Genomic DNA, 57671 nt, shown 5'->3' on the forward strand with positions numbered 1-57671 from the left:
TCGGGTGCCCGTTACGCGGGTTTGCCCGATGATCATATCCATTTTATGGCTTTGCCTTTTTATGAAACCGGCAAGACCAAGAAAAACGCGGTGGGCGAGGAAGACATTCTTTTAACCATTGAGCTTTTACAAAAAGTAAAGCCGCAGCAGATATTTGCTGCCGGTGATTTTGCCGACCCGAATGGTACGCATTTGGTATGTTTCAACATTATCCTGGCTGCTTTGGCGAGGTTAAAAGGTAAAGAGGCCTGGGTGGATGATTGCTGGTTGTGGATGTACCGCGGTGCATGGCATGAGTTTGAAACCTACGAAATTGAAATGGCTGTGCCTCTTTCACCTCAGGAGGTGATCCGTAAGCGTAACGCCATATTTAAACATCAATCGCAAAAGGATCGGCCTGTGTTCCCGGGTGATGATGCAAGAGAATTCTGGGTAAGGGCTGAGGACCGTACCCGTGACACTGCCCAGCGTTATGACCGTCTCGGATTGGCTGAATATGAGGCTATGGAGGCGTTTAAACGGTATATATTTTAAGCAGGTTAGACGCATGTGATGCGTCTCTACATTTTTTTATTTTCGTAGTCAGGGACACATGTAATGTGTCTCTGACTTTTTTAACCAGGATATCATGTCTTGTATACTTAGAATAACAGGTAAAAATTTTGATGTGGACGATTTTATCAGGCAAAGTAAAATATTACCATATGATACATTTTATAAAGGTATACCCAGAACCAAATCCGGACCCAATGGCGAAAAACTAAATTTCTCTGGCTGTAGTTTAGAAGTCAGTAAAGCTAATTTTGACGAGTTCAATCAACAAGTACAGGAAGCCGTTGATTATTTAAACAATCATCAGCAAAAATTACAACACATAAAGCTGACGCCTGAAATTCAATATGCAACTTTAGATTTCGCGGTAGAATATAATCCTGATAAATTTACGCAAACACAGTATCTGCCCACTGAGCTGCTAAAACTTAGTGTGGATCTGGGAATAGGGATTGAAATCTCAATTTATCAACAGAGTGAATAGTAAGGTAAGCGGGGAATGTGCGATTCCCTCCCCTCGGGAAGGGGCAGGGAGGGGTTTCATTAAGCGCACAGTTTGATCGCTTGTATAAACCCCTCCCTGCCTTTGCACGCAAGCCAACCGCACCCCTCCCGTGGGGAGGGAATTAAAAATAAAACGAAAACCTAATGACCGCCACGCAAAATAAAACGCAAAACTCAAGACTAATTTCTCTTGACGTGATGAGAGGAGCTACCATCGCCGCCATGATATTAGTAAATGATCCCGGCGATTGGGGGCATATCTATGCGCCATTGGAACACTCCAAATGGGATGGCTGTACGCCTACCGACCTGGTGTTTCCTTTCTTCCTGTTTATGGTGGGCGTATCTGTGGTATATGCTATGGAAAGCAAAAAGGCCACGGTACCACATGGTAAACTGTTGCTAAATGCTTTGCGCCGCACACTTATATTGATCGCCATTCCCTGGATCACGCAGTTGATATTTCATCCGGATGGCGGATTGTCGCATCTGCGCCTTCCGGGTGTGTTGCCGCGTATCGCGCTGGTTTATTTTATCTGTACTATCCTCTACCTCAAAACATCGCAAAAAACCCGCGACTGGATATTTGCCTTCGCGCTCATTGGTTATTTTATCATCATGACCTGCATACCGGTGCCTGGCGTTGGCTACGCCAATCTGAAACCCGAAACCAACATGGGCGCCTGGATAGACAGGCTGGTATTTGGTACCAACCACCTCTGGCGCGAATCGCATACCTGGGATCCCGAAGGTTTACTGGGCACATTACCAGCTCTGGCAACAGGTCTGTTCGGCATAAGGGTTGGTACATGGTTAAAACGTAAGGATCGCGATGATAATGTTAAAGTAAGCTGGATGTTTACCTATGGCGTAATAGCTGTAGTACTTGGCCTTATCTGGGACCTGTTCTTCCCCATCAACAAAGCGTTATGGACAAGCTCATTTGTGCTATACACCGGAGGTTTGGCCACTATTGCGCTGGCCATGTGTTATTGGCTGATCGATGTGCAGGGCCGTAAGCGGTTCACCTATTTCTTTGTGGTTTTTGGGGCTAATGCTATTACCGCCTATGTGTTATCGGGCTACATACCGCATTATATGGGGATGATTAAAATTGGCGGGGCATCTATTTATCAAACTTTATTTGCACCTTACTTTTCGCCTATCAACGCATCATTGGTCAGCGCCATATTTACGGTAGCTATATTATGGCTGGTGATGTGGGTGTTCTATATCAAAAAGATCTTTATCAAAATCTAAGCATGAAACTCAACCTTATCACAATTGCCACACTACTATTTTTATCGATTAGTGGCCTCAGAGCCCAAACAACATCTTCAACGTTAGCGCCATCACATTTAAAAGCGGCAGAAACTTTTTTAAACGCGATGGGTTTAAATGTCCAGTTTGAAAGTATGACCCAAAAGATGATCAGTGCTTCAAGTGCCCAAATGCCCGAACAACAACGGGCTTCCTACATAAAGGTAATGGAAACATTTATGCAAAAGTATTACACCTGGGATAAACTAAAGGATAGCTTTTGTAAAATATATGCAGAAGAGTTTACAGAAGATGAACTTACTCAATTAACCGCCTTTTACAACACTCCTCTGGGGAAAAAGGCAAGCTCTAAAATATCTTCATTAATGCAAAAAGGGATGGTCATAGGTCAGCAAATAATTGCCGATCACCGCCCTGAACTGGAGCAAATGATGAAAGACGCGTTTCAGGCTGATGCTGCTCCGGCCCCAAAGAATAATTAACATAAAGTAATTTGTAACTAAGAATTTCGTTTTGCATCTTAGTAATATATATCCCCATTATTAATATGAATTTAAACCTTAAGCTTTCTGTACTAGCCCTGGCCATAGCCCTCAGTTCGGGAAGCGCCTTTGCACAAGTAAAAAAGAAACCGGTTACACCGGCAAAAAGCAAACCAGCTTCCGCTGCTGCGCAGGCAGCGCCAAAAGGGAATACCTTGCCGGTTGATGAACAGGTGATCATTGGCAAACTGCCTAATGGCTTAACTTATTACATCCGTAAGAATGTAGAGCCTAAGAACAAAGCCGAACTATACCTGGTAAATAAAGCCGGATCGGTTTTAGAGACCGACGATCAGCAGGGTCTGGCTCACTTCACCGAGCACATGGCTTTTAACGGTACCCGCGATTTCCCAAAGAATGCCATGGTTGATTATCTCCAAAAATCAGGTGTAAAATTTGGTGCCGATCTGAACGCTTATACCTCCTTTGACGAAACCGTATACCAGCTGCCTATTCCATCTGATACGGTTAAAATATTTGAAAACGGCTTTAAAATATTGGCCAACTGGGCTGGTTATGTAAGCTTTGACCCCAGCGAAATTGATAAAGAGCGCGGTGTGGTGTTAGAGGAAGAACGCTTGCGTGGTAAAAATGCCCAGGAACGTCTACGGGTGCAAACCTTACCGGTACTGTTGAATAATTCGCGCTATGCATTGCGTTTGCCTATTGGTAAAGAGGATATATTGAAAAACTTTAAACCGGAAACCATCAAAAGTTTTTACCACGACTGGTATCGCCCCGATCTGCAGGCTATAATAGCCGTAGGCGATTTTGACCCTAAGCGCGTAGAAGAGTTGATCAAGCAAAATTTTTCGCAACTGCAAAACCCAGCCGGCGAAAAACCACGCACCAAATATACTGTACCGCCAACACCTGGTACAGCGGTTAAAATAGCTACTGATAAAGAGTTTCCGTACACGCTTGCCCAAATTATTGTAAAACACCCAGGAACGCCTACCAAAACTACTACCGATTACATGCAACAAATGCGTGAGCAATTGTTTAACCAGATGCTAAATGCCCGTTTGGGTGAACTCAAGCAAAAACCTAATCCGCCGTTTTTATATGGAGCCTCCAGTTATGGTGATTTTATTGGCGGGCAGGATGCCTTTACCTCTATAGCCGTATCCAAACCCGGCGAACTGGAAGCTGCTGTTAAAGCAGTGGTTGCCGAAAACGAACGTGCCCGCAAGTTTGGCTTTACCCTTACCGAACTGGAACGCGCCAAACAAGATGCTTTGGTTGGTATAGGTAACGCTTATAAAGAACGCGATAAAACCCGCTCTGTAAATTTTGTACGGGAATATCAGCAAAACTTTTTAACCGGCGAAGCTATCCCCGGTATTGAATTTGAATACAATTTTTATGTAAACAACATTGGCAAAATAACCCTTGCCGAAATGAACGCCCTTGCCGGTAAATTCATCAGCGACCAAAACCGTGTGGTAATTGTGGAAGGCCCGGATAAGGATAAAGACAAACTGCCCGATGAAAAAACCATTCTGCAATGGATAGCTTCGGCAGGCCAAAACATTACCGCGTATGTTGACAATGTATCGTCAGATCCACTAATCAGCAAATTACCCGATGGTAGTGCCGTGACCAGCGAAGTAAAAGATGAAGCCATCGGCACTACTACGCTTACCTTAGGCAATGGTGTAAAAGTGGTTTTAAAACCTACTGAGTTCCGCAACGACCAGATTCTGATTAATGGCTATTCCTTTGGCGGTACCTCATTAGCCAGCGACGATGATTTTACCTCGGCCAACTTAGCGGCTCCTATAGTAAGCAGCAGCGGTATTGCCCAGTTTAACCAGGGCCAGCTGGATAAAAAGCTGGCAGGTAAAAACGTAAACATATCACCATATATCGGTGAGTATGCGCAGGGCATCAATGGTAACTCATCACCGGCGGATTTTGAAACGGCTATGCAGCTGATCTACCTGTATTTTACACAGCCGCGTAAGGATAAAGATATCTGGCAGTCACAAATTGACCAAACACGGTCGTTGCTGGCCAATCGTGGGCTGGATCCGGTAAATGTGTTCCAGGATACCGTGTCGGCTGTTTTGAGCAATCATAATTTCCGGTCGATGGTAACCACGATCGATAGGTTAAACAAGGCTACATTAGATAAAGCTTACGACTTTTACAAAAGCCGTTTTGCTGATGCCAGTGGGTTTACTTTTACCCTTGTTGGTAATTTCGATGTAACCGCTATCAAACCTTTGCTTACCCATTACCTGGGCGGTTTACCATCAACCAACAGCAACCAAAACTTCAAGGATCTCGGGATCCATCCACCGGCAGGCATCGTTAACACCACCGTAAACAAAGGTGTTGGCGAAAAAAGCAGTGTACAACTGGTTTTCAGCGGCGATTATGAATACAACGATGCCAACAATCTGCAAATGGACGCACTGGAAGAGGTATTAAACATTAAGCTCATAGAACGTCTGCGTGAGCAGGAAAGTGGCGTATATGCACCGGGTGTGCGTGCCTCTTATCGCAAAATTCCGGGTGGCCGTTACAGCATCACCATATATTTTGGTTGTGCTCCTGAAAATGTGGATAAGCTGATCAATGCCACCATCGAGGAAATTGGCAAGATCAAACAAAACGGAGCTCAACCAACAGACATCCAGAAGTTTGTGGCCAAAGAAGCTCGTTCAACACAGGAACAATTAAAAGAAAACTTCTTCTGGGCAAGTTACCTGGCCTCTTCGTTGCAAAACAAAGAAAACCCAGACCAGATCCTCACCCATGTAAGCAGTCTTGACCAGGTAACTGTTCAAAGCACCAAAGATGCCGCCAACAAATACCTGAGCGGTAAAAACTATATCAAACTGGTACTTATGCCAGAAAAAACCGAAAAGAAATAGTTTTTTATTCAGCGGTACAAACAAAAAAGCCCCGCCAGATAAACCAGCGGGGCTTTTTTGTAACGTTAAGTCATCCTGAACTTATTTCAGGATCTCACAGGACAAGTTGACCATCAAGTTATAACTTTATTTGTGGAATGCCAAAACAAGTTCGGCATCACTTAATAGTATAGATTTCCCTCAATGCATGTTTAAATAAGCAACTGACGTATCATGTAGCTGATGAACCACCACGCCCACGCATTTACCGGCAGCATCTATCTCAAAAGAGATCCCTTTATCCAAATCGGTATAAACCTGTACTTTGCCATCCTTATTTTTGTAATCGCTGGTTGGTTTTAGGTTATAGCTCTTTTTGATCTCATCGACAGTGCTGCCAACTCCAAGGCCTTCGGCGGTTTTATACTCGGGTGAGTTAATTAATATCTTCTTGACGCGACTAATAATCTCGTCCTTATCACCCATTTTACGATGCGCAAACACGCTGGTACGGTAACCATCGGCTTTATGCCCCGCGTACCACACCATTAGTGAACTTCCCATTGCCGCGTCCGAGCTATCTGGCCTGCCCAATAATTGACTCACATTGGCTACATCCTCGCTTAATACAATATCGCCAATACTCCTGCCCGGGGTAATCAGTTTATTGGTTACAGCGGTTTTGGCTTTAGCAGTGTCAGCAGCATTCGCTATGGTATCGGCACTGTTTTGCTTTTGTGCCGGTTGCTTACAGGCAAACAGGGCGGTGCAACATAATAATAGCAAAGTATTTTTCATCCTATTTTTCATAACGGTATTATATTTATTTTATTAGGGTAGCTTGATATACCTAACCAAATTAACATTAATTTGTTGAACAAATAAATGATATCAAAAGGCCAACAAGTTATACAGCAGTGGTACAGGCAAAAAAACTGGCAGCAATTCCCCTTTCAACAAGAAATGGAGGCGGCCTACCTGTCGGGTTATTCCGGCTTGCTTAATGCGCCTACAGGTAGCGGTAAAACATTTGCTCTGTTTCTGCCCTTCCTGGCCGGCTTTATCAATCAACATCCGGATACTTACACCACCCAAAAAAATAACGGCCTGCTCATGCTGTGGATAACACCCCTGCGTGCGCTTACCAACGATATCCGCAAGGCCATGCAGGAAGCCTGCGACGAGATCGGTCTGCCCTGGCACATCGCCACCCGCACCGGCGATACGCCTGCTGCCGAGAAACAGGCACTCAAGAAAAAGCTCCCCGAAGTACTGCTCACCACCCCCGAAAGCCTGCACCTGATGCTGGCCCAAAAAGAGTATCCCAAAATGTTCAATCGGCTACAGGTAGTGGTGATCGACGAATGGCACGAGCTTCTGGGCACCAAACGCGGCGTACAGGTGGAGTTGGGATTGTCGAAGTTGAAAGTTTTGGGTGCGGGGTTCGAGGAGCGAGGTGCGGGAAATGAAAATAAAATAGTATCGAGAAACTCCGACTCAAACCTCACGCCCCGAGCCCCGAACCCCGCACCCGGCACCCAGAACCTCGCTCCCCGCACCCCACTTCGCATCTGGGGTATCAGCGCTACCATTGGCAATCTGGAGCAGGCAGCCGAGGTTTTGTTAGGGAATGATTTCCCACCTGATCGCATTAAAATGGTGAGGGCCAACCTGGATAAAAAGTTGGATATCCGGTCGATCATTCCCGAAAATGTCGAGAACTATTCCTGGGCCGGGCACATTGGTTTAAAATTGCTGCCCGAGGTAATGGAGATTGTGGCCCGGAGCAAAACCACCCTCATATTTACCAATACCCGTTCCCAGTCCGAGATCTGGTATCATGCCATCCTGGATAATTACCCCGAATACGCGGGCATTATGGCCATGCACCACGGTTCGCTGGATAATGAGCTGCGTAACTGGGTGGAGCAGGCCTTGCACGCAGAGGCCCTGAAACTGGTGGTATGTACTTCGAGTTTGGATCTGGGGGTCGATTTTCGTCCTGTAGATACCGTGGTGCAAGTGGGTAGCCCCAAAGGAGTAGCCCGTTTTATGCAGCGCGCCGGTCGAAGCGGTCACCACCCCGGCGCGGTATCCCGGGCCTATTTTGTACCGACCCACTCCCTCGAACTGTTGGAAGGCGCCGCCTTGAAAGAGGCTATTAAGAAAGGCATTTTTGAAAGCCGCGACCCCATGCTGCTCACCATGGATGTGCTGATACAATATATGGTTACCCTGGCTGTATCAGACGGTTTCCGTGCAGAAGAATTGTTTAACGAAGTAAAAACCACTTATGCCTTTGCCGATCTGAGTCGTAACGAGTTTGGTCAGTTACTGGAGTTTATCACTACCGGCGGCAAAACCCTGGCCCAGTACGATGAGTTTTTAAAAGTGGAGGTAGAGAACGGCCTCTATAAAGTAAACAACCGCCGCGTGGCCATGCGCCACCGTCTCAGCATCGGCACCATCACCAGCGAACTCAGCGTACGTGTAAAATGGTTGAGTGGCGGCAGCCTCGGTACCATCGAAGAATCGTTTATATCCCGCTTAAAACCGGGCAACACGTTTTGGTTTGCGGGGCGCAGCCTCGAGTTTATCCGGGCAAAGGAAATGACAGCCTATGTCAAAAAATCAAATTCCACCAAGGGCATTATCCCCAGTTGGAACGGTGGCCGTATGCCTCTGTCGTCGCAACTGGCGGCGGTGTTCAGGGATAAGCTGGATGAGGTAGCGCATGGGGTAGAGAAGGATGAAGAAGTGATAGCTCTGAAACCCCTATTTAACATGCAGCAAGAACTTTCGCACCTGCCGCAAAGTCATGAATTCTTGATCGAGTCGTTCAAATCGCGCGAGGGGCACCACCTGTTATTTTATCCTTTTGAAGGGCGCTTGGTACATGAGGGTATGGCATCATTATTGGCTTTCCGCATCAGCAAAATAAAACCGGCCAGCTTCTCTATCGCCATGAACGATTATGGTTTCGAGTTGTTGACCGACGAAGACGTTCCCATTGAACATGTACTGGAAGATGCCAGCTTTTTTTCGATCGATAATCTGCTGGATGATATTCAACACAGCCTCAACGCCAATGAAATGGCGCGCCGGCGCTTCAGGGATATCGCCCACATCGGCGGATTGGTATTCACTGGCTATCCCGGTCAGCCCGTAAAAAACAGGCACTTACAGGCATCCACATCACTACTGTTCGAGGTATTTACCGAATATGAGCCCGACAACCTACTGGTAAGGCAGGCTTATAACGAAGCGCTGGCTTTTCAACTGGAAGAGTTTCGGCTGAGGGCGGCCCTGCAACGCATCGCCACACAAACTATCATCCTCAATACCATTGAGCGCCCAACGCCATTCGCATTCCCTATTATGGTTGATAGCCTGGGCCGGGAAAAGCTCACCACCGAAACCCTCGAAGAGCGAATCGCCAAAATGGCTCGCAGCTACGGCGCCGAAGGCTTTGCCGAACCCGCCGAACGCAAAGGCCGTAAACCGGGGGTTACCAGGAAGAAGGGGTTTTAAAGTTGCTGGCAACCAAAGCAAAAGACGGCCTGTCATCCTGAGCTTGTCGAAGGATCGCGCGGAGAGGCCTGCCCACCATGCTTCGACAAGCTCAGCATGACAGCCTCTCCCATCGACTCACCCCGGCGTTGCTTCTTCGCTCGCGCGAGAGATTAGCGCAGCGTATCTCGTGGGTTGCATGGTTAAAGCTTCCAGCTTTTTTTCAGCTGAAAGCTGAAGCCATGATTAGCACGGGCTGAAAGCCCGCGGCAGCGAAATCTTACTAACTAACAAATTTGTTACCACAACCCGCCCTACTCTTTTTAAACTATTGTACCATTTCTGTATCTTATACCTAAATAACCGACCATCATGAAAACCTTAAAATTATATCACATCATCATTACTTTTAGCCTTTTTTTGGTAGCCTGCTCGCCCATTACCTATATAGGCGATACCTATCCGGCCACACCAAAAGCCGATGTTTATTATGATGCCAAAGACGTTAAGCAGGATTATAAAGTAATAGGCCATTTATCGATGGAGTTCACTAATAATCCTGATTGGATTAAAAGCAAGCTAGCAGAAAAAGCGAAATCGCTGGGTGCCGATGGCGTTATTATTTTGCAAACCACCGGTCACGACGAGAAAGAAACCGTAAAAGCCGACGCCATAAAATACAACACGAAGAGTAATTAATTAGTGATTTATTGATTTTTCTTCCCCGTTGTTAATTACTGAATTTCCTTCCCCGTCAGTAGATAAGCTTCGGGCGAAAGCGGGCAGAACGATGATGGCTTGTGCGGCTGTAAGGGCATAGCGAACCTTACCTGAAGCGGAGGGTAATGAGCGAACGAAGTGGAGGTAAGGTTTAGCAGCCCGTGGTTCTGCCCGCTTTGCAGGGCAATGGCCAAGAGCGTAAAGAAGCATTTCTGCTGACTTGATTTTTGGTTACTTTTCATCAAGGAAAAGTAACTGGCCCTCCCGCGGCCAAGAGCGGGTATACGCCCGGTAAAGCGGCTCTGCATATCGGGGATTGCCACGTCGTTCCTCCTCGCAATGACATATTTTTTATCACATCTACACATCTATTTTTACCTTTGCCATTATGGATACGATTACCTGGCACGATTTTGAGCAAGTAGAACTCCGGATCGGTACCATCCTCGAAGCAGTAGAATTTCCCGAAGCACGCAAACCGGCCTTTAAAGTGAGGGTTGATTTTGGCGAATTTGGCATCAAATGGTCAAGCGCACAGATCACTAAACATTACACTTTAGAACAACTCCCCGGGCGCCAGATTATGGGTGTGATCAATTTCCCTAAAAAGCAGATTGGCAAATTCATGTCGGAGTTTTTGGTAACCGGCTTTGCCGACGAAAACGGGGATATTGTTTTAGCCGCTGTGGATAAACCCGTGCCCAACGGCAGCAAATTGGTTTAGGATGAATTTAGCCAGTTGGATAATAGGACCGCAAATGGTTGGCGTGATTTTACTATTGCTGGGGGCCATCTTATGCAGCTTCCCACCCAAACATATCAACAAGTGGTACGGTTATAAAATGCCATCGGCCCAAAAAAATCAGCAAGCTTGGGACGAGGCCAATCGCTATTCGGCTATTTGTATGCTGAAAAGCGGAATGGTTTTACTGATCTCGGGATTTTTGGTTACTTTAATATTAAGGGAACTAAGTATTCAGGCACGACTAAAAGAAGGCCTGACCGCGTTCTTTCTTATCGCCTCCGGACCGATCCCATGCTTGTATATCATTGTATCAACAGAAAACCATTTAGAAAAAACCTTTAATAAGGAACAAAAATGAGATACTTCAGTTTTGAGGACGAGCCAACGATATCGCCTGATGAATTTTTTATGGGCGAAGCTCTAAAGGAAGCCAAATATGCCCTGGAAGAAGATGAGATACCCATTGGTGCAATTGTGGTGCATAGCGGCAAGATCATTGGTCGCGGACACAACCTTACCGAGCGGCTGAATGATGTATCGGCCCATGCCGAAATGCAGGCACTTACCGCGGCGGCTAACTCCATGGGCGGCAAATACCTGCAAGGTTGTACCCTTTATGTAACTATGGAACCCTGCGTCATGTGCGCCGGGGCATCCTACTGGTTCCAGGTAAGCCGGATTGTATTTGGCGCTTATGATGCCAAATTAGGCTTTGGCAGGCTCAACCAAAAAATAACCCACCCCAAAACAGTGATCACGGGCGGCATCCGTGAAAACGAATGCTCAGAACTGGTGAAGAGCTTTTTTAAAGGGAAGAGGAAGAGATAAGTCCATAGTCTATAGTTCATAGATTGAACAAGATTTGCAACCAGTAAATTGTAGTCGAGAATCAATAATATATGTACTTTTTTCCCAACCATGGTCTATGGACCATCGACTATGGACCGCAACGCAACTTATACAAATACCTGACAAATTTTTTAGAACAAAAACTCAGTTCATCTCTTATATTTGTTACGTCACAACATTAAACTTTTAAACTTAATAAATAACTATTATGGCATTTACACTACCGGCGTTATCCTACGCTACCGATGCATTGGAACCGCACATTGATAAACTAACCATGGAAATTCACCATGGCAAACATCACCAAGCTTACGTAACCAACTTAAATAAAGCATTAGAAGGCAAGCCAGAGGCGGATAGCAATATTGATGATATCATCAAAAACATTTCTAAATTCCCGGCTGCTGTACGCAACAATGGTGGCGGTCATTATAACCACTCTTTATTCTGGACTTTGCTTTCTCCAAGCGGAGGCGGCGAACCTACAGGCGCTCTGGCCGATGCAATCAAAAGCACTTTCGGTTCATTTGCCGATTTCAAAACCAAAGTATCAGAAGCTGGTGCAACCCGTTTCGGATCGGGCTGGGCTTGGTTAATTGTTACTGCCGATAAAAAACTGGCTGTAACTTCAACCCCTAACCAGGACAATCCACTAATGGACATCGCCGAAGTAAAAGGCACTCCAATTTTAGGTATCGACGTTTGGGAGCACGCCTACTACCTGAAATACCAAAACCGTCGCCCTGATTACCTGGCAGCTATCTGGAACGTGATCAACTGGAAACACGTTGCCGAACTTTACGCAAAAGCAACCGCTTAATTAAAATTAAGCTAAGCATATAAAAAAGCTGCTGGATCAAATGATCCAGCAGCTTTTTTAATTATTGAATTAGCGATTTAGTGAATTACTGAATTTTCTTCCCCGTCAGCAGATAAGCTTCGGACGAAAGCGGGCAGAACAATGGGGGCCTGTGCGGCTGCAAGGGCATAGCAAGTTTTTGCTGAAGCGTATGGAAAAGAGGGAACGAAGTAGGGCAAAATAATTGCAGCCCGTGGTTCTGTCAGGTTTGCAGGGCAAAGGCTATGTGCGGCAAAATAAGCATTTCTGCTGACAGCCTTTTGGGTTACTTTTGTGGCGACAAAAGTAACTGGCCCTCCCGCGGCCAAGAGCGGGTCTGCGCCATACAAAGCCGCCCTGTATAGCTACGAGATTGCTACGCTACGCTCGCAATGACATAGTTGTAATTTATATAACCTGATAAAGTCACCCTAAACTTTTATCCAAAAAAAATTCCGTATATTTACATATACAGCAGCCCGGTTTTCTAAAAAACAGAAAACCGGGCTGTTTGGTTAAGGGAAAAAACAAACCAAAAACAGCTGTTTAGCATGTAGTTATTTGACAATCAATTATTTAATACTTTTTAAACCTTTCAAAACGTATCGAAAATTTGTTAAAAAGTGTTAAAATAGATGGTTTTGAATAAATTTCAAGCAGTTTTTGATGCGTTTTTGCCCCGTTTTTGACTAAAAATTGTTAAAATTTTAACTTTAAAAAGTTTTCCGGGCAGACATGCAAATGAAAACCCCGCAGGAAAAAATCACTAAATCAATAATTCAATAATTATGAAAGCCATCGTTTTAGAAGCTGCCGATAAACCTCTGGTATGTAAAGAAGTTGAAAAACCAACCCTTGCCCCCGGCGAGGTTCTGGTACACATCAAAGCAGCAGCTCTTAATCGCCGTGATTATTGGATAACGGTAGGTAAATATGCAGGCATCAAATATCCTACTATACTTGGCTCAGATGGTGCCGGTGTAGTGGCAGAAGTTGGCAGTGAAGCGGATAAACACTGGATTGGCAAAGAAGTGATCATTAACCCCAGCAACAACTATGGCAAAAGCGACGATTACCAGGGTGCCGATTTTAAAATATTAGGCCTGCCAGATGATGGCACTTTTGCCGAATATGTAAAAACCCGGGCAGAATACCTGCATCCCAAGCCCAATCACCTCACCTGGGAACAGGCAGCTGCTATTCCGCTGGCAGGTTTAACCGCCTATCGAGCATTGTTTACTAAGGCCAGGGCCAAAAAAGGTGATAAAGTTTTGATATCTGGCGTAGGCGCAGGTACGGGTGCTTTTGCCCTGCAATGGGCAGTGGCCGCAGGCTGCCAGGTGTTTGTAACATCGGGCAGTGGCGAAAAAATTGAACGCGCCAAAAAATTGGGTGCGGCAGCCGGCGTAAATTACAAAGCGCAGGACTGGGCCGAACAACTGAAACTGATGGCTCACGGTTTTGACATTATTATCGACAGCGCGCTGGGCGCCGGTTTTGCCAAATTTCCAGATCTATGCAACCCCGGCGGCCGTATCGTGATATTTGGAGGAACGGCAGGCAATATCCCCCCGCTGGATGGGCGTAAGGTATTTTGGAAACAGCTACAGCTACTGGGCACCACCATGGGCACACCTGATGACTTTACCGCGATGATCAACTTTATAAACAAACATGAAATAGTTCCGATAGTTGATGAGGTGTTTGATTTTAAAAACGCGCAAAAAGCCATCAACAGAATGGAGAAATCCTCACAGTTTGGTAAAATTGTGCTGCAGAATTTATGGTGTTAATAACTAACTTCCAGTAATTTAAATATTAACACACATCTTATTTTCGTGCCTTGCCTCCACTATATAAAGTGATTGCAAAATAATCTACTAATTTTGTGGACTTTATTTCAGGCATGATCAAAAAACCCATCGACCTGCTATTGCAGGAATCGGCAGAGGAAGGTGAACACTCTTTAAAACGCACATTAGGCCCGGTTAACCTTATCCTTATCGGGATAGGCATTATCATTGGGGCTGGTTTATTTTCATTAACAGGAATCGCGGCCGGGCAACATTCGGGGCCAGCGGTAACCATATCATTTTTAATAGCAGCCGTAGGTTGCGCCTTCGCGGCCCTTTGTTATGCCGAATTTTCGGCCATGATACCGGTGGCGGGCAGCGCCTATACCTATTCCTACGCTACTATGGGCGAGCTTTTTGCCTGGATCATTGGCTGGGACCTGGTACTGGAATATTCTGTTGGCGCGGCAACAGTGGCCATCAGCTGGTCGCAATATCTCACCAAGTTTTTGTCCTGGTTTGATCTTTATCTACCGCCACAGTTGATTCTGTCGCCTTTTGAAACTTCTAAGGCAGCCAATGGCGATGTTGTGCATGGCATCATTAATCTGCCTGCTGCGTTGATCGTTATTGTAGTTACCAGCATCATTATCAGGGGAACTAAGGGCTCCGCACTGGTTAACGCTATTATTGTAAGCTTGAAGGTAGGCGTGGTATTGGTATTTATAGCCGTGGGCTGGTCGTTCATCAATCCGCAGAACTATCACCCTTATATACCGCAAAATACTGGCGTATGGGGCGATTATGGATGGTCGGGCATATTAAGAGGCGCAGGACTGGTATTCTTCGTATTCATCGGTTTTGATGCGGTGTCAACGGCGGCGCAAGAGGCCAAAAATCCGCAGCGCAACATGCCCATTGGTATCATTGGTTCGCTGGTGGTGTGTACCATTTTATTTGTGATCTTCGCCCATGTTATGACGGGTATGGCTAACTATAAAGAGTTTATTGGTTCAGGGGCACCGGTTGCCATCGCCATCGAAAAAACACATTATCAGTGGCTAAGCAAGGCTATTGTACTGGCTATACTAATAGGCTATACATCGGTTATCCTGGTTGATCTGCTGGGCCAGTCGCGGGTATTTTTCTCTATGTCAAAGGATGGTTTGTTGCCTAAAGTATTTTCAGATGTGCATCCCAAATTCCGCACTCCATGGAAATCGAATATTGTACTTTGCGCCTTTATAGCCTTGTTCGCGGCTTTTGTACCTATCCGGGTGGTTGGCGAAATGACCAGCATAGGCACACTGCTGGCCTTTGTGATGGTATGCGCGGGTGTACTTGTTTTACGCAAACAACAGCCTAATATTCAGCGGCCATTTAAAACGCCATGGGTGCCGGTAGTACCTATATTGGGTATATTGGTTTGCTTTGCCATGATGACATTTTTACCCGGCGATACCTGGCTGCGATTAATAATTTGGTTGGCAATTGGTTTAGTCATATATTTCACCTACGGTAAAAAGAACAGCGTAATACGCAAAAGGTTCGCGGCAAAACATGGATAGCTTTCATGAATGAGGATATACTACAACTAAAAATTGAACGGATAAAGTGGGAAACAAAGGATACGGCTACCTTTTATTTAAGCAATTTTTCGGGTAAGCCTATCACCTATAAGGCTGGGCAATTTGTTACCCTGATATTTAACCATCGTAACGAGGAGATCAGGCGATCATACTCATTAGGTTCATCACCCGATGAAGAATTGTTATTTATCACCGTAAAGCGCATTACCAATGGTGAAATATCCCGCTTTATGCTCGCTAAAGAACATCCCGGCGATGTTTTGACTGCGCTAGCCCCGGCCGGCCGGTTTACCATCACTCACTTTGAACAGGAAAAGGATATTTTACTTTTTGCAGGCGGAACAGGTATTACACCTATATTTTCGCAGATCAAGTATATACTCAAACGCTCTGGAAAAAGCAGGCTTACCCTCATTTACAGCAACCAGGATGCCCATTCCATTGTATTTAAAGAGGAGCTGGACCAGCTGGCTACGCTACATCCCGATAGGTTTAAGATCATTTACCTGTTAAGCAGTGAGGCTAACCGTCTGAATAATGATAAGGTAGAAGCCCTTACCCGCCAGCTTGTACAACAGGATATGGATAAAGCGGAATTTTATCTCTGCGGACCTTTTCCCTATATGCGTATGATCAGGTTCGCGCTGGTATACATGGGGATCGATCCTAAACAGATTCGCCGGGAGAATTTTGTGATAGAGACCGTAGCTGTTACCCGTACCGCACTGAATTTCCCACCACGAACTATCAGGATCAGGTTTAAAAATGAGCTGCATGACCTCGCCGTTGGCGAAAATCAGTCGATACTACAGGCGGCTTTACAAAACAACGTACAGCTTCCATACAGTTGCCGGAATGGGGTATGCTCTACCTGTACTGCCAGATGTGCCAGTGGAAAGATCGAGATGATAAAAAATGATGTGCTCACCGATGCTGATATTGCCGAAGGCTGGGTGCTTACCTGTACAGGTCACCCGGTAAGTGATGATGTGGTGATAGCGTTTGGAGAGTAATTTAATCAATAGGGTGTCATGCTGGGCCCGTCGAAGCATGGCGGGTAAGGCCTACGCATGTCCTTCGACAGGCTCAGGATGACAGGCACCCTTTTGACATCAAGCCAAATGCTGTTTATGCACCCTGCGATGTACCACTTCCTTTACTTTCTTTGACTTTGATTTGGTTTTCTTACGTTTCCCCAGCCAGATGATAAAGCCGGTTATGGGTAACGAAGCGCAGATTAAACTGACTAAAAACGCGATGATCTTGGTGGTTAGGCCGCCTATTTGCCCTACGTGCAGGTCATAGTTCATATCATTCATCTTCATGCCCGGGCTTTTCTTGTCATGTGGGGTTTGCTTTAGGAGTTTGCCGGTATATTTTTCAAAAATAAACTCATCACTCCTGTAATAATGCAGGGTTTGGGCGTAGGCGTTGATACCAATTGTTCCCGCGGCGGATGCATCCTCCATAATGGAGTACATCTCTGCTTTGGGGGCCCATGCCTGCGACATTGCAAATACCTGGTCAATAACAGGTTTACCGCTTAATTTGTTCTTCAAAAGCGAGTCGGACTTGAGTACTTCTTTTTCTGAAGGGAATGAGCGGCCCAGGTTAGCGGTAGTATAAATACCTTCCCTAACCGATTGAAACACCATGGATAAGCCAGTTATGGATAATATAAGCGCTATAGACGTAGCATAAAAACCCAATACATTATGCAGATCATAATTTACCCTGCGCCATCGCCCATTCCATTTGATATTGAAACTACGCTTGCGGTCGCTTTTGCGCTTAGGCCACCACAGGATTAGCCCGGTGATCATGATCACCATGAATATAATAACGGATATACCTACTACCAGGCTACCTATTTTGGGGGGCAGCAACAGGTAAAGGTGTATAAATTCTACCACTATAAAAAAGTTCTTGGCAGGGTTTTCTATGTGAGTTACTTTACCGGTATAGGGGTTAAGATAAACGTATAGCATCCCGTCTTTAGGCAGGTTGACCAATATCCCAGCCGGACGGTTCACTCCGTAATAATACATATAGGTGGCTGTAGCCCCTTTATGCCCTTTTAATGCCTCGGCTTTTAAAATTGATGGGGCAAGATAAGGTTTATGTTGTATCTCAACTTTGCGGTAACTGCAAAACGCATCCTGTATCTCATCCTGAAAACAGAACAGGCAACCGGTAACACTCACTATAAACACCACCAGCCCGGATGTAAATCCGAGCCAGCGGTGACAAAAAAGTATGACTTTTTTAAATTTCGTCATCAGGATTAAAACTTATAAGCAAATGTAAGTGCGTAGCTTCTTAACTTTTGCGGATTAACAGTGGTATAACCTATCCAGTATTTTTCGTTAGTAAGGTTATCCATTTTAAACCCTACCCTGTATTGACTTGCATCATAAAATACAGAGGCATTTAATACCGTGTATGCAGGCAATGAAAATACACCAAGCGTTTTACTGTTTATAATTTTGTTATCGCTGGCGTAGTTACCGCCAAAACCGAAGCCCAAACCTTTTACAATGCCTTTTGAAATACGGTAGCTGGCCCAAAAGTTGGCTGTATAAGGTGATCCGGCAGTTGTTGGGCGCAAACCTTCCACCGTCAGATCAGCGGTTTTCTCCAATTTTGAATCATTGTATGAAAAACCAGCAATAATATTTAAGCCCGTTACTGGATTAGCTATTACTTCGGCTTCAAAGCCCTTGCTTAGTTGTGTGCCGTCTTGTACGGATAGGGCCTGGTTAATGGTTGATTGACGAACGATGTCTTTTACCTTAATATCATAATAGCTTAAGGTACTGCTTAATTTGCCATCAAACAGATCAATTTTAACCCCGCCTTCAATTTGGTTAGCTTGTTCGGGCTTCAATGGCTTATTATCTTCACTTAATCCGTTTTTATTGGTAAAGCTATTCTGGTAGTTGGCAAATAATGACACGTGATCTTTAACCGGCTGATAGATCAGGCCAAATTTTGGCGAAAAGGCGGTTTGTTTAAACGCTCCAGAAGTTGTGTTGGTTGCCGGGTTGTAATTACCTTTATTATCAAAACGATCCACGCGGATAGCGGCCGAGGCTATTAACTGATCGGTGATATTAAATACATCAGAAATGTAAGCGCTATAAGTATTTGTTTTATAAACAGATGGATAAACAAAGGCAGTACCTTTTGCATAAACGGCATCCATATTCATCTGGTTAAAGTTGGAGTAGTCATGGCTTCCCAGTGTAGAAGCCCTATCAAACGCTGTGCTGAAAAAATGTTGATTGGAGTTTTCCCTGAAAAAATCCAGACCGCCGACAACTCTGTTCCTGAATTTGCCGATCTTGAAATCGCCATTAAAATTTTGCTGAATCTCGATCATGTCATCTGTACTGTTTTTTGTTGACTGATCTTCACGAGAAATTGAATCCTTGGGAAGTAAATAAAAGTAAGGATTAAAGCCGTTTGAAAAACTGTGGGTCGCGCTGATATTGGTGCTGGTTGTCCACTGATCGGATATCTTATACTTTACCTGGCCAAAAAAGCTGGTGCTTCTTGATGTTTGCGTCAGATCATCGCCGTGATAGGTTTGTTTATAATCTAATTTTAACTGATCAGCGCTGGTGTATCCCAAATCCGCAACCGACTGGTTATATGGCATAAAGAAGATAGATTTACCAATATTTTTACCATAAGACAATTCCGCATCAGCTGATATAGTTAGCCTATCGGTAACTTTATAAAGCAGGCTTGGCGCAATGGCCCAATAACGGTTAAACCCATTATTCTGGAAACTGCCTTCATTATTAAAGGCGGTATTTAAGCGGAATAACACTTTTTTCTGTATATCCAGAGGTGTGTTTATATCAAGGGCAACACGGTGAAAATCATAATTACCATCGGCAAATGAAACCTCGCCGCCAAAAGAGTCGTAAGGAGTTTTAGTTACCCGGTTTATTAAACCGCCGTATGAAGTTAGTGTACTTCCGAATAAAGTTGCAGATGGCCCCTTGATCACTTCTATTCTTTCTAAATTAACCGCATCAATAGTTGAAGTTACATTACCGGCAATACCATTACGCAGCTTGCTTTGAACAATAAAGCCACGGGAATTATAATAACTGCCACCATCGCCACCACGGCCGGTTGCTTCCCACATTTTTTGTATACCCGGGGCGTTCCGTATAGCATCATCAACCGAGAATACCTGTTGTTCTTGTATTAACTGGTTAGATATAGTGGTATATACCTGCGCGTTTTCCAAATTGCTCAAAGGCATTTTAGCAACGTCGACACTCTTTTTGGTTTTAAACTTATTTACCTTGCTGCCACTGATACTTACTTCCTGCAAGTTATTGGAGGCTTTACTAACGATGAATTGTGGCAATGTAAGTGTTTGGCCATTTGCCAGCTCGATAGAAGTTTCCTGGCTTTTGCTACCTACTTGTGATATAACCAGGGTATACTTACCCTGGGGCACCCTTAAAGTAAAATCACCTTCTTCATTGGTGACGGTACCGTATTTGGTACCTTTTAAAGTAACCGAAACGTTTTCGGCCGGTCCGTCATTCTGAATCACAACATGACCTTTGATGGTTCCCTTGGTAGATTGCTGAGCAATTGCAGTTGAATTGAAGAGCAGTATAATCGCGAAAATTGAGAGAGAAAATAGTTTGTGAAAATTAAGTTGGGGTTGCGCCATTTTATTTAGACTAATTATAAATAATTCGCCAAAAATAAGACACAGACCCTAACAATCCAAATTATTTAGAACAATTATAAATAATGAGATTTCTGATATTCCAAATGGCTAAACCCTTTTATAAGCCTAAAACTTTAATATCCATTACCTCTTTCTTCATTTGCTTAGGTACAAATTCAAGTATTTCATTCTTTGAAACCCTCTCGGGTCGCACAAAGAAAATTCTGAGGTATAAAGCTTGGGCAGCCTTGCAGGTAGCCATAAAGTGGCTTTACATGCAAACCCACTTTATGGCCACAAAATATATATAACTATTTAATTATCAATACATTAATTACATATTAACTATAAAAAGTGTAAACCATGTAAACCCACTTTTTAATAAAACGCCTACCTGTTCAGCAACTTATTTTGAAACCTTTACTAAGCTATTTACAAGCTTAAATGTCCATCACCTCTTTCTTCTTTTTACTCTTCATTCGTTTGGGTACAAATTCAAGTATTTCATTCTTTAAGGCCTCGATCATTCGGCGTTTTAAAAAATTGCGTTGTATCACTATACTTACTTCGCGCGCTGGCTCCGGTGATTTAAAATAACGCACTTTATCCAATTGTTTTTCAGTTAGTTCGGCTAAAGCCAGCTCGGGTAATATGGTAGCGCCATTGTTTTGATCAACCATACGCTTCAGGGTTTCCACACTGCCGGTATTATATTCAAAATGCATAAAACCCTTGGTCGATTTACGCCGCTGGCAAATATTTAAAACCTGTTCACGCATGCAGTGCCCTTCGTTAAGCACCCAAATCTCTTCCATGTCTATATCTTCGGGGTTGATGTTTTTCTTTTTGGAGAGTTTGCTGTTTTTAGACACATAGGCTACAAAGTTTTCATAAAAAACCGGAATCTCGGTCAATGAGCTTTCATGGAGGGGGGTCGACAGGATACCGCAGTCAATCATACCCAACTTTAGTTGCTGTATGATATCTTCAGTGGTTTGTTCCCAAACTATCAGTTTAACCTGAGGATATTTTTCAATAAAACCACGAATGATCTTAGGTAATATATAAGGCGAAACCGTTGGGATGATACCAACCCTTAATTCACCCGATAATTCTTTCTGGCGGTCGGTAATAATTTCTTTTATTTTTTCGCTTTCCGACAGCATGATACGGGCCTGGCTAATGATCTCGATGCCTATTTCTGTAGGTGTTACCGGTTGCTTGCTACGATCAAAAAGCTTCACGCCCAGGGTATCTTCCAGTTTTTGCACCTGCATACTTAAGGTAGGTTGCGTAACAAAGCATTTTTCGGCAGCGATCACAAAACTACGATAGGTGTCAACAGCTACAATATATTCCAGTTGGGTAATAGTCATATAGATAAATTCTATCCAAATATAACAATTATTGATTTTTTCTATTGAAATATTATCATGAAGTTTGAACCAGAAACCCCAATAACTATGGAAACTAATAAAAAGAAATTGACCACAGCCTCTGGCAGACCATATGCGGAAAATGAAAATTCGCAAACAGCAGGTCCACGCGGCCCCATCCTGTTGCAGGACTATATTCTTCATGAAAAAATGGCTCATTTTAACCGTGAACGTATTCCTGAGCGTGTAGTTCATGCCAAAGGATCGGGAGCCTATGGAACACTAACTATAACTAATGATATTTCACAATATACCCGTGCAAAAGTATTTAACCAGATAGGCAAACAAACCAAATTGTTTCTGCGCTTTTCGACAGTTGGTGGAGAAAAAGGCTCGGCCGATACCGAACGCGATCCACGGGGGTTTGCCATCAAATTTTATACTGAAGATGGTAACTGGGATCTGGTAGGTAATAACACACCTGTGTTTTTTATAAAAGACCCTAAGAAGTTTGGTGATTTTATACACACTCAAAAGCGCGATCCATATACCAATTGTAAAAGTGCAACTATGGTATGGGATTTTTGGTCATTAAATCCAGAAAGCCTCCACCAGGTAACTATTTTAATGAGCGACAGAGGCACGCCATATGGTTATCGGCATATGGATGGATTTGGCAGCCATACCTTCTCCTTCATCAATGCAAAAAATGAACGATTTTGGGTAAAATTTCATTTTAAGACGCAACAAGGCATTAAAAACTTTACCGATGCAGAAGCCGGTGAAATGCGTGGTAAAAACCCCGACTTTGCGCAACATGATCTGCTAACAGCTATTGACAACGGTAATTTCCCCAAATGGGACATGAAAATACAGGTAATGCCCGAAGCTGATGCCGCTACTTACCATATTAATCCATTTGATTTAACCAAAGTTTGGCCCCATGCCGATTATCCATTAATTGATGTAGGTGTTGTGGAGTTAAATGAAAACCCGGACAATTATTTTGCTCACGTAGAGCAAGCGGCTTTTGCTCCGGCACACTTAATCGACGGAGTGGGCTATTCTCCTGATAAAATGCTACAGGGTCGTATTCTTTCTTATCCCGACGCGCAACGTTATCGTCTGGGCGGCAACTACGAGCAGATTCCGGTTAATAAATGTCCGTTTATGGTGAACAATCACCAGCGGGATGGTCAAATGCGTGTGGATGGCAACGGAGGATCAGCTCCAAACTACTTCCCAAACAGCTTCGATGATATTGAAGCGGATCAAACCTACAAAGAACCTGCATGGGATTTTGGTAACTCAGTTGGCGATTGGTATGATCGTAATGGAGAAGGTGAAAATGATCACTATACGCAGCCAGGTAACCTATACCGACTAATGGATGCCCAGGCTAAAAAAGACCTGATCAACAATATCGTAGGTTCTATGAGTGGTATCGACGGGCCAAAGAAAGATCAGATCATTAATCGCCAGCTATGCCATTGGTTCAGGGCGGATATCAATTTAGGCATGGCTATTGCCAAAGGTCTTGAACTTGATCTGGTCGAAACCATGAAGCAAATGCCGGCTTCGGTATAAAGTCAAAAGCCGGAAGTCTTAAGTTGAAAGTATTCTTAATACAATCAGAGCCTTAGGACTTCCGACTTAGAACCTGCGACTTGGAATCTACTCTACCGTAACAGATTTAGCGAGGTTACGTGGCTGATCTACGTTACAGCCCCTCATTACAGCAATATGATAGGCCAATAACTGCAAAGGAATAGTAGCTACCAACGGAACGAACGCTTCGTTGGTTTGCGGTATCTCGATCACATAATCGGCCATATTTCTTACTTCGGTATCTCCTTCGGTAACAATAGCAATTACATGGCCTTTGCGGGCTTTTACTTCCTGGATATTACTGATCACTTTTTCATATGATGAGTGTTGGGTGGCTATAAACACCACTGGCATTTCATCGTCAATTAAGGCGATGGGACCGTGTTTCATTTCGGCAGCAGGATAGCCTTCGGCATGAATATAAGATATCTCCTTAAGCTTTAAAGCGCCTTCTAATGCTACAGGGAAAGAGCTTCCCCTGCCCAGGAACAGGCAATTGGTTGAGTCTTTGAACTTGGCGGCAATTTCCTTTACCCTGTCATTTGATTTTAGGGCTTTTTCTACCAGTTGCGGAACCTCGTTTAACTCCGTAAGGTATTCTACCAGTTTGCTTTGGGTTATAGTACCTCTTTGTTGTGCTATATAAAATGCCATTAACGTCAACACACTTACCTGGGCGGTAAAAGCTTTTGTTGAAGCAACACCAATTTCGGGCCCGGCATGGGTGTAAACTCCCGCATGCGTAATACGGGGGATAGATGCACCCACCACATTACAAACACCAAATATGGTGGCGCCCTTTTCCTTTGCTAATTCAATAGCGGCCATGGTATCGGCAGTTTCGCCCGATTGTGAAATGGCTATTACCAAATCCTTTTCTGTGATGATAGGGTTACGATACCTGAACTCGGATGCATACTCTACCTCAACCGGTACACGGGCGTATTCCTCTATCAGGTATTCGCCTACCAAACCTGCATGCCAGGAAGTACCACAAGCTATAATAATGATACGATCAACATTTTTTAGCTTCTCGGCATACTCCTTTATTCCACCCAATTGCACTTTACCCTGCTGAGGGTATATACGACCGCGCAGACAGTCACGAATAGAGCGGGGTTGCTCATATATCTCTTTAAGCATAAAGTGATCATAACCGCCTTTTTCAAGCATCTCCAGCTTTAAGTCAAGCTCTTGTATATATGGAGTTTGGACAGAGTTGTCAATATTCTTGATCAGCAGGTTTTCCCTATTGATGTAAGCTATTTCATTATCATTTAGGTAAATCACATTTTTGGTATATTCTACAATTGGTGTAGCATCTGAGGCTATAAAGTATTCCCCTTTGCCAACACCAATCACCATAGGGCTTCCCTTACGGGCAGCTATCAATTGATCAGGCTCATCAGCGCTCATGATCACAATAGCGTAAGCCCCTATCACTTTGTTCAAAGCAACCCTCACGGCTTCGCGAAGTTCAAGCCCACCCTGTAATTGAATATCCTCAATCAAATGAATTAAAACCTCAGTATCCGTATCACTTTTAAACACATGTCCTTTGGCTAGTAACGTTTCTTTAATAACGCCGTAGTTTTCAATAATACCATTATGAATAATGGTTAATTTACGACTTCCAGATGAATGAGGATGCGAGTTGCGGTCGCTTGGTTCACCATGTGTAGCCCAGCGGGTATGCCCCATTCCTATTGACCCTTTCAGGTCAATATCTTTAACAAACTTTTCAAGATCATCAACCTTTCCCGCTTTTTTATAAACTCTCAGATCCTGATCAAGTAAAGCGATCCCAGCGCTGTCATAGCCCCGATATTCTAAACGATGAAGCCCTTTTATAATAATTGGATAAGCATCCCGGTAACCTATATAACCTACAATTCCGCACATAATAAATTTAATAAAATGTAAATGGAGCAAAAATAATTAGCTATATAACATAAATCGCACCTTATTATTTTGATTTTTTCACAAATAGGAAGAGTTTTTCCCTACTTCAAAACAAATTTTAAAAAGTAGAAAAGGCTTAAATAAAAAATCCCCTTAACGGGGATTCTTTTTATTAAATATATCGCTTTACTTATTTACGTATCCGGGTATAAATAATGTTTAATTTGATCTTATATGGAGAGGTCTTATCGCTCCCAACCAGAACGGCACGGGCAGCCGTTTGTACACTCGGACTAATACCAGTAGTGCCTACACTGCTACCGCTTATAGTAGTAATTTCGGTAGTATCAATCGGAGCGATAAAAGTTCCGTAGTCAACTGTTTTTTTACGTATCAAATCCTGAACATAAGCCGTTACTAAGAAATGATACTCCTTCTTGGTTTTATCGTACCTGCCTCCAAACGAAGATATTTGATTACGTGAGTCGGCTGGTGAAGCATCCTGTATATAGGTTCGTTGGTGAGCTATATCCAATTGGTACATCGTTAACTTTGGCAACGGTGCATAAGGTATACCCGAATTAGGCTGAGGGGTAATAACCAGCTCGGCCCGGTTAAGCACAATAGAATCCGGATTAAATTTATCAAGACCAGGGAAGCTTACCTTAGCCCGTAATCCGGCCAATCCTTGCAGATAGAATGTATTTTGCGAGTTCACCTTGTCATCTAAAGCTGCCTGAATAGCCGTTGGATAGGGCTTAGGATACCTAATTTCGGCACTATGTGATACAAAAGGTAAAGTTACTGTAGCGGTATCAATTGTTGAACCATTAACTGCTTTATAAAATACATCTAACCTTGAAGAGTCAAGTGCCAATTGCATAATACCTCCTGCATCAGTAGCCTGCCCTTTACTCAAAGTTATATATAAACCCTTAACCGCATTTTGAAAAAGCAATGTAGAGGCTAATTGTGACCCATTTGCATTAAACAGGTTACTGTATATGAACGCTTTGCTAAAAGGTATACGTACCTGCGGCCCAACCTTTTGTATAGTATCAACCTTGCCTGTTCTTATATTAGCAATAGTTACACTATCATGGGTGCGTGCGGTAAATGTTCTTGTACCTAGCGCAGTTCCCATATTCACTTGCCAGCGTTTGGTATTATAATAAGTTTGCACAGCCGCTTTTTCTGCCAACTGATAAACATTGGCAGTATAACGTGTGGCAACTGAATCGCCATAGAATCCATTAGCATATCGTAACACAAGTACTACTGAATCAATAGTCAATGTACCTGCGGGTACTGTATAAGCCGCATCATTTGGCAACGAAAGCCCAAGGGCTACATTTGAGGTAATAGTACCAAATGTAGGATCAGAAAAATTACCAAGTGGTGTTTTTGCTAATCCAGACGTTACTGCCGTAGAATCAACTTCTGTACGGATAATGATATTGGTATCCACAACCAGGCTACCATTGATCTGGTTATTTGGATCGATACCCAAGCCTATCCCATCCTGCCGTTTACAACTATTAAAAATAAAAAGACTTATTAACAGGGTCAATAAGTCTAATCTTAAAAATTTCATATATAATATTAAAGATTAAGCAACATGCACCAATTCGTCGTTGGTAATTTCGTCGTAAAAATTGTAATAATTTTCGAAATCTGCGGTAGAATCAAATTCTAAAACCGATTTATTGCTGTTTTTAACATTATTTAACACATCTGCATCTATATTCTCGCTGCCTAAAACAATTCCGTCAGAGTACTGAATGGCCCCGGCATATAATGCAGAATTAGAACCTTCTTTATAAGCTTCAACGTGCTGTTCGGTCATGTTGCTCATTACCGCTTTTTGCGCGAAATCAGCATCTAATTTCTCTTTAAAATCATTTTCGTAGATAGAATAAATGATCTTGGAGTTTTTAAAGGTTGGATCGTCTTTATACGTAGTTTTCAGGTACGCCGGAACCAATGCACTTAACCAGCCGTGGCAGTGGATAATATCCGGTGCCCAGCCTAATTTCTTTACCGTTTCCAACGCGCCTTTACAGAAAAAGATCATTCTTTCATCGTTATCAGCATAAAACTTACCGTCTTTATCACCAAACACATGTTTACGCTGAAAATATTCCTCATTATCTAAAAAATACACCTGCATACGCGCCGCCGGGATAGATGCTACTTTAATGATCAGCGGGTTATCATTATCGTTGATAATGATGTTCATTCCCGATAAACGGATCACTTCATGAAGTCTGTTCCTGCGCTCATTGATATTGCCAAAACGCGGCATAAGGATACGGATCTCGTAACCTTTCTCCTGCATAGCCTGCGGAAGTTGGCGTGTTATTTCAGCAATTTTTGTGAGTTCGAGAAAGGGAGACATTTCATGAGTTATAAACAAAAGCTTAGATTTACCCATCACTTAATCAGTATTAAATATTTAAAGAAGTCAAAAAATTTGAGTCTGCAAATATAAGCATTATTATATGAACTGTCAACGAATTACGCAAGTAACTTTTGGTATTTTTTATACAAATGCACACCTTTACCAAAATTTGTAATAACTTTTACGTTGAAGATATTTACCACCAAAAATGAAATAGCTCAGTATTTCACCTCTAAACAAGGCAAAATAGTGGGCTTCGTTCCCACCATGGGCGCCCTCCATCAGGGCCACATATCATTAATTAAACAAGCACAGCAAAATAGCGATGAAGTAGTTTGCAGCATTTTTGTAAACCCTACGCAGTTCAACGATCCTAAAGATCTTGAAAAATACCCCAGACCCATAGCTGCCGACATTGCCATGCTTGAACAAAACGGCTGCGATGTACTGTTTAACCCTACGGCTAATGAAATGTATGATAATAATGAGAAATGGCATTTAGACATTGGCGATCTGGAGTATTTATTGGAAGGCAAATTCAGACCAGGACATTACCAGGGCGTTACGCAGGTAGTTTATAAACTCTTTAACATCGTTAAGCCCGATCTTGCTTTTTTTGGGCAAAAGGACTATCAGCAATTTATGGTGATCAGTAAAATGGTAGATCTCCTGCACATGCCTGTTCAATTGATCATGTGCCCCATTCAACGTGAAATTGATGGATTAGCCATGAGCTCAAGAAATATCCATTTAACCTCATATGACCGCGAACACGCTCTTATACTGTCAAAAACCTTAAATTGGGTAAAAACTCATTTTGACGCTGGCAGTATCCCTCAAATAAAACAGGAAGCCGAAACTATGATCAATAACGAACCGGGCATCGAACTGGAATATTTTGAGATAGTTGATGGCAAAACACTGAACACTGCAAATGCTGATACCAGAACTATAGTAGCCCTTGTTGCCGCCCGGGCAGGCAAAACAAGACTGATAGATAATATATTAATTGGCTGAGTGTTCATAGTTGATGGTTCATCGATCATAGTAAAAAATATGTAATTTACTATGCCACTATGTTTTGCTATGCGCTAATCTACACCTAATTGTAAATTCTCCGCTATGAACCATCAACCATTAACTATGAACTTCTAATCGACTAATTATTCCTAACTTTGCACCATGATTATTGAAGTATTAAAGTCCAAACTTCACCGGGTTAAGGTAACACAGGCCGAATTGAATTACGTGGGCAGTATTACAATCGACGAAGATCTGATCGAGGCCGCTAATATTATACCTAATGAAAAGGTGCAGATTGTAAATAATAATAACGGCGCCCGATTTGAAACTTATGTAATAAAAGGAGAACGCGGCAGCGGAACTGTATGCCTTAACGGAGCCACTGCTCGTTTAGCTCAGGTTGGCGACATTGTGATCATCATGTCATACGCTTATATGGAGGCTGAAGAAGCCCGTTCTTATGAACCTATATTGATATTCCCGGATTCAGACAATAAGTTGATCAAGTAAACCCATTTTTTGCAAATCCCCCCTTTCTTAACTCCTGGTAAAAAGGATCCATGTATCTTATTGCTTAAATTTTTCACTCTTACGCCTCCGATCAAACATACAGCCACCTAAAAGCTCGATTCTATTTGGCTAACATCGCATGATATTACCTATTAATTAAATTTTATTAATGTAAACCTGACATTAATAAAATTTAATTAATATCTTTATAAAGCAACCAGAACAATCCTTTGTCCTCGTCGCCAACATATCTGAATTAGTTATCACAACGCCGGGTAACAATTTCAGGTTATACCAATTTAAACCAATTAAACTAAATCTTACACTATGAAACAGGTATGTTTTATTCGACCTGCTCTGCAGCAGAATCTCCAAAAACTATTCACTGCTTTATTCATGACTCTGCTACTTTTCATTACGCAAGCAGCATTTGCACAGACATTATGGACTGAAGCAGAATCGGGCACAACATCCAATGGCGCGGCTATACAGGCCAATAGCAGTAGTTCCGGCGGTCAGCAGGTGGGTAATCTTGGCGGCCCATCAAATGGCACAGTGACTATCCCTCTTAATGCGACTACTGCAGGTCAATATACCTTATCCATCAATTACCTGACAGCCGATCCGCGTAATTTATACGTAACCGTAAACAATGATGCAGCTGTTATAATAGCCTGCAATTCGGGTAGCTGGAGCACTGTAGCAACTGCTACCCTGGTAATTAATTTGCAGGCTGGCACCAATACCATAAAACTCAATAACAATGCCCTGCAATGGGCCCCAAATGTAGACCGGATAGGCATTGCGCCCATTTTTTACGAAGCCGAAGCCGGTACATTAGCTGGAGGGGCCAATGTACAGTCGTGCCCGTCCTGTTCGGGCACATCTATGGTGGGCAACCTGGGCACAGGATCTGTAACCAATACAGTGAATGTAAGTGCAGCCGGCAATTATATACTGACTGTTTATTACGCCACTCAGGACCCGCGCTCATTTTTTGTATCGGTTAATAATGCAACTGCAACAGAGTTAGCATGCGTTCCGTCAGGCGGGTGGACTACTGTTGCAACGGCCACATTAACTGTAGCACTAAATGCTGGCAATAACACCATTACCTTAAACAACCCGGGCTGGTACGCTCCTAATGCCGATAAATTAAGCTTAGCAACAATACCGGCTACCACAAAAAATATAAACTTTGCGCCCAACAGTCGTATCGAATATGATTTGACTACAGGTAAATACAATGTCTATTTCAACGGTACCAAAGTTATTACCGATGCGTATGCTACAGCGCAATCAAACAACTCATACTCAAGCTTAAATTATACTACCCGCACGTATAGTACCACACCAGTTTCCGATGGCCTGGGTTCGGGAACCAAACATATTATATCCCTATCAGGCAGTGGTCTTATACCCATGCAACAGATATTTTATGTGTATAACAACCGTAGCTATTTTTATACCGAAGTTGTGTTGAATGGTACAGGAGCCAATTGCTACGGCATGGCTCCGTTGGTATCCAATAATGTTGTTTTACCCGTGAGCGGCGACAACCGGGTATTAAAATCGCCTTTTGATAATGATACTTTTATTTCATATGATGCGCAATCATTAGGTAGCTCGGTAAATGTTACCAGTTCAGAGGTGAGTGCTTTGTATGACAATAACAGTCGCAATGGTTTGGTATTGGGCTCTATAGAGCACAGTAACTGGAAAACCGGGGTGCAGGTAGTGGGTTCCGCGGGCAATACCTTATCGCAATTGAACCTTTTCGGAGGTTTTACTAATGTAAATATCACCCGCGATGTTAGGGGACATGGCTGGGTTGGTGTCGGCTCAACTACCTGCAAATCACCCAAAATGATGGTTGGTTTTTTTAGTGACTGGCGCGATGGCATGGAAGAGTACGGCAAATCAAACCGGATAGCCGAGCCTCCATACATTTTTAACTGGACCCTGCCTACACCATTTGGCTGGAACAGCTGGGGAGCGATACAAAGCAGCCTCAACCTCACCAATGCCAAGGGTGTAGTTGATTTCTTCGCTAATAACCTTACCGGTTTCCGGAATGGCAATACAGCTTATATCGATCTTGATTCGTACTGGGATAACCTGAACGACAGTGAACTGAAACAGTTTGCCGATTATGCTAAAAGCAAGGGATTAACCCCAGGAGTTTATTGGGCTCCGTTTGTCGATTGGGGCAAAAGCAGTCGTACGGTTGAGGGCAGCAACTATAACTATACCGATATCTGGGCAAAAGAAAACGGCGCATATCATGATCTCGATGGCTGTCGCGCCTTGGATCCTACGCATCCGGGCACCAAACAACGGATCGCTTATATGATCGGGCGTTTTAAAACAGCGGGGTTCCAGATGATCAAAATTGATTTCCTGGGACATGCCGCTATCGAGGCCGACAGCTATTACGATGGCAATGTTCATACCGGTATGCAGGCTTACAAACAGGGAATGGAATACCTAACGGATCAGCTTGCCGGACAGATGCTGGTGTACGCGGCTATTTCGCCCAACCTGGCAACAGCCCGTTACGCGCATATGCGGCGGATAGCCTGCGATGCTTATTCATCTGTAAACGATGCAAAGTATACGCTTAACAGCACCAATTATGGCTGGTGGCAAACGTATATGTACAACTTTATTGATGCAGATCACGAAGTTTTATCCACCGAAACATTAGGTACTAATCATATACGGGTTACTTCGGGAGTTATTACCGGCACGGTAATTACAGGTGATAATTATTCAACAACCGGCCAATGGACAGGCCGGGCACAAACCCTTTTCCAAAACCAGGATGTATTGGATATTGCCCGCAATGGTGTAGCGTTCCGACCAGTTGATGGTAATACTGGTACGGGTACAAGTGAGCAGTTTGCCCGCAAAATTGGCAATTATTTATACCTGGCAGTACTTAACTATGGTAGCGGTAGTAAATCCTACACAGTAAACTTTAGTCGTATAGGCTTACCCAACGGCACCTATGCCATGAAAGAATTATATACCGGCACTACATCAAACATCAGCAATAACTCCATGAGCGTTACTGTTGGTGCTGCCGATGCAGCCATATATCGCATAACCGTTGGCGCAGGTACTATAGCCGATGTAAAAAACATCCAGACCATTCCAGCTAAGCTGCAATCAACCACAAAGCTCTCGTTTTATCCCAATCCGGCAACCACTGTATTGCATTTAAATAACTCTGTTGAGATAGCAGGACTGCAACTTACCGAGTTCGGCACCGGGCATACAGTTAAAAAATTCTCGAACATTAATAATACCCACTACGAGCTTGACCTTAACGGCTTATCGCCAGGCTATTACGTGATCAACGTAACCGATAATAAGGGTACAACCAAAGGCTACAAAATTTATAAATATTAAAAAAAACGGGGGCTTGCTTATTACTCAGGCCCCTTAATTATCTTCTATTTCAAAGCCCAGGTATAAACCGGGTAGATTACTTTTATTGAGAATAATCATAATTATTGCTGTAGCTTTGAGTGCTAAACCGTCACTGTTTTGATGAAATTATTTTTTACTTCTCTCTTTCTATTAACTGTAAGCATATGCTTTGCGCAAAGGCAAAATGTTTACTTCCTGAAAAACAATGGTAAATATGTAAATATTCGGGACAGCGCAGACTATATCAGGATAGTTAGAGAACCCGATTCAGCTTCAACACTATACAATGTTATTGAATTTTACCTCAATGGCGCCCAAAAACTTGTCGGAAAATCAAGAAGTATCGATCCGCCAAAATATGAAGGGCCATGTATTACCTATTATGCTAACGGTCTAAAACAACGGCTATCGAACTACAAAAACAACTCAAAAACCGGGAACGAGGTCCTGTACTATCCAAATGGCAAACGCTACCTTTTATTAAACTATCCGGAAAAAGAAACCCGTGAAAGCGAATACCGGAATGATGCACTGATAGAATCATGTAATGATTCGTTGGGAAATGTACTTGTAAAGGACGGGAATGGTTATATGAAAAGCTACGATGACAAATTTAATTACGTTGAGGAGGAAGGTAATATCAAAAACGGTCGAAGAGATGGAAACTGGAAAGGCGAATATAGGGACAACCACATCACTTTCACCGAAAGTTACGACAATGGCAAACTGCTAATTGGAAATGCATCGAACCGATATGGCAAAACCAGCACCTACTCAGGCACAAGAGGAGTGCCGCCGGAGTTTAAAGGAGGCATCGAAGGCTTTGGACGATATTTGTCGAGAAACATTAGATACCCAGATCTGGCTCGTCAAAAAGGCATACAAGGCCAGGTGATACTCTCATTTGTAGTTGAAAAAAATGGTGAGCTTTCTGATATAAAAGTAAGCAAATCGGTGATGCCGCTTTTTGATGACGAAGCCATACGGGTGCTTAAGGAATCACCTAAATGGATACCAGGCACACAATTCGGCATGCCTGTAAGAGTGCAATATAGCGTCCCTATTACTTTTACACTTGGCAATTAACTAACGCCGGTCAGCAGCGATACCCAGCGATAGTTTCAGGCTTACATCTACATCATTAGCTTTACGTAATTTGTAAACCATCCTGATACGTACACTGGGTTGCCGAACCAATTCGTCAAGAAAGTGTGAATTATCAATATCCAGTACAATACTGTTACCCGAGGTAGCAGCAATATCTTTCCTTATGGCTACCATTACTTCATCACTCCCGTCGGCCTTAGCCATATATACCCGCAATGAAGCAATATTACCAATGTTATAGTTAGCTGGCTCTTTTGATTCCAGTTTGGCCGATACCGTGCGTACCTCACTTATTTTGCCTGCATTATTGCCATCCCTGGTAAAATCCTGGTCAAAACTATTGGCGGTACTTATAGCAGTATGGGGCTCACCTATACTTGCTGATGCCGGGATTGCTATATTGGCTGTATATGGGAAAGTTCCTTTTACAACACGTTGCATCATAGCGCAGCTTCCAAAAAACAAGATTGAAGCAAGCAAAATAAATGTAAGTTTCTTCATCATTTTAATTCAGATGGTTGACCGGTAAGCTACGGATAAAAATTCTGCGATTCCCATACGCGGGTATCGGCTTAAAATTCGGTATAATTTACCGTAAAATCTGGTAAAAACACAATATATGCAGGTTTTGAACTGGTTTATCGCAACAATATTTAAAAATACATTTTTTGCATTTAAAAAAACATTTTAGCGCATGAAAAGCAATGTAAAATCGGACTACAGAAGCTTTCTGAAATTTTGTAAAAAAATACCAAAAAAAGTTTAACAAAAACATATCTTTGCACCCCGACACTGAGGTCGGGATTTCTCGCCTTCAGTGCATAGGAAAAATCGTTTACGGGCCTTAAAAAGCCTTTAACTTTTGACTTAGAACTTTTGACTTAAAAAAAGCCCTATGCCCAAAGATAATTCCATCAAATCAATTCTCATCATCGGCTCCGGCCCTATTATTATCGGCCAGGCCTGCGAATTTGATTACGCCGGCTCACAAGCTGCCCTTTCCCTGAAAGACGAAGGTATTACCGTATCCATCATCAACAGCAACCCTGCCACTATCATGACAGATAAGGTTATTGGCGATCATGTTTACCTGTTGCCGCTTACCTGCGCAAGTATTGAGCAAATACTTACCGAACAAAAAATTGATGCCGTACTGCCTACTATGGGCGGCCAAACCGCGCTTAACCTTTGTATAGAGGCTGCCGAACGCGGAATTTGGGAAAAATACGGTGTAAAGATTGTTGGTGTGGATATTGCCGCCATCGAAAAAACAGAGAACCGCGAAGCTTTTCGTCAGTTAATGGTGGATATCGGTGTAGGCGTGGCTAAATCAAAAATTGCCAACTCTTTTCTGGAAGGTAAAGAAGGCGCCCAGGAAATCGGCTTTCCGCTGGTTATCCGCCCAAGCTATACACTTGGTGGTAAAGGTGCTGGTTTTGTGCACAGAAAAGAAGATTTTGATGCCGCTTTAAGCCGTGGCCTCCAGGCATCACCAACCCACGAGGTTTTGGTGGAACAAGCTGTTTTAGGCTGGAAAGAATACGAGTTGGAGCTGTTACGTGATAATAACGATAACGTGATCATCATCTGCTCTATCGAGAACTTTGATCCGATGGGTATCCATACCGGCGACTCGATCACTGTGGCCCCGGCCATGACCCTGAGCGATCGCTGCTACCAGGAAATGCGTAACCAGGCCATCAAAATGATGCGCGCCATTGGTAATTTTGCAGGTGGTTGTAACGTACAATTTTCGGTTAACCCTGCCGATGAATCTATCATCGCCATTGAAATTAATCCGCGCGTTTCCCGCTCATCTGCCCTGGCATCAAAAGCAACCGGTTACCCCATTGCTAAGATCGCTGCCAAACTGGCTATAGGATATAACCTTGACGAAATTGAAAACCAGATCACCAAAACCACCTCGGCTTATTTTGAGCCTACACTGGATTATGTGATCGTGAAAATACCTCGCTGGAACTTTGATAAATTTAAAGGCGCTAACCGCGAGTTGGGTCTGCAAATGAAATCGGTAGGTGAAGTGATGGGCATTGGCCGCAGCTTTATTGAAGCATTGCAGAAAGCGTGCCAGAGCTTAGAGATCGGCCGTGCCGGCTTAGGTGCCGACGGTCGTCAGAGCCGCAACCTGGAAGAAATCATGCACAGTTTGGAGCATCCAAGCTGGGACAGGTTATTCCACGTATATGACGCGTTGAGCCTCGGCGTTCCGATCGAATCGGTACGTAAAGTGACCAAGATCGATCGCTGGTTCCTGAACCAGATCCAGGATGTGGTAAATCTGGAAAATGAACTGCGCCGCTATTCATTAACTAACATTCCAGAGGAGTTCCTGTATACCCTGAAACAAAAAGGTTTCTCAGATACGCAGATAGCCTACATACTGGGCAATGTAACTGAAGAGGATGTTTACCAGCGCCGCAAAGCTTTGGGCATCAAACGTGTTTACAAAATGGTGGATACCTGCGCTGCAGAGTTTCCGGCCAAAACACCATACTACTACTCTACTTACGAAGGCGAGAACGAATCGGTATCGTCTGATAAAAAGAAAATAATTGTATTAGGCTCTGGCCCTAACCGTATTGGTCAGGGTATCGAATTTGATTACAGCTGCGTACACGGCCTGCTTGCCGCCAAAGAATCAGGTTTTGAAGCCATCATGGTTAACTGCAACCCTGAAACTGTTTCGACCGACTTTAATATGGCCGATAAGCTTTACTTTGAGCCGGTATACTGGGAGCACGTACGTGAGATCATCGAGCTGGAAAAACCATATGGTGTAATTGTGCAGCTTGGCGGACAAACAGCCTTAAAAATGGCCGAAAAAATGCACGAGCATGGCATCCGGATCATTGGTACATCATTCAATGATATGGACATCGCTGAAGATCGCGGCCGTTTCTCAGACCTATTAAAAGACCTGGAGATCCCTTACCCTAAATACGGTGTTGCCGAAAGTGCTGAAGAAGCGCTTGAAGTAGCCCATCACGTTGGCTATCCCGTACTGGTACGCCCAAGCTATGTATTAGGCGGACAGGGCATGAGCATCGTAATTAACGATGAAGACCTGGAAAAAGCCGTAGTTAGCCTGCTGAAAAACCTTCCGGGAAACCGTGTACTGATCGACCACTTCCTTGATCGCGCTGCAGAAGCTGAAACTGACTCGATCAGCGATGGCGACGACGTGCACATTATAGGGATGATGGAACACATCGAGCCCGCAGGTATCCACTCAGGCGATTCATTTTCGGTATTGCCACCGTTTGACCTGTCAGACAATGTGATCAACCAGATGGAAGAATACACTGTAAAAATTGCTAAAGCACTAAACGTACGTGGCTTGCTCAACATCCAGTTCGCGGTGAAAAATGACCAGGTATATGTGATCGAGGCAAATCCACGCGCATCACGTACTGTGCCTTTCATAGCCAAAGCTTATGATGTACCTTACATCAACATTGCCGCCAAAGTAATGCTGGGTGTTAATAAACTGAAAGATTTTACCATCGAGCGTAAACTTTGGGGCTATGCCATCAAAGAACCTATATTCTCCTTTGATAAATTCCCTGAAGTAAATAAGGAGCTAGGCCCAGAGATGAAATCAACCGGCGAAGCTATCCGCTTTATCCCGAATCTGCAGGATCCTTATTTCAGAGAGTTGTACAAAGAAAAATCGATGTACCTAAGCAAATAAATTATTTAAAACATTAGATTGCGCAGGCAGTTTAATTACCGGATAACATTTCCTGGCAGCCCCTCCGGCTGCCGGGAAATTATTGTTGAACTAAGTTAGTATAGATTGAAAGTTAATTCGAATAATACGCAGGCATTCAACCTCAATAATGTTGATCCTGAGGAGATAGGTGATGTTTTTGTAAAAATTGAAAGATCCTTTAATATCCGTTTAGACGACACATCCTGTAAAGATGTAAAAACCTTCGGCAAACTTTGTGATATTGTTGTTGAGAAGGTAAAACAAACCAATAACGATAGCTGTACTACCCAGCAGGCATTTTATAAAATACGCAATGCTATTAACTCTACCATTTCTCCACCAAAAGAGTTAATAAAACCGCAAACCAAACTGGCCGACATTTTCCCCAGGGATACCCGTTTACAGGTGATCGCTGAGATTGAGCGCGAGATGGGTTTCAAGATCAATCTTTTACAGCCTAAACAGGGCGTGGTGGGCACCTTTATTTTTGTATTACTGGCATCGGCAGTTGGCTTCTTCTATCAGCCTGTAATGGCTTGTGTTGGTGCCCTGGTAGCCATGAGCGGACTGATGCTCGCGGGCAGATTTGGCAAGGAGCTTAAGGTAAAAACACTAGGCGATCTGGCCGAGAAAGTAGCACGCGAACATTATATCAAATGCCGCCGGGATGCTTCAACCGTTAACCGTAATGAGGTATCACAAAAAATAAAGGAACTATTTACAGCCGACCTGTATCTGGAACCATCGGTATTAACCCGCGACGCTAAGTTTTAAACAGCAGTAAAATAATTTCTTAAAATAAAAGGGAATCCATACCTAATGGATTCCCTTTTATTTTAAGGCACTATATTGGCTCTGCAAAAGAATCTGAGTGAACAGAATTCCGAAGCAGGCGCCTATTTTGGTAAAAAAGTGGGTTTACATGGTTTACACTTTTTATGGGTTAACATTAATATATTTATCTTACAATCAAATAGTTAAGTAAATTTTTACAGCATATTTGGCCAAAACATGTTAACCATCTTTTGTCATTAAATAATGGCTTATGAAGTATTAAATATCGGGCATCGAATAATGATTTCGATATTGGAAATTCATTATTCGATATTATTCCCCTGATAAAGATCAAATTCCCCCTCCGGGGGGTTAGGGGGCCTCACTTAGCCACCTGCAAACCCTTCACCTCAAAAGTTACTTTCCTTTTAGTATCCGTTTTTACCTGATGCTGTTTCTTGCCGGTAACCGTATCACCGGCCAGGTGCTGAAGATCGTCGGCAATGAATTGTTTTTGGGCCACACCTTCAATGATCACCGTACGTCCGGCTAAATTACCCGGAATATTGATATTGTAATCTTTAAAATGCGCCGCTATAACTTTGCCACTACCGGCATCCAGCTCAAACCAGCCTCCCTTTTCATGGATCACCTTAATTACGCGCCCCTCAATAGTGGTACTGATCCTGGTCTTCTTTCCCATAAAAGTTTCCAGTTTAGTGGCGCTCATCATAGCCAGTGTATCTGGTTTTTTGCCATAAACCATGCCGTGAGGCAGCGGAGTATGTTGCTGTGCAAAAACAACGGTCGAAAGTAAAAGAGCGATTAGCAATACGGAGGATTTCATGCTTATTGTTTTTTGAATTGTAACAATTATATAAGCAAAATGTTATACCTCCTGTTAATACCCCTCTTCTTCATACTATCCTCATTCAAAAACATCTATTTAGAGGCTGCAAAAGGCATTTTCAGACTATAATAAAGGCTTTTAATGCCATTTGTTAAGATATGTTAAAACCCATGTTGCTAAATAATATGCAGCAACGTATAGAGTTAATAAAGTGCTTAATAACATACTTATTACTTAATCTATTAACACATGAACAAAACCTTAACTAGATCCTTCTTTTTTGCTGCCTGCTTGCTGTCGGTTTTTTTAACAATTGCCGGATGCACTAAAGGTACCTCAAGTACACCCGGAACACCGCCAACTTTAGTAACAATGGATGTAAGCACTACCGCCAGCGGAACGGGAGCATATAGCGGCGGATTGATCACAACAACCTTAACCGAAACTCTGAGCGGGCTTGGCGTATGTTGGAGCTCAAGTAATCAAAATCCAACCACTGCTGATTCTAAAACCACCGACACGGCTACCGTGATGAGCTATGCGAGCAAAACAACCGGTTTAACGCCCAAAACAACCTATTATTTGAGGGCCTATGCCATCAGTGCTTCCGGAACTTCATACGGCAATACCATACAATTTACCACCGGTGCTGATCTATCTGGATTGGGCGGTACAGTAAGCACTGTGGCCGGTAGCGCGACTACCGGATTTGCCGACGGGACCGGCTCAAGCGCGGTGTTTGACAGTCCGCAGGGTTTAACTATTGATGCCTCAGGCAATATCTATGTAGCCGACTCCTTTAATAGTGCCATCAGAAAAGTTACGCCATCGGGCGTGGTAACAACCGTATCAGGCACGGGCAGTATCGGTTATATTGACGGACCGGTTGCCAGCGCTAAATTTTATGCCCCGCAAAGCCTGGTGGCCGATGCAGCAGGCAATATTTATGTAGCTGATTTTGGCAATAACATGATCCGCAAGATCTCTGCCAACGGCACGGTAAGTACCCTTGCTGGAAGCGGTGATGCCGGCTATGCCGATGGCACAGGAAACAAAGCCACATTTAACAGCCCACGTGGCCTGGCACTGGATGCACAGGGTAATCTATATGTGGCCGATCAGGGTAATAACCTTATTCGCAAGGTTACCGCAGCGGGTGTGGTAACTACTATTGCAGGCAAAACAACGGCTGGCTATGTAGATAACGCGACAGCTACAACCGCGCAATTCAATCAGCCAAATGGCATTGCATTGGATGCCCAGGGCAACATTTATGTAGCCGATCTGCAAAACTATGCCATCCGTAAAATCACCTCAGCCGGGGTAGTAACCACCGTTGTTGGCGGTCTTAAATTATCTACCCTGATCAGTAATCCTGGAGCCCTTACTTTTGATGCTAAAGGGAACTTATTTATCAGCGATCAAAATGGCCGCGTGTTAGAACTAACTGCCAGTAAAGTTTTGCTTTCATTAGCCGGGAAAACAGCGACCGCGGGCTTTACGGATGGACAAGGCACCAGTGCTCTATTTAACGCGCCACAAGGTCTTGCAGCCGATGCCAGCGGGAATATCTGGATAGCAGACAGCAACAATAACAGCATACGTAAGCTTGTTCCACCATCGGGAATATAATTTGGGGGGTTATAGAACTAAGGGCCTATTGGATTTTAGGGACGAAAGATAAAGGACGAAGGGATAAAAGGATTTTAATCATCCTTGTTCTTTCGTCCTTTATTAGTATATAAGGATAACGGATATTTTATCTTTCCATTCTGTCGTTCAGTCCCCTTATCTCAAAGTCCAATAGTCCCTTTGTCTAAAAAGTCCAAAAATCATCCAAAAAGCTGGCTGAACACTTCTTCAATACTGCTTACTATTTTTATATCGATATCATAGCGCGACAGGTCCATCCGTTTTTTATCCTGCCCCGCCGATGGAAGGTTATATTTGGATATAAATATCTGGTTAAAGCCCAGTTTTTGAGCTTCGGCAATACGTTGTTCTACCCGGTTAACAGCTCTTATTTCGCCGGATAAACCTATCTCACCAGCGAAACAGGTTTTGAATGGTATAGGCATATCCTCATGCGATGATATGATAGCTGCTGCTAAACCCAGATCGATGGCCGGATCTTCAACCCTGATGCCGCCGGTAATATTTAAAAACACATCTTTAGCCCCTAATCTGAATCCACAACGTTTTTCCAACACGGCCAGCAACATGCTCATGCGTTTGGTATCAAAGCCTGTGGCCGTACGCTGTGGTGTGCCATAGGCCGATGTACTTACCAGGGCCTGTGTTTCTATCAGCATAGGGCGCATACCCTCCAAGGTGGCAGATATGGTGATGCCGCTCAAGGGTTCATCCCGTTGCGATAATAGTATTTCTGACGGGTTGGAAACTTCTCTGAGCCCTTCGCCCAGCATTTCATATATACCCAATTCCGATGCCGAACCAAACCGGTTTTTAACCGTGCGTAATATGCGGTAAACATGGTGCCTGTCGCCTTCAAACTGTAAAACGGTATCGACCATATGCTCCAGTATTTTAGGGCCTGCAATCATCCCATCTTTGGTGATATGACCTATCAGGAATACTGGGGTCGATGTTTCCTTAGCAAAGCGCAGCATCTCGGCAGTACACTCCCGCACTTGTGATACACTGCCAGGGGTTGATTCGATATGTGAGGAATGAAGCGTCTGTATAGAATCAATCACGACCAGGTCGGGTTCCAGGGCCTCTATTTGCTTAAAGATGTTTTGGGTTGATGTTTCACAAAGCACATAACAGGCTCCCTCGGCCCCTGAAGGCGAAGTTTCATTATGCGCAGTGCTTATAACTCCCCCTTCAGGGGGCAGGGGGGATAACCTCTCCGCCCGCATTTTTATCTGCCGTTCACTTTCCTCGCCCGATACATAAAGTACTTTCAGATTGGGCATATTAAGCGCCAGCTGCAACATCAGCGTTGATTTGCCAATACCCGGCTCACCGCCAATAAGCACCAACGAGCCTGCTACTATACCGCCACCCAACACCCGGTTAAATTCTTTATCGGGCGTTTGCATGCGGTGTTCTTCGCTAAAAGTAATATCGGCCACCTGCACCGGCTTATTGGCCCGTTGCTGCGTATTAGAGGTAACTTTCCAGGTAGGTACAGATGCCGAGTTGCCCTTATCAATGATCTCTTCAACAAAAGTATTCCATTGTTGGCATGAAGGGCATTTGCCCAGCCATTTAGCCGATTCAAAGCCACAGCTTTGACAAAAGTACGCGATCTTGGTTTTAGCCATGTTTCAGATATACAAATTTGTATACGCAAATATGCTGAATTAAATAATAAATATTACTAATTTATTTAGCATTTTCAATTAAAGCAATACATAGCCTCTGTACATTTTTGCATCGGATATAAAAGCCTAATAGAAACATTAAGCTACCTTTTGGCGTATACGACACTGTTTCCTGCCAAACTAATGTTCATGATACTGATGAATGGCTTTTGAATTGATATAACTAAACCTGTATGAATAAAACTTTATTTTTTGCCATTATTGGCTTTCTATTTTTCAACATTTCTTCTAAAGCCCAGGATACAGGAAACAGTATTGAAATAAGCGGCACCGGCGGTATCAAAATATTCACACCCGAGAAAAACACCCTCAACGGCCCCCTTTTTGGTGGCGAACTGGCCTATCATATTAACATGGCCGATAATAAACGAGATTTCATCCGGATACTGAATATCAAAAGTATCGACGCTGTATTTTCTTACCGTAATATGAGCGGGGTGATATTAAATCATGATCAAAGCACCAAAGGAGTTATCGGCAATACCTATGCTGTACTCGGCCGTTTAGAAATTGGCCTGCTCAAGATTGATCGTACCGAGCTGTTACTTACTCCCGGCTTCGGTTTTTTATATGCCTCGGAAACTCATGTTACCAATAGTCAAAATATTATCATAGGCAGCCACATCAACCTTGCGGCACAGGTGGGCCTTAAAGTATTTACACCCATAACCCAATCAACTGGCATACAGGTAGGCGCGGAGGTGTTTCATTATTCAAACGGCGCCGCTAAGTTGCCTAATAACGGGATAAATGCGTTTGCGTATACACTGGGGCTGGTACAAAAGATAAACCAGGATGGTCCTTCCACATTTTACGAGCCAGAAACCGACGATAAGCACTCCTTTGAATTCGGCATCAATGTAGGCCGGCGTGGGAGTAAATACTCGGACCAGGGACTTTATAAAACCGGGTTTTATGCCGGCTATAATTATAAATTTAACCCGGTATTGAGCATGAAGATCGGTACCGACGCGGTTTACTATAACACGGCTTTCAATACCACTAATTTGCAAGATGCTTTGAATACTTTTCAGAGCAAAGCTACGTCATATGATCGCTGGCGGGTTGGTATATCAGCCGGGCCGGATATATGGCTGGGTAAATTTGCTGTAATGACCGGTTATGGTTATTATGTGCATTATCATAGTTACTTCCCGGTTAAAACCTATTGGACCGCTGGCTTAAAATATTACATAACACCATACCTGGCTATACAAGCCAAAGGCTATATCCATAATACCGAGGCTGATTTTGTTGGTTACGGTGTACAATTCAGGATACGCTAAAGTTAAACAAGAGGTTATATTCAAAAAGGTTAAAACAAAAAAATGCAGATGCTTTATCAACATCTGCATTTTTAAAATCTGCGGAAGTGCAGATCAATCTCTTTACAATTTTATTTCTTCGTCTTTTGAGGTGAAGAAACGGAACTCGGTGATCTGGTATGCGGGATTACTCTTAACCTTGATCCATTGGCCATATTTAACAAACCACTTCATTTGGCGGTTGTAAATGCCTTTTTTAATGTAAGCTTCAATATACGGATGTACGCATAAGGTAATACCCTTTTCGTTTTGCTCGTCCAATATGTAATTGAAGTTATTTTCAATATCGTCCATCAGCAAAATAGTTGGCCTTATGGTACCTGTACCGTTACAGGTTGGGCATACTTCGCTGGTAACAATATTCATTTCGGGCCTTACACGCTGACGTGTAATTTGTACCAAACCAAACTTACTTGGTGGTAAAATGGTATGCTTGGCCCTATCGTACTGCATTTCGCTACGCAAATAGTCAAATAGCTCCTTGCGGTTCTGCGGTTTGTGCATATCAATAAAATCGATCACCACAATACCGCCCATATCGCGCAGGCGCAACTGACGGGCAATTTCTTTAGCCGCTTCCTTATTTACCTGGTAGGCATTCTCTTCCTGGTTTTCTTTATTGGCCGTACGGTTACCGCTGTTAACGTCGATAACGTGCAGGGCTTCTGTATGTTCAATTACCAGGTAAGCGCCACCGGCAAGATTAACGGTTTTACCAAAAGCGCCCTTGATTTGCTTTTCGATCCCAAAATGTTCAAATATAGGCTCCTTATGCTTATGCATACGGACTATACTTTCCATATCGGGCGATATTTCATGGATGTATGAACGAATTTCTTCGAACATGCCATTGTCATTCACATAAATATGCTGAAAATCGGGGTTCAATATATCCCTGAGGATAGTTGAGGTACGCCCAATTTCGCCTAAAACCTTTTTTGATGGTTCAACAGACGGCAGCTTGGTTATGAATGATTCCCATTTAGATATCAGATCGAGCAGGTCTTTTTGTAATTCATCAACCCCTTTGCCTTCAGATACTGTACGGATAATAACGCCAAAATGCTTTGGCTTAATGCTTTCAACAACCTTCCGTAAACGATTTCGTTCTGTATTGCTCTTTATTTTTTTGGAAATAGAGATAGCCTCCGAAAATGGTACCAATACCACATAACGGCCGGCTATTGAAAGATCAGAACTTAAACGTGGTCCTTTGGTTGATATAGGTTCCTTAGCTATTTGTACCGGTATAAGTTGGTTTTTTGATAATATCTCCGAGATCTTTCCTCCCTTATTGATATCACCTTCCAACTTAAAGCCGTCCAAAAGCTTCGATTGGTATCCCCCGCTACGTACTTGCTTGGTTAATTTAAGCAGGCTCTGCACCTGCGGACCAAGATCAAGATAATGCAAAAAGGCATCCTTCTCGTAGCCAACGTCTACAAAGGCTGCATTTAAACTGGGCATGATCTTTTTGATACGCCCCAGGTAAATATCACCAACAGTATAATTGTTGCTGACCTGCTCTTTATGAAGTTCTACGAGTTGTTTATCCTGTAATAATGCAATGGTAGCCCCGTTTGGGGATGAATCGATAATTAATTCTTTTATCAACTGCTACTCCATTTCTTAAAACGGTAAAAACCGCGTGTTAATAAGTGGGTAAAAAACACTACTAAAGTTACCTGCTTCATAAAAAAGCAGGTAAGCTGCTTAAATAAGCAGCTTATTTCTTTTTATGTCTGTTTTTTCTTAAACGCTTTTTGCGTTTGTGGGTAGCCATTTTGTGTCTTTTACGTTTTTTACCGCTCGGCATAATAATAATTTTTAATGTGTGATTAATTCTTTAATTCCTTGATATATTCATCAATGCGTTGCCCGAATACAGGATCGGGCATCATTTCTTTACATTTTTGGTAAGCTTCGATAGCTTCCTTTTTCATGCCCAGTTGCTTGTAGCTTTCGGCCAGATAAAAAGTTGGCTCCAATTCCTGCTTTTGGGCAATTAATGTTTTAAACCTGCCAACCGCTTTTTCGTACTGGCCCGATTTCATGGCAAACATTCCTAAATTAAGGTTCGCGTTCCAATTGTTGGGATCCTTTTTTACTACTTCAAGCAATAAGGCTATACCTTGCATAGGGCCGGCGCCGCCATTTACGTAGGCAACACCTAATCCTGTTTTACCCTCAAGGCTTTCGGGTTTTAGTTTAAGGGCACTCTGAAAAGCTTCTACCGAATTAGTTACAAATGCGGGCTGCAATAAAGTGTCCTGTGTAAGTTTGTAAGCATCGTTAAAACGATTACCTGCATTTAACCAATCCTCCAGCTTGTTTTCCTTACGGGCCAAAGCCTGATAGTAAAATGCCGCCGGGGCCGGCTGGTTAACATCATCCCACTGATGGGCCAATTGCTGCTGCAATTTTTGCTCATCGGCGCCTGACGCGTTTTTTAATTGCCCTTCAAGGTCGTTTATCTTTGCTGTTAACGCCGCCCCAATTGCGGTTTTAGCAGTTGCAGATACCATATCAACCGTTACAGCCGTGGCCGGCTTGCGGCTGGCTGTCATTACGTTTGTTTTGTCTGGTTTAGCCTCTTTGGGTTTTATTAAACCTTTAACAGGTAAATAATACAAATAGCCCATAATAACAACTACGGCTGCACTAATGGCTATTTGTTTCTTATTCATGCTTATAAATTATTTGCTGTTTTTGTTACCTGTTTTAACTTTTTCAACAAAAGTTTTAGCTGGTTTAAAGCTTGGCACAAAATGCTCTGGAATAATGATGGCAGTATTTTTTGAAATATTGCGGGCTGTTTTTTTCGCTCTTTTCTTTACAACAAAACTTCCGAATCCTCTTACATAAACGTTCTCGCCGCCAACCATTGAGCTTTTAACTACTTTAAAAAATGCCTCAACTGTTTCCTGCACGTCTACTTTCTCTATACCTGTCTTAGATGAGATTTCAGTTATAATTTCTGCCTTAGTCATATCTGATTTACTTTTATTTAATATATAAACACTTAACTGTTTTGGGGTTGCAAAAGTATCGCTTTATATTTTAAGAGCGAAATATTTAACAGTTTTTTTTTCGTAAGTAATAAAAACGGACAATATCGTTACAAATTGCATGCTAAATCGTTAAGGAGCAAGGATTTTTGGAGCAAGGATAAGAGACTTGAGAACAAGGATTTCGGGACTAAAGAACAGAGACAAAAAATCTAAAAAAATACTTGCTTTTGTTCCAAAAATCTTTGCTCTATCAAAAAAACCTTCCTCCTTACTCCAAAAATCCTTACTCCTTGCTCCCCGCAAAAGTCCTTACTTTTACAGCTATGAATTTTACTGACGAACTGGTACAATGGTATCTTCAAAATAAACGCGACCTGCCCTGGCGCAATACCACCGATGCTTATGTAATATGGCTTTCGGAGATCATACTGCAACAAACGCGGGTAGAACAAGGCTTACCATATTTTTATCGTTTTTTAGAAAGATACCCTACGGTAAGTAGTTTTGCAGCGGCCCAGGAGGATGAAGTATTAAAATTATGGCAGGGCCTGGGCTATTACTCACGTGGCCGCAACATGCTTAAAACAGCCCGGCTGGTGCAGGAACAATTCATAGGTAAATTCCCGCAACGTTATGACGACCTGATCAAGCTAAAAGGAATAGGCGAATACACAGCTGCGGCTATTGCCTCATTCTCGGCAAATGAGGTAAAAGCCGTTGTTGATGGTAATGTTTACCGGGTACTTGCACGTTATTTTGGCATTGATGAGCCCATCAATTCAACCGGTGGTAAAAAAACATTCCAGGAGCTTGCCAATAATTTAATTAATAAGAAAACTCCAGGATTACATAACCAGGCCATGATGGAGTTTGGCGCTATGCTTTGCAAACCCAAAAATCCGGCTTGCGGTATTTGCCCGGTGCGCATGAACTGCTTTGCTTTTAAAAATAATGCTACCACTACGCTCCCGGTTAAATTAAAAACGGTAAAAATTCGCGAACGCTTTTTTAATTACTTTTTGATAACCGATGGCGACTCCGTATTGATGAATAAAAGAGGAGATAAAGATATTTGGGCAAATTTATATGACCTCCCGCTGATAGAAACAGCGTCTTTGCTCCCTATTTACGAACTTGCCGACCATCCCCGGATAAAGGAATTTTTCGGCAACCAAATCAAAATAGCTCCTGATAATGTACAGGTTCACAAACATCTGCTCACCCACCAGCGCCTTTTTATCAGGCTCATCAAAACTGAATCAAAGCCTCTTAAACTCGATCCTAATTGGTTTTATACCCCAACTGAAAACCTGCCAAACCTGGCTCTTCCAAAACCTGTAGTTATATTAATAAAAAATATTTTTAATTTATAAATTAATTTTTCGTTATTTTATGGCATGTCTGGAATAAATAAAGTAATACTTGTAGGTCATTTAGGTAAAGATCCCGAAGTGCGAGTTTTAGAAGGTGGAGTATCCGTTACCAGTTTCCCTTTAGCTACTTCTGAAACCTTTAACAAAGATGGCCGTAAAGTTGAACAAACCGAATGGCATAATATTGTAATGTGGCGTGGTTTGGCCGATATGGCCGCCAAATTCCTGCAAAAAGGCAAGCTGGTTTACATTGAAGGGAAGCTTCGTACCCGCTCATTTGAAGACAAAGAAGGATTCAAAAAATACACAACCGAAGTAGTGGCCGAAAACTTTACCATGCTTGGCCGTAAAAGTGATTTTGATGGCGATATCCGGTCAATTGCCAAACCCGAAGATCAGCTCTATACCGATGGCGAAGCCAACAATCAAGCTTATTGATATAATTAAAAAACGCCCCCTGCACAAGCGTCAGGGGGCGTTTTTTAACCTATTGCAGAAAGACTTATCTGCCGCCCGGCGGGCAATGTTCTTTCAGATATTTGGTAAACAGGGTTCGTAAGTGCAAGCCTGTACCCTCGCCTTCAGAAATACTATGCGTACGATTAGGGTACGACATCAGCTCAAACTGGCGGTTGTATTTTACCAGCTGATTGATCAGCTCTTCGGCGTTTTTATAGTGCACATTATCATCGCCCGTGCCATGGATATACAACAAATTGCCACGCAGATTTTTGGCATAGGTAATTGGCGCCCCTTTGATAAATGCCGCGCGGCCTTCATCATCAACCGGCACGCCCATGTAACGCTCCTGGTAAATATTATCATAAGTAAGCTGATCGCCAACGGCGGCTACTGCTATGCCCGTTTTGTAAATATCCGGATACTGGAACATCAAATTAAGGGTTGATGAACCACCACCGCTCCAGCCATGAACAGCTATGCGGGTTGAATCGACAAAGGGCCATTTCAAGATCTCTTTTGCCGCCATGGCCTGGTCGCGGATATTGATGATCCCTATGTTTTTATAGATCGCTTTACGCCAGGCTGTGCCTTTTGGCGCTGGCGCGCCGCGCCCTTCAACCGACATGTAGATGTAGCCATCGTCGGCCATACTACCCACATAAAGCCTGTTATTGCCTGCCCCCCAGGTATCGGTAACGGTTTGTGATGCCGGTTCGCCGTAAACCATAAATACTACCGGATATTTTTTATGCGGATCAAAACTGGAGGGCTTTTTCATCCAGCCATCCATTTCAATGCCGTCAACGGTTTTAACCTTGAAAAATTCAGTCTTATTTTTAGCGTTTTTGTCCAGGATTATAGAATTGCCCCCAATATGCTTGTGCTCTGGCAGGCTCACTACCTCGCTTGCCGGAGGTGTGTAACTGTTGGAGAAATTATGCAGTGCCACTTTACCATTTGGCGATATATCATAACCATGTGTACCAGGCTCATCGGCTGGCGAAACACGCTCTGGTTTTGCAACGCCGGCAATTTTTATACGATACAAATACTTCTGGGTAGCATTATCAGGCGATGCCATAAAATAAATGTACCCAGATGTCTCATCAATTAAATTGATGCTGATCACATCATAATCGCCTTTGGTTACCAGCGTTTCTTTACCCTCACGAGTTACACGGTAAATATGTTTCCAGCCGTCTTTTTCGCTCACCCATAAAAACTCTTTGCCTTTATTTATCCATTCCCAACCTGCGGGGTCGCCACCGTTCCAGCGCTCTTTACCATCAATCCAGGCATTGCTCTTTTCTTCACGGATCAAGCGGGCAACACCATTGGATACATTACCGATAAACACCCTGCTTTCTGTTTGCTCCCTGTTCAACTGCTCCAGGATAATTTCGTTGGAGTTCAATGTCCATTCCATTCGGGGAATGTAATGCTGTATCGCATCACCAGGTGTATTTATCCAATTGGTTTTACCTGTAGTAATATCTACAACACCTACTTTGCAAGAGCTTGGATCCTGCCCGGCAACCGGGTATTCCACAGGCACTACATAAGGGTATATGGAATCGGTAGTATTCAGCATCAGGTAGCTTTTTATTTTGGTAGCATCTATCTGCCAATAGGCTATCGATTTGCTATCTGGCGACCAGCGGAAACCATCCCGGCAGCCAAATTCTTCCTCATAAGCCCAGTCGAACGTTCCATTGATCAGCCTGGTGCTGCCATCGGTAGTTAACTGTTTAACTGAGGCATCAGCCAAATCCTCCACGTAAATATTATGCCCACTTACATAGGCCGCCTTAAGTCCATCAGGCGAAAATTTGGCAAACATCAATGATGCTTCCGGCAGGTTTTTACCCAACTGCCACAGCTTTTTGGTATTGGTATCATACACCCAGTAATCGCCGCGGGTATCATAGCGCCACACTTTTTTGGTATTGGTATTGATGAGCAACTTTTGACCATCGGCCGATACCGAGAACCTTTTTACATTTAGCGGCAGCTGACCCTGCGGGGTAAGTTCGGCCTTGCTTATCCACAAAGTTTTTTTACTGGTATCGCGGGTATCCAGTATCCTGATACCATCACCGGTGATTTTGTAATACTGGTAGCCATCCTTTGTCCAATGGGTTGGCAACCGTTGCGCGTTTGCCGTATATATGCCCAAAATGAAGCACACTACGGTAAGGAATGATGATCCCGAACGGAAAAATTTCATATACTTAGTGTTTTATTGAAGATTGCGGCGTTAATTTACAATTAAGTAAAGCCGCTGTAAATTTTGCATTAAATTAGCACAAATCAAGCACGTAAATTATCCAGTGTAATGAAAAAATTATTGCTATCTTTTATTATTTGTACCACCTTTTATACCAACATACAGGCCCAGCACGCCGACCGTTCCAAATTTATCAGGGACAGTTTAGATCTGTACATCAGCCGGGCCTTAACCAATTGGCGAGTGCCCGGCATTGCCGTTTGTATTGTAAAGGATAATAAAATAGTACTGGTAAAAGGTTATGGCATCAAAGAGTTAGGGCTGCCTAATACTGTGGATATTAACACCCTGTTCATGATTGGCAGCAACACCAAAGCTTTTACCGCTACCGCCTTGGCTATGCTGCAGGCCAACAACAAACTATCGCTTGATGATAAAGTAACCAAATACATCCCCGAGTTTAAACTGGAAAATAAATTCGCCGGACAGGAGGCTACGGTACGAGATCTGCTATGCCACCGCCTTGGCTTCCAGACCTTCCAGGGCGATTTTACTTTTTATAACACTAATCTTACCCGTGCACAGGTGATCGAAAAACTGGGCGAGCTGAAAGCTACCTATCCTTTTCGTACCAAATGGGGCTATACCAATGCCGCCTTTTTAACCGCCGGTGAGATCATCCCCCGGGTAACAGACAAGCCCTGGGAGGTATACCTCAAAGACGCCATTTTTGCGCCGTTGGGCATGACCAACACACTGGCACTAAGCAAGGAACTGCCCAAATCTCTTAATCGTACTGTAGCGCACACCCTTACCGACGGCAGGCTTGCCCCCATACCCTATTGCCAGTTAGACGGGCTTGCGCCAGCCGGATCTATCAGCTCATCGGCCAGCGACATGGGCAAATGGGTACTGGCTTTGCTCAACAACGGCAAGGTAGGTAACCGCCAGGTTATACCGCAGGCAGCCATTGCAGCCACCCGCGAACCTCAGGATATTGTAGGCAGCCAATACCACCTAACCGGCGAAAACAATTTTGAACTATATGGCCTGGGCTGGTTTATACAGGATTATTCAAATCACCGACTGGTTATGCATGATGGCGGTGTAAGTGGCTATCTGTCATCAGTTACCCTTTCGCCGCAGGATAACCTGGGCATTGTGATACTCACCAATACCGATCAAAACCAGCTTTATGAAGCCCTGCGCTGGGAAATTCTGGATGTTTTTTTTGGCAGGCCCTATCGCGATTACAGCGAGGCCTATCTGAAAAACTTCAAAAACCATACAGCAACCGAACAACAAACCGAACGTAAACTGCGTGATACTGTGGCACTTCTCTTGAAGCCCGCGCTACCTCCGGCTTCCTACCTGGGCAAATACACCAACAGTTTTTATGGTAGCATGACTGTAACCCAGGGCGAAAACAGCGATCTGGAAATACGCTTTGAACATCACCCTACCATGTTTGCCAAATTGCAGCCGTTGGGGGGCAACCGCTTTTTTGTAACTTTTTCTGACCCGGTAATGGGTAAGGCTGTTTTTCCGTTTAATGTACAAAATGGCCGGGTTACAGGTGTAAAGGTTAAGGTAGCCGATTTTGTAGAACGCGGTGCCTATGAGTTTAAAAAGGAGTAGCAAAATTGGAGGAAGCACCCTCCAAAAAACTTTTTAAACCTTAAATTTCAACCAAAAATTGGGCAAAAACGCATCAAAAACTGTCTGAAAATTATTCAAAACCATCGATTTTAACACTTTTTAACAAATTTTTGAGGGGCTTTGAAAGCTTTAAAAAGTATCTAATAACAACATACCAAACGGTCGGTTTTTTGGGCATTTATTCCTTTAACCACAACGGCCCGGTCCTCCTTTTTACAGAGAACCGGGCCGTTGTGATATATACAAATATACGAATTTAAGTCGGGAGTTTTAAGTTCCGAGGTATCAGATTTAAGGCTTCAACCATGCATCTAACAAATACCGATCAGACATAGAATCCCCACTCCCATATATGGGATAAATTTGAATTCTCGAATAAGCTGGTAAACGTTTTATATGATGTTTAAAACTTCAAATTGGCTTTAAGCCATTGCTGCACATCTTCTTGCAGAATGATATTGGGAGGTAACTGATCATGAATCAGTTTTTCCATTTTGTTACCGGTATTGGCAAAGCGGTAATCCCAAAGTATCATTAATTTATTAATCAGGTAAACTACTTCATTGCCCTCATCCTTTGTAAACGGCGTAGCGTCAGGTTTACCGTTCACGCGCGGATCGTTTTGGTTATATACGCTCCATTTGTAATCGGTATAATGTAAATTTCTTCTTGAAAAAAGGATCATGAGCTCAGTATTTGTTTAAATATACGCATAATAGTTCAGATGCGATTTAAATTAACATGGAATGGGCCCTGCTGGTCGTCCATAAGAGCTCAAACGAATGAGTTGCTCTCACTTTGTCCCTCCCATCAATCAACAAATTGATGCTCCATTTTTCTCCGATTAATTTGTATTTTCAGCCCTGTAATACTGATCTTCATGAAAAAAATATTTCTAATTACCGTTGCCGCTTTATTGAGCACTGCAGCTATGGCGCAGGATAAACAAAAGCCAATCTATTATTCTATATCTTTTCCTAATGCCGCTCATCATGAGGCAGAAATTGTGATGACCGTGCCCCAGGCCCCCCAAAGTTTACGTTTCCGCATGAGCCGCTCATCGGCAGGGCGTTATGCTACTCACGAGTTTGGTAAAAACATCTATAATGTTAAAGTAACCGCTATTGATGGTACCGATATCCCTTTTACGCAAATAGAGGGCGACCTGTATGAAGTTGGTTCACACCCGGAGAATATCAAAATAAGCTATACCCTGTTTGGCAACTGGACCGACGGTACTTACGCCAGCATTGATCCCAGCCACGCCCACTTGAATATGCCCGCTGCTTTTGCCTGGGTAATTGGCCAGGAAAAAAGACCAGTAAAATTTGAATTTAACGATCTGGATAAATATGGCTGGAAAGTATCCACACAATTAAAATCTGAAGGAGCCAATGTATACAGCGCTCCCAATATGCAATACATGATGGATAGCCCTACCGAACTGGCCAACTCCAAGGTAACCAGCTGGGACGTGGTGAATACCGATGGTAAAAAGCAAAAAATAAATGTAAGCATCCACTCCGATGACGACCAGGCAACGGTTGATAACTTTGGTAAAATGGTACAAAAGCTGGTACTGGAAGAAAAAGCTGTTTTTGGCGAACTACCTGCTTATGATTATGGCGAGTATACCTTTATAACCGACGTGTACCCAACAGACTCTGGTGATGGTATGGAGCACCGCAACTCTACCTGCATTGTTGATCCGCTGGAGAAGGTTGCCGGTAACGAGAACGATCTGCTGGATATTTTTTCGCATGAATATTTTCACAGCTGGAACGTAAAACGCATCCGTCCAAAATCATTGGAGCCGTTTAATTTTGAGCATGCCAATATGAGCAGCGAGCTTTGGTTTGCCGAAGGTTTTACCCAATATTATGGCGACCTGCTGCTTACCCGCGCCGGTTTTACTTCGCTCGATGACTATACCCGTACATTAGCGGGCCTGGTTAACCAGATCCTGAACACCCCGGGGGCCGCTAAATATCCGGCAACGCAAATGAGCCGCTACTCGGTATTTGCAGATAACGGAGTATCTATCGACCCGAATAATAACGTTAACGACTTTACCAGCTACTATACCTATGGCGGCGCCATAGCACTGGCATTGGATATGCGCCTTCGGGGCGAATTTAAGCTGACGCTTGATGATTATATGCGCCAGGTTTGGTTAAGCCGCGGCAAGGTGATGAAACCTTACACTATACCTGATTTGCAAGCCGATCTGGCCAAGGTGACCAACAACCCTAAGTTTGCCGCCGACTTTTTTAAGCGCTACATTTATGGTATTGATAAAAATAATTACGAAGAGCTGCTGAACAAAGCCGGATTGGTACTGCGCAAAATACAGCCGGGCAAGGCCTGGGCTGGCTCACTGGCTACCAATGCGGGTCGCGGCCGTTCGGGTCAGCAGCGTGCTGTCGGCACCGAGGGTTTAGCAATCCTATCGAGCACCACTACAGGTACCCCCGTTTATAAGGCGGGCTTAGATGCAGGCGATATTATCCTGAAAGCCGATGGTCAAACCATTACCGATCCAAAATCATTTGCCGATGTACTGGCGGGCAAAAAACCAGGCGATAAAATAACCGTAAACTATAAAAACCGCACAGGTGCTCATGAAACTACCATCGCGCTGGAAGAAAGCCCATACTTTGAAGTGGTTACTTACGAAAAAGCAGGAAAACAACTAAGCAAAGAGCAGGAAGAATTCCGTAACAATTGGTTACGATCAAAAGTCAAATAAAATTTACAAACTCAAATGAACACCCTGCCTGTCATTTCGACCGGAGGGAGAAATCTTATACGTTCAGCATATCGCTTGTAAAAGATTTTTCGCTGCGCTCAAGAGGTAGTTTCTCCTCGTACCTCGTTCGAAATGACAAGTGAAGAAAAACTAATACTCATGAAAAAACTCACCGTAATAACCGCTCTTTTAGCTGTATCAACCTACAGCTTTGGGCAAGATGTTAACAAGCTCATCAATCAGGATGATGTAACCCGCATTATTAAAACCCTGAGTGCCGATGATATGCAGGGCCGGGCAACCTTTACGCCGGGTATTGAAAAAGCCGCCAAATTTATTGAAAGCGAATATACCAAAGCAGGTCTAAAACCATTGGCCGGCAATACGGGCTACCGCCAAAATTTTACCATGATACGCTCAACCCCTGTAAAAATAACCGCAGCTATTAATGGTAAAGCCATTATAGCCGATAGTGTTTTTGCATCGGGTGCAGAATCATTTACCTGGGCCAGCGACAAGGAGGTGCAGATAGTGAATGTAACGGCCGACAAAAATTTCAGGCAGGAATACATGAGCGCCGAAAAAAGCGGCAAAAAAACCTTAATGATCGTTGATCCAAAATTCCTGAGCCTGTTTAAACGCATCCGTGATTATACATTGAGGGGCAATGTGAGCTTTAAAGGTAAAACGGCGTCGTCCATCGCGTTTGTATTGGGCAAATTTGATAACATCAGTTCCTTTGATATCAGCTACGAAAGTAAAAGCGAAGAACTGCCTTTGTTTAACGTAGCCGGCATTATCCCTGGTAAAACCAAACCCAATGAGTTTGTTGTTTTTTCGGGACATTATGACCATCTGGGGATTATCAAAGCCATGGAAGGCGACAGTATAGCCAATGGTGCCGATGATGATGCTTCGGGTACCACAGCGGTGATATCCTTAGCCAAATACTACAAAAAGCTAAATAATAATGCCCGCACCCTTATCTTTGTAGCCTTTACCGCCGAAGAAATAGGCGAATACGGCTCACAATATTTTGCCACCCAGGTTGATCCGGATAAAGTGGTAGCCATGTTCAATATCGAGATGATTGGCAAGGCTTCTAAATTTGGCGAAAACTCAGCCTTTATTACCGGCTTTGATCGTTCCAACTTTGGCACCATATTGCAAAACAACCTTAAGGGAACCAAATTTGAGTTCCATCCCGACCCCTATCCGGATCAGGACCTGTTTTACCGCAGCGATAACGCCTCACTGGCCGAAAAGGGTGTACCGGCACATACCATCTCAACCGACCAGATAGATATTGACAAACTGTACCATACCGTAAAAGATGAGTTTAGCTCGCTGGATGTAAACAATATCACCTCAACCATCAGGGCCATAGCGTTAAGCTCCCGCACCATCGTTTCGGGACAAGACACACCTACCAGGGTACCGAAACTGGAAAGGTAAAAATTATCTGAACCTTGATTTATAGGATTAAAAGATTTTCATGATTTGTGTTAAAGTGTTTCATTAATCATGAAAATCATTAAATCAAGTGTATCAAGGTTCAGAAATACAAGCTTCCACATGAAACACATCCCCAAAATAGCAGTTGTCGGGCCCGAATCAACGGGGAAATCAACCATGTCTGATTACCTGGCGGCTCATTACCGTACCATCGCCGTACCCGAATTTTCCAGGGAGTATTGCGCAGCGCTTACTGGCCCCTGTACCTGGCAGGATGAGATCAATATGTTTCAGGGACAACTGGCGCTCGAAGCTAGCTTACTGCCCAAAGCCAACGGGCTCCTGATATGCGATACCACCTTTTTAACCGTAAAAATATGGAGCGAGCACATGTTTGGCCAGGCACCGCAGGAAGTACTGGACGAATTACCCAAACACCCCTATGATTTTTATTTACTGTTAGATATCGACCTGCCCTGGCAGGATGACCCCCTGCGCAATTTCCCCGAACTGCGCGAACATTTTATGCAGGTATGGCATAAAGAACTCACCGCCCTGCAGGCAAACTATGTAGTGATATCCGGCACGGGCCAGGATCGCTATGAAAATGCGGTGAAGGCTGTTGATGCCTTTCTTGACCGTTGATTTATATTGATTTCATTGATTGCGCTGATTTTTTCTGAACCATGATTAACTCCGTTGAGGGCTACGCCGTTTTTCGGATTAAAAGATTTCCATGATTTTGTAATATCCTCTTGATATCCTAAAATCCCTAAATCAAGCGTATCAAGGTTCAGAAAAAATCAACGATCCAAAACGCTTATCTAAACAAAAAATTATTGCTTATATAAATTA

Annotated in this window: 44 protein-coding genes and 1 pseudogene; 29 read left to right on the forward strand and 16 right to left on the reverse strand. The window is 43.4% G+C overall.

The window, feature by feature from the left end; genetic code table 11:
- The 5 genes and pseudogenes from ACTJKG_RS00005 to ACTJKG_RS00025 form a co-directional block, all read left to right on the forward strand.
- A pseudogene (locus ACTJKG_RS00005) lies at positions 1-534 on the forward strand (glucosamine-6-phosphate deaminase); the annotation flags it as partial.
- 94 nt (positions 535-628) lie between these two features.
- Positions 629-1036 (forward strand): DUF4279 domain-containing protein, encoded by a 408-nt coding sequence (locus tag ACTJKG_RS00010; protein ID WP_172338451.1) that lies wholly within the window; start codon positions 629-631, stop codon positions 1034-1036.
- A gap of 164 nt (positions 1037-1200) precedes the next feature.
- On the forward strand, positions 1201-2316 hold the full coding sequence (locus tag ACTJKG_RS00015; protein ID WP_172338450.1) for an acyltransferase family protein: 1116 nt from the start codon (positions 1201-1203) through the stop codon (positions 2314-2316).
- A gap of 2 nt (positions 2317-2318) precedes the next feature.
- Positions 2319-2819, forward strand: a complete 501-nt coding sequence (locus tag ACTJKG_RS00020; protein WP_440738006.1) for a DUF2059 domain-containing protein — start codon at positions 2319-2321, stop codon at positions 2817-2819.
- Positions 2820-2884: 65 nt separating this feature from the next.
- Positions 2885-5761 (forward strand): M16 family metallopeptidase, encoded by a 2877-nt coding sequence (locus tag ACTJKG_RS00025; protein WP_440738007.1) that lies wholly within the window; start codon positions 2885-2887, stop codon positions 5759-5761.
- A gap of 180 nt (positions 5762-5941) precedes the next feature.
- Here ACTJKG_RS00025 and ACTJKG_RS00030 read toward each other — a convergent pair whose 3' ends face one another.
- Entirely contained in the window at positions 5942-6538 is a 597-nt protein-coding gene (locus tag ACTJKG_RS00030; protein ID WP_440738008.1) for a hypothetical protein, read from the reverse strand.
- 87 nt (positions 6539-6625) lie between these two features.
- Between ACTJKG_RS00030 and ACTJKG_RS00035 the strand changes: the two genes are divergently transcribed.
- Both ACTJKG_RS00035 and ACTJKG_RS00040 read left to right on the forward strand, forming a co-directional pair.
- Positions 6626-9271, forward strand: coding sequence for a ligase-associated DNA damage response DEXH box helicase (locus tag ACTJKG_RS00035; RefSeq protein WP_440738009.1), 2646 nt, complete (start codon positions 6626-6628; stop codon positions 9269-9271).
- A gap of 351 nt (positions 9272-9622) precedes the next feature.
- Positions 9623-9949 carry a hypothetical protein gene (locus ACTJKG_RS00040; RefSeq protein WP_172337595.1) on the forward strand — a complete coding sequence of 109 codons (327 nt, stop codon included), beginning with the start codon at positions 9623-9625 and terminating at the stop codon, positions 9947-9949.
- Positions 9950-9984: 35 nt separating this feature from the next.
- Here the strand turns inward: ACTJKG_RS00040 and ACTJKG_RS00045 are convergent, their stop codons facing one another.
- Positions 9985-10212 carry a hypothetical protein gene (locus ACTJKG_RS00045; RefSeq protein ID WP_440738010.1) on the reverse strand — a complete coding sequence of 76 codons (228 nt, stop codon included), beginning with the start codon at positions 10210-10212 and terminating at the stop codon, positions 9985-9987.
- A 146-nt stretch (positions 10213-10358) separates the two neighbouring features.
- Here ACTJKG_RS00045 and ACTJKG_RS00050 point away from each other — a divergent pair, with 146 nt between their 5' ends.
- The 7 genes from ACTJKG_RS00050 to ACTJKG_RS00080 all read left to right on the forward strand — a co-directional run bounded on the left by ACTJKG_RS00050 (position 10359) and on the right by ACTJKG_RS00080 (position 16797).
- Positions 10359-10694 (forward strand): tRNA-binding protein, encoded by a 336-nt coding sequence (locus tag ACTJKG_RS00050; RefSeq protein ID WP_172337597.1) that lies wholly within the window; start codon positions 10359-10361, stop codon positions 10692-10694.
- Position 10695: 1 nt separating this feature from the next.
- Entirely contained in the window at positions 10696-11073 is a 378-nt protein-coding gene (locus ACTJKG_RS00055) for an SdpI family protein (protein ID WP_440738011.1), read from the forward strand.
- Positions 11070-11543, forward strand: coding sequence for a nucleoside deaminase (locus ACTJKG_RS00060; protein WP_172337599.1), 474 nt, complete (start codon positions 11070-11072; stop codon positions 11541-11543). Before ACTJKG_RS00055 ends, ACTJKG_RS00060 begins: the two co-directional genes overlap by 4 nt.
- Positions 11544-11772: 229 nt before the next feature.
- Entirely contained in the window at positions 11773-12384 is a 612-nt protein-coding gene (locus ACTJKG_RS00065; RefSeq protein WP_172337600.1) for a superoxide dismutase, read from the forward strand.
- Positions 12385-13190: 806 nt separating this feature from the next.
- Positions 13191-14195: a zinc-binding dehydrogenase gene (locus ACTJKG_RS00070; RefSeq protein ID WP_440738012.1), complete on the forward strand. Its 1005-nt coding sequence runs from the start codon at positions 13191-13193 to the stop codon at positions 14193-14195.
- Between the two features lie 113 nt (positions 14196-14308).
- Positions 14309-15763, forward strand: coding sequence for an amino acid permease (locus ACTJKG_RS00075; protein WP_172337718.1), 1455 nt, complete (start codon positions 14309-14311; stop codon positions 15761-15763).
- Between the two features lie 5 nt (positions 15764-15768).
- On the forward strand, positions 15769-16797 hold the full coding sequence (locus tag ACTJKG_RS00080) for a ferredoxin--NADP reductase (protein WP_172337602.1): 1029 nt from the start codon (positions 15769-15771) through the stop codon (positions 16795-16797).
- Positions 16798-16896: 99 nt separating this feature from the next.
- On the opposite strand, the gene ACTJKG_RS00085 is transcribed toward ACTJKG_RS00080, so the two are convergent.
- The 3 genes from ACTJKG_RS00085 to ACTJKG_RS00095 all read right to left on the reverse strand — a co-directional run bounded on the left by ACTJKG_RS00085 (position 16897) and on the right by ACTJKG_RS00095 (position 21862).
- Entirely contained in the window at positions 16897-18063 is a 1167-nt protein-coding gene (locus ACTJKG_RS00085) for a PepSY-associated TM helix domain-containing protein (protein WP_440738013.1), read from the reverse strand.
- A gap of 5 nt (positions 18064-18068) precedes the next feature.
- Entirely contained in the window at positions 18069-20486 is a 2418-nt protein-coding gene (locus ACTJKG_RS00090; RefSeq protein ID WP_172337604.1) for a TonB-dependent receptor, read from the reverse strand.
- 440 nt (positions 20487-20926) lie between these two features.
- Positions 20927-21862: a hydrogen peroxide-inducible genes activator gene (locus ACTJKG_RS00095; RefSeq protein WP_172337605.1), complete on the reverse strand. Its 936-nt coding sequence runs from the start codon at positions 21860-21862 to the stop codon at positions 20927-20929.
- 87 nt (positions 21863-21949) lie between these two features.
- On the opposite strand from ACTJKG_RS00095, the gene ACTJKG_RS00100 reads away from it, so the two are divergent.
- Positions 21950-23449, forward strand: a complete 1500-nt coding sequence (locus tag ACTJKG_RS00100; protein ID WP_172337606.1) for a catalase — start codon at positions 21950-21952, stop codon at positions 23447-23449.
- An 87-nt stretch (positions 23450-23536) separates the two neighbouring features.
- On the opposite strand, the gene glmS is transcribed toward ACTJKG_RS00100, so the two are convergent.
- The 3 genes from glmS to ACTJKG_RS00115 all read right to left on the reverse strand — a co-directional run bounded on the left by glmS (position 23537) and on the right by ACTJKG_RS00115 (position 27806).
- Entirely contained in the window at positions 23537-25372 is a 1836-nt protein-coding gene (glmS, locus tag ACTJKG_RS00105; protein ID WP_172337607.1) for a glutamine--fructose-6-phosphate transaminase (isomerizing), read from the reverse strand.
- A gap of 190 nt (positions 25373-25562) precedes the next feature.
- Positions 25563-26966, reverse strand: a complete 1404-nt coding sequence (locus ACTJKG_RS00110) for a DUF4270 family protein (protein ID WP_172337608.1) — start codon at positions 26964-26966, stop codon at positions 25563-25565.
- Between the two features lie 15 nt (positions 26967-26981).
- Positions 26982-27806: a glycogen/starch synthase gene (locus tag ACTJKG_RS00115; protein ID WP_172337609.1), complete on the reverse strand. Its 825-nt coding sequence runs from the start codon at positions 27804-27806 to the stop codon at positions 26982-26984.
- A gap of 153 nt (positions 27807-27959) precedes the next feature.
- Between ACTJKG_RS00115 and panC the strand changes: the two genes are divergently transcribed.
- The 4 genes from panC to ACTJKG_RS00135 all read left to right on the forward strand — a co-directional run bounded on the left by panC (position 27960) and on the right by ACTJKG_RS00135 (position 33827).
- The gene (panC, locus tag ACTJKG_RS00120; RefSeq protein ID WP_440738014.1) at positions 27960-28790 is read left to right on the forward strand and encodes a pantoate--beta-alanine ligase; all 831 of its coding nucleotides are present in this window, start codon (positions 27960-27962) and stop codon (positions 28788-28790) included.
- 165 nt (positions 28791-28955) lie between these two features.
- Positions 28956-29306 carry an aspartate 1-decarboxylase gene (gene panD / locus ACTJKG_RS00125; RefSeq protein ID WP_166093096.1) on the forward strand — a complete coding sequence of 117 codons (351 nt, stop codon included), beginning with the start codon at positions 28956-28958 and terminating at the stop codon, positions 29304-29306.
- 396 nt (positions 29307-29702) lie between these two features.
- Positions 29703-32720, forward strand: a complete 3018-nt coding sequence (locus ACTJKG_RS00130) for a CBM35 domain-containing protein (protein WP_440738015.1) — start codon at positions 29703-29705, stop codon at positions 32718-32720.
- A 141-nt stretch (positions 32721-32861) separates the two neighbouring features.
- Positions 32862-33827, forward strand: a complete 966-nt coding sequence (locus ACTJKG_RS00135; protein ID WP_440738016.1) for a TonB family protein — start codon at positions 32862-32864, stop codon at positions 33825-33827.
- Here the strand turns inward: ACTJKG_RS00135 and ACTJKG_RS00140 are convergent, their stop codons facing one another.
- Entirely contained in the window at positions 33828-34352 is a 525-nt protein-coding gene (locus ACTJKG_RS00140) for a hypothetical protein (protein ID WP_440738017.1), read from the reverse strand.
- A gap of 391 nt (positions 34353-34743) precedes the next feature.
- Here ACTJKG_RS00140 and carB point away from each other — a divergent pair, with 391 nt between their 5' ends.
- On the forward strand, positions 34744-37560 hold the full coding sequence (gene carB, locus ACTJKG_RS00145) for a carbamoyl-phosphate synthase large subunit (RefSeq protein WP_172337613.1): 2817 nt from the start codon (positions 34744-34746) through the stop codon (positions 37558-37560).
- A gap of 105 nt (positions 37561-37665) precedes the next feature.
- Positions 37666-38355, forward strand: a complete 690-nt coding sequence (locus ACTJKG_RS00150; protein WP_172337614.1) for a hypothetical protein — start codon at positions 37666-37668, stop codon at positions 38353-38355.
- Between the two features lie 382 nt (positions 38356-38737).
- Here the strand turns inward: ACTJKG_RS00150 and ACTJKG_RS00155 are convergent, their stop codons facing one another.
- Positions 38738-39202 (reverse strand): DUF4920 domain-containing protein, encoded by a 465-nt coding sequence (locus tag ACTJKG_RS00155; protein ID WP_172337615.1) that lies wholly within the window; start codon positions 39200-39202, stop codon positions 38738-38740.
- 252 nt (positions 39203-39454) lie between these two features.
- Here ACTJKG_RS00155 and ACTJKG_RS00160 point away from each other — a divergent pair, with 252 nt between their 5' ends.
- On the forward strand, positions 39455-40837 hold the full coding sequence (locus tag ACTJKG_RS00160) for an NHL repeat-containing protein (protein ID WP_440738018.1): 1383 nt from the start codon (positions 39455-39457) through the stop codon (positions 40835-40837).
- A gap of 200 nt (positions 40838-41037) precedes the next feature.
- On the opposite strand, the gene radA is transcribed toward ACTJKG_RS00160, so the two are convergent.
- Positions 41038-42495 (reverse strand): DNA repair protein RadA, encoded by a 1458-nt coding sequence (gene radA / locus ACTJKG_RS00165; protein WP_172337617.1) that lies wholly within the window; start codon positions 42493-42495, stop codon positions 41038-41040.
- A gap of 233 nt (positions 42496-42728) precedes the next feature.
- On the opposite strand from radA, the gene ACTJKG_RS00170 reads away from it, so the two are divergent.
- Complete coding sequence (locus tag ACTJKG_RS00170; RefSeq protein WP_172337618.1) at positions 42729-43841, forward strand: acyloxyacyl hydrolase; 1113 nt, start codon at positions 42729-42731, stop codon at positions 43839-43841.
- 102 nt (positions 43842-43943) lie between these two features.
- On the opposite strand, the gene ACTJKG_RS00175 is transcribed toward ACTJKG_RS00170, so the two are convergent.
- The 3 genes from ACTJKG_RS00175 to ACTJKG_RS00185 form a co-directional block, all read right to left on the reverse strand.
- Complete coding sequence (locus tag ACTJKG_RS00175; protein ID WP_440738019.1) at positions 43944-45494, reverse strand: Rne/Rng family ribonuclease; 1551 nt, start codon at positions 45492-45494, stop codon at positions 43944-43946.
- A 224-nt stretch (positions 45495-45718) separates the two neighbouring features.
- Positions 45719-46567, reverse strand: coding sequence for a tetratricopeptide repeat protein (locus ACTJKG_RS00180; protein ID WP_172337620.1), 849 nt, complete (start codon positions 46565-46567; stop codon positions 45719-45721).
- 9 nt (positions 46568-46576) lie between these two features.
- Positions 46577-46870, reverse strand: coding sequence for an HU family DNA-binding protein (locus tag ACTJKG_RS00185; RefSeq protein WP_090470293.1), 294 nt, complete (start codon positions 46868-46870; stop codon positions 46577-46579).
- Positions 46871-47214: 344 nt separating this feature from the next.
- Here ACTJKG_RS00185 and mutY point away from each other — a divergent pair, with 344 nt between their 5' ends.
- Both mutY and ACTJKG_RS00195 read left to right on the forward strand, forming a co-directional pair.
- On the forward strand, positions 47215-48264 hold the full coding sequence (mutY, locus tag ACTJKG_RS00190; RefSeq protein WP_172337621.1) for an A/G-specific adenine glycosylase: 1050 nt from the start codon (positions 47215-47217) through the stop codon (positions 48262-48264).
- 24 nt (positions 48265-48288) lie between these two features.
- Positions 48289-48702, forward strand: coding sequence for a single-stranded DNA-binding protein (locus ACTJKG_RS00195; RefSeq protein WP_253952311.1), 414 nt, complete (start codon positions 48289-48291; stop codon positions 48700-48702).
- 64 nt (positions 48703-48766) lie between these two features.
- Here the strand turns inward: ACTJKG_RS00195 and ACTJKG_RS00200 are convergent, their stop codons facing one another.
- The gene (locus ACTJKG_RS00200) at positions 48767-50953 is read right to left on the reverse strand and encodes a S9 family peptidase (protein ID WP_440738020.1); all 2187 of its coding nucleotides are present in this window, start codon (positions 50951-50953) and stop codon (positions 48767-48769) included.
- Between the two features lie 108 nt (positions 50954-51061).
- On the opposite strand from ACTJKG_RS00200, the gene ACTJKG_RS00205 reads away from it, so the two are divergent.
- The gene (locus ACTJKG_RS00205; protein ID WP_440738021.1) at positions 51062-52591 is read left to right on the forward strand and encodes a serine hydrolase; all 1530 of its coding nucleotides are present in this window, start codon (positions 51062-51064) and stop codon (positions 52589-52591) included.
- Positions 52592-53015: 424 nt separating this feature from the next.
- On the opposite strand, the gene ACTJKG_RS00210 is transcribed toward ACTJKG_RS00205, so the two are convergent.
- Positions 53016-53297: a hypothetical protein gene (locus ACTJKG_RS00210; RefSeq protein WP_172337624.1), complete on the reverse strand. Its 282-nt coding sequence runs from the start codon at positions 53295-53297 to the stop codon at positions 53016-53018.
- A gap of 195 nt (positions 53298-53492) precedes the next feature.
- Between ACTJKG_RS00210 and ACTJKG_RS00215 the strand changes: the two genes are divergently transcribed.
- From ACTJKG_RS00215 to ACTJKG_RS00225, 3 genes are all read left to right on the forward strand, one after another.
- The gene (locus ACTJKG_RS00215; RefSeq protein WP_440738022.1) at positions 53493-55361 is read left to right on the forward strand and encodes a M61 family metallopeptidase; all 1869 of its coding nucleotides are present in this window, start codon (positions 53493-53495) and stop codon (positions 55359-55361) included.
- Between the two features lie 159 nt (positions 55362-55520).
- The gene (locus ACTJKG_RS00220; RefSeq protein WP_440738023.1) at positions 55521-56816 is read left to right on the forward strand and encodes a M20/M25/M40 family metallo-hydrolase; all 1296 of its coding nucleotides are present in this window, start codon (positions 55521-55523) and stop codon (positions 56814-56816) included.
- Positions 56817-56885: 69 nt separating this feature from the next.
- Positions 56886-57461, forward strand: coding sequence for an AAA family ATPase (locus ACTJKG_RS00225; protein ID WP_440738024.1), 576 nt, complete (start codon positions 56886-56888; stop codon positions 57459-57461).
- Positions 57462-57671 lie beyond the last annotated feature (210 nt).

This window comes from Mucilaginibacter sp. 22184 (assembly GCF_052045695.1).
Lineage (GTDB): Bacteria > Bacteroidota > Bacteroidia > Sphingobacteriales > Sphingobacteriaceae > Mucilaginibacter.

What these genes read in the sequence shown, in the direction of transcription:
- ACTJKG_RS00010 (WP_172338451.1), top strand. Translation starts at nt 629, where the DNA reads ATGTCTTGTATACTTAGAATAACAGGTAAAAATTTTGATGTGGACGAT.
- ACTJKG_RS00015 (WP_172338450.1), top strand. Translation starts at nt 1,201, where the DNA reads ATGACCGCCACGCAAAATAAAACGCAAAACTCAAGACTAATTTCTCTT.
- ACTJKG_RS00020 (WP_440738006.1), top strand. Translation starts at nt 2,319, where the DNA reads ATGAAACTCAACCTTATCACAATTGCCACACTACTATTTTTATCGATT.
- ACTJKG_RS00025 (WP_440738007.1), top strand. Translation starts at nt 2,885, where the DNA reads ATGAATTTAAACCTTAAGCTTTCTGTACTAGCCCTGGCCATAGCCCTC.
- ACTJKG_RS00030 (WP_440738008.1), bottom strand. Translation starts at nt 6,538, where the DNA reads ATGAAAAATACTTTGCTATTATTATGTTGCACCGCCCTGTTTGCCTGT.
- ACTJKG_RS00035 (WP_440738009.1), top strand. Translation starts at nt 6,626, where the DNA reads ATGATATCAAAAGGCCAACAAGTTATACAGCAGTGGTACAGGCAAAAA.
- ACTJKG_RS00040 (WP_172337595.1), top strand. Translation starts at nt 9,623, where the DNA reads ATGAAAACCTTAAAATTATATCACATCATCATTACTTTTAGCCTTTTT.
- ACTJKG_RS00045 (WP_440738010.1), bottom strand. Translation starts at nt 10,212, where the DNA reads ATGAAAAGTAACCAAAAATCAAGTCAGCAGAAATGCTTCTTTACGCTC.
- ACTJKG_RS00050 (WP_172337597.1), top strand. Translation starts at nt 10,359, where the DNA reads ATGGATACGATTACCTGGCACGATTTTGAGCAAGTAGAACTCCGGATC.
- ACTJKG_RS00055 (WP_440738011.1), top strand. Translation starts at nt 10,696, where the DNA reads ATGAATTTAGCCAGTTGGATAATAGGACCGCAAATGGTTGGCGTGATT.
- ACTJKG_RS00060 (WP_172337599.1), top strand. Translation starts at nt 11,070, where the DNA reads ATGAGATACTTCAGTTTTGAGGACGAGCCAACGATATCGCCTGATGAA.
- ACTJKG_RS00065 (WP_172337600.1), top strand. Translation starts at nt 11,773, where the DNA reads ATGGCATTTACACTACCGGCGTTATCCTACGCTACCGATGCATTGGAA.
- ACTJKG_RS00070 (WP_440738012.1), top strand. Translation starts at nt 13,191, where the DNA reads ATGAAAGCCATCGTTTTAGAAGCTGCCGATAAACCTCTGGTATGTAAA.
- ACTJKG_RS00075 (WP_172337718.1), top strand. Translation starts at nt 14,309, where the DNA reads ATGATCAAAAAACCCATCGACCTGCTATTGCAGGAATCGGCAGAGGAA.
- ACTJKG_RS00080 (WP_172337602.1), top strand. Translation starts at nt 15,769, where the DNA reads ATGAATGAGGATATACTACAACTAAAAATTGAACGGATAAAGTGGGAA.
- ACTJKG_RS00085 (WP_440738013.1), bottom strand. Translation starts at nt 18,063, where the DNA reads ATGACGAAATTTAAAAAAGTCATACTTTTTTGTCACCGCTGGCTCGGA.
- ACTJKG_RS00090 (WP_172337604.1), bottom strand. Translation starts at nt 20,486, where the DNA reads ATGGCGCAACCCCAACTTAATTTTCACAAACTATTTTCTCTCTCAATT.
- ACTJKG_RS00095 (WP_172337605.1), bottom strand. Translation starts at nt 21,862, where the DNA reads ATGACTATTACCCAACTGGAATATATTGTAGCTGTTGACACCTATCGT.
- ACTJKG_RS00100 (WP_172337606.1), top strand. Translation starts at nt 21,950, where the DNA reads ATGGAAACTAATAAAAAGAAATTGACCACAGCCTCTGGCAGACCATAT.
- glmS (WP_172337607.1), bottom strand. Translation starts at nt 25,372, where the DNA reads ATGTGCGGAATTGTAGGTTATATAGGTTACCGGGATGCTTATCCAATT.
- ACTJKG_RS00110 (WP_172337608.1), bottom strand. Translation starts at nt 26,966, where the DNA reads ATGAAATTTTTAAGATTAGACTTATTGACCCTGTTAATAAGTCTTTTT.
- ACTJKG_RS00115 (WP_172337609.1), bottom strand. Translation starts at nt 27,806, where the DNA reads ATGGGTAAATCTAAGCTTTTGTTTATAACTCATGAAATGTCTCCCTTT.
- panD (WP_166093096.1), top strand. Translation starts at nt 28,956, where the DNA reads ATGATTATTGAAGTATTAAAGTCCAAACTTCACCGGGTTAAGGTAACA.
- ACTJKG_RS00130 (WP_440738015.1), top strand. Translation starts at nt 29,703, where the DNA reads ATGACTCTGCTACTTTTCATTACGCAAGCAGCATTTGCACAGACATTA.
- ACTJKG_RS00135 (WP_440738016.1), top strand. Translation starts at nt 32,862, where the DNA reads ATGAAATTATTTTTTACTTCTCTCTTTCTATTAACTGTAAGCATATGC.
- ACTJKG_RS00140 (WP_440738017.1), bottom strand. Translation starts at nt 34,352, where the DNA reads ATGATGAAGAAACTTACATTTATTTTGCTTGCTTCAATCTTGTTTTTT.
- carB (WP_172337613.1), top strand. Translation starts at nt 34,744, where the DNA reads ATGCCCAAAGATAATTCCATCAAATCAATTCTCATCATCGGCTCCGGC.
- ACTJKG_RS00155 (WP_172337615.1), bottom strand. Translation starts at nt 39,202, where the DNA reads ATGAAATCCTCCGTATTGCTAATCGCTCTTTTACTTTCGACCGTTGTT.
- ACTJKG_RS00160 (WP_440738018.1), top strand. Translation starts at nt 39,455, where the DNA reads ATGAACAAAACCTTAACTAGATCCTTCTTTTTTGCTGCCTGCTTGCTG.
- radA (WP_172337617.1), bottom strand. Translation starts at nt 42,495, where the DNA reads ATGGCTAAAACCAAGATCGCGTACTTTTGTCAAAGCTGTGGCTTTGAA.
- ACTJKG_RS00170 (WP_172337618.1), top strand. Translation starts at nt 42,729, where the DNA reads ATGAATAAAACTTTATTTTTTGCCATTATTGGCTTTCTATTTTTCAAC.
- ACTJKG_RS00180 (WP_172337620.1), bottom strand. Translation starts at nt 46,567, where the DNA reads ATGAATAAGAAACAAATAGCCATTAGTGCAGCCGTAGTTGTTATTATG.
- ACTJKG_RS00185 (WP_090470293.1), bottom strand. Translation starts at nt 46,870, where the DNA reads ATGACTAAGGCAGAAATTATAACTGAAATCTCATCTAAGACAGGTATA.
- mutY (WP_172337621.1), top strand. Translation starts at nt 47,215, where the DNA reads ATGAATTTTACTGACGAACTGGTACAATGGTATCTTCAAAATAAACGC.
- ACTJKG_RS00195 (WP_253952311.1), top strand. Translation starts at nt 48,289, where the DNA reads ATGTCTGGAATAAATAAAGTAATACTTGTAGGTCATTTAGGTAAAGAT.
- ACTJKG_RS00200 (WP_440738020.1), bottom strand. Translation starts at nt 50,953, where the DNA reads ATGAAATTTTTCCGTTCGGGATCATCATTCCTTACCGTAGTGTGCTTC.
- ACTJKG_RS00205 (WP_440738021.1), top strand. Translation starts at nt 51,062, where the DNA reads ATGAAAAAATTATTGCTATCTTTTATTATTTGTACCACCTTTTATACC.
- ACTJKG_RS00210 (WP_172337624.1), bottom strand. Translation starts at nt 53,297, where the DNA reads ATGATCCTTTTTTCAAGAAGAAATTTACATTATACCGATTACAAATGG.
- ACTJKG_RS00215 (WP_440738022.1), top strand. Translation starts at nt 53,493, where the DNA reads ATGAAAAAAATATTTCTAATTACCGTTGCCGCTTTATTGAGCACTGCA.
- ACTJKG_RS00220 (WP_440738023.1), top strand. Translation starts at nt 55,521, where the DNA reads ATGAAAAAACTCACCGTAATAACCGCTCTTTTAGCTGTATCAACCTAC.
- ACTJKG_RS00225 (WP_440738024.1), top strand. Translation starts at nt 56,886, where the DNA reads ATGAAAATCATTAAATCAAGTGTATCAAGGTTCAGAAATACAAGCTTC.